Origin of the sequence: Roseomonas sp. USHLN139, assembly GCF_037145735.1 — a bacterium.
Classification (GTDB): domain Bacteria; phylum Pseudomonadota; class Alphaproteobacteria; order Acetobacterales; family Acetobacteraceae; genus Pseudoroseomonas.
On sequence record NZ_JBBCWY010000001.1, the window covers coordinates 1442188 to 1499013 of the forward strand.

Annotated in this window: 51 protein-coding genes and 3 tRNA genes (2 of these 54 cut by a window edge); 33 read left to right on the top strand and 21 right to left on the bottom strand. The window is 72.0% G+C overall.

Annotation, left to right across the window (positions count from 1 at the left end; genetic code table 11):
• The 12 genes from WFI16_RS06660 to WFI16_RS06715 all read left to right on the top strand — a co-directional run.
• Positions 1-794 carry the 3' portion of an SPOR domain-containing protein gene (locus WFI16_RS06660; protein ID WP_419896998.1) on the top strand. 22 nt of this gene lie to the left of the window's left edge, so only the last 794 of its 816 coding nucleotides appear in the window; the start codon falls outside the window, past its left edge; it ends in the stop codon at positions 792-794.
• A gap of 17 nt (positions 795-811) precedes the next feature.
• The gene (gene nagZ / locus WFI16_RS06665) at positions 812-1813 is read left to right on the top strand and encodes a beta-N-acetylhexosaminidase (RefSeq protein WP_419896999.1); all 1002 of its coding nucleotides are present in this window, start codon (positions 812-814) and stop codon (positions 1811-1813) included.
• On the top strand, positions 1810-2511 hold the full coding sequence (locus WFI16_RS06670) for a site-2 protease family protein (RefSeq protein ID WP_419897000.1): 702 nt from the start codon (positions 1810-1812) through the stop codon (positions 2509-2511). The genes nagZ and WFI16_RS06670 overlap by 4 nt, the downstream gene beginning before the upstream one ends.
• Positions 2508-3296, top strand: coding sequence for a segregation and condensation protein A (locus WFI16_RS06675; RefSeq protein WP_419897001.1), 789 nt, complete (start codon positions 2508-2510; stop codon positions 3294-3296). Before WFI16_RS06670 ends, WFI16_RS06675 begins: the two co-directional genes overlap by 4 nt.
• The gene (scpB, locus tag WFI16_RS06680) at positions 3280-3900 is read left to right on the top strand and encodes an SMC-Scp complex subunit ScpB (protein WP_419897002.1); all 621 of its coding nucleotides are present in this window, start codon (positions 3280-3282) and stop codon (positions 3898-3900) included. Before WFI16_RS06675 ends, scpB begins: the two co-directional genes overlap by 17 nt.
• Entirely contained in the window at positions 3897-4934 is a 1038-nt protein-coding gene (locus WFI16_RS06685) for an ABC transporter ATP-binding protein (protein ID WP_419897003.1), read from the top strand. Before scpB ends, WFI16_RS06685 begins: the two co-directional genes overlap by 4 nt.
• Before the next feature lie 124 nt (positions 4935-5058).
• Positions 5059-5835, top strand: coding sequence for a Sec-independent protein translocase protein TatB (gene tatB / locus WFI16_RS06690; RefSeq protein WP_419897004.1), 777 nt, complete (start codon positions 5059-5061; stop codon positions 5833-5835).
• Between the two features lie 45 nt (positions 5836-5880).
• Complete coding sequence (gene tatC, locus WFI16_RS06695) at positions 5881-6633, top strand: twin-arginine translocase subunit TatC (protein ID WP_419897158.1); 753 nt, start codon at positions 5881-5883, stop codon at positions 6631-6633.
• Positions 6634-6644: 11 nt separating this feature from the next.
• A complete protein-coding gene (gene serS / locus WFI16_RS06700; RefSeq protein ID WP_419897005.1) occupies positions 6645-7913 on the top strand; it encodes a serine--tRNA ligase in 1269 nt (422 codons plus the stop codon).
• 52 nt (positions 7914-7965) lie between these two features.
• Positions 7966-8039, top strand: a tRNA-Pro gene (locus WFI16_RS06705).
• A gap of 70 nt (positions 8040-8109) precedes the next feature.
• Entirely contained in the window at positions 8110-8433 is a 324-nt protein-coding gene (locus tag WFI16_RS06710; protein WP_419897006.1) for an NADH dehydrogenase ubiquinone Fe-S protein 4, read from the top strand.
• A 21-nt stretch (positions 8434-8454) separates the two neighbouring features.
• Positions 8455-8528: transfer RNA gene (locus WFI16_RS06715), tRNA-Arg, on the top strand.
• 142 nt (positions 8529-8670) lie between these two features.
• On the opposite strand, the gene WFI16_RS06720 is transcribed toward WFI16_RS06715, so the two are convergent.
• The 6 genes from WFI16_RS06720 to panC form a co-directional block, all read right to left on the bottom strand.
• Positions 8671-9420 (bottom strand): GDSL-type esterase/lipase family protein, encoded by a 750-nt coding sequence (locus WFI16_RS06720; RefSeq protein ID WP_419897007.1) that lies wholly within the window; start codon positions 9418-9420, stop codon positions 8671-8673.
• Positions 9417-10109: an ABC transporter permease gene (locus WFI16_RS06725; protein WP_419897008.1), complete on the bottom strand. Its 693-nt coding sequence runs from the start codon at positions 10107-10109 to the stop codon at positions 9417-9419. The genes WFI16_RS06720 and WFI16_RS06725 overlap by 4 nt, the downstream gene beginning before the upstream one ends.
• Before the next feature lie 49 nt (positions 10110-10158).
• On the bottom strand, positions 10159-12870 hold the full coding sequence (locus WFI16_RS06730; protein ID WP_419897009.1) for a tetratricopeptide repeat protein: 2712 nt from the start codon (positions 12868-12870) through the stop codon (positions 10159-10161).
• A 207-nt stretch (positions 12871-13077) separates the two neighbouring features.
• The gene (locus tag WFI16_RS06735) at positions 13078-13821 is read right to left on the bottom strand and encodes an endonuclease/exonuclease/phosphatase family protein (protein WP_419897010.1); all 744 of its coding nucleotides are present in this window, start codon (positions 13819-13821) and stop codon (positions 13078-13080) included.
• Positions 13822-13832: 11 nt separating this feature from the next.
• Positions 13833-16133: a VTT domain-containing protein gene (locus WFI16_RS06740; protein WP_419897011.1), complete on the bottom strand. Its 2301-nt coding sequence runs from the start codon at positions 16131-16133 to the stop codon at positions 13833-13835.
• Between the two features lie 72 nt (positions 16134-16205).
• Entirely contained in the window at positions 16206-17075 is an 870-nt protein-coding gene (panC, locus tag WFI16_RS06745; protein WP_419897012.1) for a pantoate--beta-alanine ligase, read from the bottom strand.
• Positions 17076-17213: 138 nt separating this feature from the next.
• Here panC and trpS point away from each other — a divergent pair, with 138 nt between their 5' ends.
• Positions 17214-18215, top strand: a complete 1002-nt coding sequence (gene trpS, locus WFI16_RS06750; protein ID WP_419897013.1) for a tryptophan--tRNA ligase — start codon at positions 17214-17216, stop codon at positions 18213-18215.
• A 175-nt stretch (positions 18216-18390) separates the two neighbouring features.
• On the top strand, positions 18391-20166 hold the full coding sequence (locus WFI16_RS06755; RefSeq protein ID WP_419897014.1) for a putative bifunctional diguanylate cyclase/phosphodiesterase: 1776 nt from the start codon (positions 18391-18393) through the stop codon (positions 20164-20166).
• A 2-nt stretch (positions 20167-20168) separates the two neighbouring features.
• Here WFI16_RS06755 and ispD read toward each other — a convergent pair whose 3' ends face one another.
• The gene (gene ispD / locus WFI16_RS06760) at positions 20169-21320 is read right to left on the bottom strand and encodes a 2-C-methyl-D-erythritol 4-phosphate cytidylyltransferase (RefSeq protein ID WP_419897015.1); all 1152 of its coding nucleotides are present in this window, start codon (positions 21318-21320) and stop codon (positions 20169-20171) included.
• A 135-nt stretch (positions 21321-21455) separates the two neighbouring features.
• Between ispD and dusB the strand changes: the two genes are divergently transcribed.
• From dusB to WFI16_RS06810, 10 genes are all read left to right on the top strand, one after another.
• On the top strand, positions 21456-22556 hold the full coding sequence (gene dusB / locus WFI16_RS06765) for a tRNA dihydrouridine synthase DusB (protein ID WP_419897016.1): 1101 nt from the start codon (positions 21456-21458) through the stop codon (positions 22554-22556).
• Entirely contained in the window at positions 22553-23701 is a 1149-nt protein-coding gene (locus WFI16_RS06770; protein WP_419897017.1) for a two-component system sensor histidine kinase NtrB, read from the top strand. Before dusB ends, WFI16_RS06770 begins: the two co-directional genes overlap by 4 nt.
• The gene (gene ntrC / locus WFI16_RS06775; protein WP_419897018.1) at positions 23698-25137 is read left to right on the top strand and encodes a nitrogen regulation protein NR(I); all 1440 of its coding nucleotides are present in this window, start codon (positions 23698-23700) and stop codon (positions 25135-25137) included. Before WFI16_RS06770 ends, ntrC begins: the two co-directional genes overlap by 4 nt.
• An 89-nt stretch (positions 25138-25226) precedes the next feature.
• Positions 25227-27485, top strand: coding sequence for an ATP-binding protein (locus tag WFI16_RS06780; protein ID WP_442970654.1), 2259 nt, complete (start codon positions 25227-25229; stop codon positions 27483-27485).
• Positions 27475-28875 carry a nitrogen assimilation response regulator NtrX gene (gene ntrX, locus WFI16_RS06785; RefSeq protein ID WP_419897020.1) on the top strand — a complete coding sequence of 467 codons (1401 nt, stop codon included), beginning with the start codon at positions 27475-27477 and terminating at the stop codon, positions 28873-28875. The genes WFI16_RS06780 and ntrX overlap by 11 nt, the downstream gene beginning before the upstream one ends.
• Positions 28876-29002: 127 nt before the next feature.
• Entirely contained in the window at positions 29003-29875 is an 873-nt protein-coding gene (locus WFI16_RS06790; RefSeq protein WP_419897021.1) for a D-amino-acid transaminase, read from the top strand.
• Positions 29872-30546: an HAD family hydrolase gene (locus WFI16_RS06795; RefSeq protein WP_419897022.1), complete on the top strand. Its 675-nt coding sequence runs from the start codon at positions 29872-29874 to the stop codon at positions 30544-30546. Before WFI16_RS06790 ends, WFI16_RS06795 begins: the two co-directional genes overlap by 4 nt.
• A gap of 120 nt (positions 30547-30666) precedes the next feature.
• On the top strand, positions 30667-31020 hold the full coding sequence (gene hfq / locus WFI16_RS06800; protein WP_076957949.1) for an RNA chaperone Hfq: 354 nt from the start codon (positions 30667-30669) through the stop codon (positions 31018-31020).
• Positions 31021-31045: 25 nt separating this feature from the next.
• Entirely contained in the window at positions 31046-32353 is a 1308-nt protein-coding gene (gene hflX / locus WFI16_RS06805; protein WP_419897023.1) for a GTPase HflX, read from the top strand.
• A 10-nt stretch (positions 32354-32363) separates the two neighbouring features.
• Positions 32364-33194: an inositol monophosphatase family protein gene (locus WFI16_RS06810; protein WP_419897024.1), complete on the top strand. Its 831-nt coding sequence runs from the start codon at positions 32364-32366 to the stop codon at positions 33192-33194.
• 195 nt (positions 33195-33389) lie between these two features.
• Here the strand turns inward: WFI16_RS06810 and mazG are convergent, their stop codons facing one another.
• From mazG to WFI16_RS06860, 10 genes are all read right to left on the bottom strand, one after another.
• Entirely contained in the window at positions 33390-34205 is an 816-nt protein-coding gene (gene mazG / locus WFI16_RS06815; protein WP_419897025.1) for a nucleoside triphosphate pyrophosphohydrolase, read from the bottom strand.
• 64 nt (positions 34206-34269) lie between these two features.
• Entirely contained in the window at positions 34270-35067 is a 798-nt protein-coding gene (locus WFI16_RS06820; protein WP_419897159.1) for an MBL fold metallo-hydrolase, read from the bottom strand.
• Between the two features lie 10 nt (positions 35068-35077).
• Entirely contained in the window at positions 35078-35851 is a 774-nt protein-coding gene (locus WFI16_RS06825; protein WP_419897026.1) for a TatD family hydrolase, read from the bottom strand.
• Positions 35851-37389: a methionine--tRNA ligase gene (metG, locus tag WFI16_RS06830; protein WP_419897027.1), complete on the bottom strand. Its 1539-nt coding sequence runs from the start codon at positions 37387-37389 to the stop codon at positions 35851-35853. Before metG ends, WFI16_RS06825 begins: the two co-directional genes overlap by 1 nt.
• A gap of 11 nt (positions 37390-37400) precedes the next feature.
• Positions 37401-38405 carry a DNA polymerase III subunit delta' gene (locus WFI16_RS06835; protein ID WP_419897028.1) on the bottom strand — a complete coding sequence of 335 codons (1005 nt, stop codon included), beginning with the start codon at positions 38403-38405 and terminating at the stop codon, positions 37401-37403.
• Positions 38402-39055, bottom strand: coding sequence for a dTMP kinase (gene tmk, locus WFI16_RS06840; RefSeq protein WP_419897029.1), 654 nt, complete (start codon positions 39053-39055; stop codon positions 38402-38404). The genes WFI16_RS06835 and tmk overlap by 4 nt, the downstream gene beginning before the upstream one ends.
• Position 39056: 1 nt before the next feature.
• Positions 39057-40262, bottom strand: coding sequence for a D-alanyl-D-alanine carboxypeptidase family protein (locus WFI16_RS06845; protein WP_419897030.1), 1206 nt, complete (start codon positions 40260-40262; stop codon positions 39057-39059).
• Positions 40263-40287: 25 nt separating this feature from the next.
• Positions 40288-41193: a septal ring lytic transglycosylase RlpA family protein gene (locus tag WFI16_RS06850; protein WP_419897031.1), complete on the bottom strand. Its 906-nt coding sequence runs from the start codon at positions 41191-41193 to the stop codon at positions 40288-40290.
• A 3-nt stretch (positions 41194-41196) separates the two neighbouring features.
• Positions 41197-42189 (bottom strand): lytic murein transglycosylase, encoded by a 993-nt coding sequence (locus tag WFI16_RS06855; protein WP_419897032.1) that lies wholly within the window; start codon positions 42187-42189, stop codon positions 41197-41199.
• 67 nt (positions 42190-42256) lie between these two features.
• A complete protein-coding gene (locus WFI16_RS06860; RefSeq protein ID WP_419897033.1) occupies positions 42257-43339 on the bottom strand; it encodes a lipid A deacylase LpxR family protein in 1083 nt (360 codons plus the stop codon).
• A gap of 242 nt (positions 43340-43581) precedes the next feature.
• Here WFI16_RS06860 and WFI16_RS06865 point away from each other — a divergent pair, with 242 nt between their 5' ends.
• The gene (locus tag WFI16_RS06865; protein WP_419897034.1) at positions 43582-43941 is read left to right on the top strand and encodes a hypothetical protein; all 360 of its coding nucleotides are present in this window, start codon (positions 43582-43584) and stop codon (positions 43939-43941) included.
• 139 nt (positions 43942-44080) lie between these two features.
• Positions 44081-44170, top strand: a tRNA-Ser gene (locus WFI16_RS06870).
• A gap of 554 nt (positions 44171-44724) precedes the next feature.
• On the opposite strand, the gene WFI16_RS06875 is transcribed toward WFI16_RS06870, so the two are convergent.
• A complete protein-coding gene (locus WFI16_RS06875) occupies positions 44725-45699 on the bottom strand; it encodes an SDR family NAD(P)-dependent oxidoreductase (protein ID WP_419897035.1) in 975 nt (324 codons plus the stop codon).
• A gap of 94 nt (positions 45700-45793) precedes the next feature.
• On the opposite strand from WFI16_RS06875, the gene WFI16_RS06880 reads away from it, so the two are divergent.
• From WFI16_RS06880 to WFI16_RS06905, 6 genes are all read left to right on the top strand, one after another.
• Positions 45794-46687 (top strand): LysR family transcriptional regulator, encoded by an 894-nt coding sequence (locus tag WFI16_RS06880; protein ID WP_419897036.1) that lies wholly within the window; start codon positions 45794-45796, stop codon positions 46685-46687.
• An 878-nt stretch (positions 46688-47565) separates the two neighbouring features.
• Positions 47566-48957, top strand: a complete 1392-nt coding sequence (locus WFI16_RS06885; protein ID WP_419897037.1) for a HAMP domain-containing sensor histidine kinase — start codon at positions 47566-47568, stop codon at positions 48955-48957.
• Positions 48954-50270 (top strand): sigma-54-dependent transcriptional regulator, encoded by a 1317-nt coding sequence (locus WFI16_RS06890; protein ID WP_419897038.1) that lies wholly within the window; start codon positions 48954-48956, stop codon positions 50268-50270. Before WFI16_RS06885 ends, WFI16_RS06890 begins: the two co-directional genes overlap by 4 nt.
• A 20-nt stretch (positions 50271-50290) precedes the next feature.
• Complete coding sequence (locus tag WFI16_RS06895) at positions 50291-50740, top strand: tripartite tricarboxylate transporter TctB family protein (RefSeq protein WP_419897039.1); 450 nt, start codon at positions 50291-50293, stop codon at positions 50738-50740.
• Entirely contained in the window at positions 50740-52257 is a 1518-nt protein-coding gene (locus WFI16_RS06900; RefSeq protein ID WP_419897040.1) for a tripartite tricarboxylate transporter permease, read from the top strand. Before WFI16_RS06895 ends, WFI16_RS06900 begins: the two co-directional genes overlap by 1 nt.
• A 10-nt stretch (positions 52258-52267) precedes the next feature.
• Positions 52268-52867 carry a DedA family protein gene (locus tag WFI16_RS06905; protein ID WP_419897041.1) on the top strand — a complete coding sequence of 200 codons (600 nt, stop codon included), beginning with the start codon at positions 52268-52270 and terminating at the stop codon, positions 52865-52867.
• 61 nt (positions 52868-52928) lie between these two features.
• Here WFI16_RS06905 and WFI16_RS06910 read toward each other — a convergent pair whose 3' ends face one another.
• The 3 genes from WFI16_RS06910 to WFI16_RS06920 form a co-directional block, all read right to left on the bottom strand.
• On the bottom strand, positions 52929-53951 hold the full coding sequence (locus tag WFI16_RS06910) for a tripartite tricarboxylate transporter substrate binding protein (RefSeq protein ID WP_419897042.1): 1023 nt from the start codon (positions 53949-53951) through the stop codon (positions 52929-52931).
• Between the two features lie 214 nt (positions 53952-54165).
• Positions 54166-55536: an ATP-binding protein gene (locus WFI16_RS06915; protein WP_419897043.1), complete on the bottom strand. Its 1371-nt coding sequence runs from the start codon at positions 55534-55536 to the stop codon at positions 54166-54168.
• A complete protein-coding gene (locus WFI16_RS06920) occupies positions 55533-56204 on the bottom strand; it encodes a response regulator transcription factor (RefSeq protein ID WP_419897044.1) in 672 nt (223 codons plus the stop codon). Before WFI16_RS06920 ends, WFI16_RS06915 begins: the two co-directional genes overlap by 4 nt.
• A gap of 273 nt (positions 56205-56477) precedes the next feature.
• Between WFI16_RS06920 and WFI16_RS06925 the strand changes: the two genes are divergently transcribed.
• A protein-coding gene (locus WFI16_RS06925) for a DcaP family trimeric outer membrane transporter (RefSeq protein WP_419897045.1) crosses the window boundary here: on the top strand, positions 56478-56826 show its start. Its footprint extends 1112 nt past the window's final position; only the first 349 of its 1461 coding nucleotides appear in the window; the start codon lies at positions 56478-56480; its stop codon lies off the right edge, out of view.

The following is a 56826-nucleotide window of genomic DNA, read 5'->3' on the forward strand; positions in this document are numbered from 1 at the left end:
CCTATCGTATCCGGGAAGCCGCCGCCGAGGACAGCGGCGCCGGCCGCCGCATGGCGATCATCGCCGGCGGCCTGGCAGGGGTGCTGGCGGTCGGCGGCATCGTCGGCTGGGCGGTCAGCAAGCTGGGCAATACCACCATCCCGGTGATCGAGGCCGATGCGCGCCCGATGAAGATCCGTCCCGACGACCGCGGCGGGCTGCGCGTCGCCAACCAGGACGAGATCATCTTCGAGCGGCGCACCGCCGGCAGCGGCTTCGAGCCGACCGGCCGGCTGGCGCCGGCCGCGGAGACGCCGAACCTCGACGCGCTGCGGGCGGCCACCGCGCCGCCGCCGACGCCTGTTGCGCCGGCGCCCGTCCCGCAGGCCGCTGCGCCGCAGGCGGCGACGCCCGCGCATCAGGCCGCCGCGGAGCCGGCACGCCCGCAGGCCCCGCCGCCGCCGGCGCCCCAGCTCAACGCCCAGGCCCCCGCGGCGCCGCCGGCCCCGGCCGCCCGCGTCGCGCCCCCCGCGGCCCCGGCCGCGCCGGCCCCGGTGCCGACGCGCACCGGCTCGGTCACCGTGCAGCTCGGCGCGCTGGATTCGGAAGCCGGCGCCCGCGCCGAATGGGAGCGCCTGTCGAAGCGCCTGCCGGAGCTGATCGGCGGCCGCAGCCCGCAGATCACCCGCTTCGAGCGCGAGGGGAAGCCGACCATGTGGCGGCTGCGCCTCGGCGGCTTCGAGCATGATGCCGCCAGCGCCTTCTGCGAGACGGTGAAGAGCCGCGGCGGCGCCTGCGCCGTGCTCGGCGGCTGAGCCTGCCGGCCCGCATCATGGTCCCGCCGCGCGCCGCCATCATCGGCCTCTCCGGCCCTGTCCTGCTGCCGGAGGAGGCGGCGCTGCTGCGCGCGGCGCGCCCCCTCGGCGTCATCCTCTTCGCCCGCAACGTGCGCGACCCGGCGCAGCTCTCGGCCCTCACCACCGCCATCCGCGAGGCGCTCGGCGAGGCCGCCCCGGTGCTGGTCGACCAGGAGGGCGGGCGCGTCGCCCGGCTGCGGCCGCCGCATTTTGCGGCCTTCCCGGCGCCCGGCCGCTTCGAGGGCCTGCCCGACGCGGCGGCGCGCGCCAATGCCACCCTGCTCGGCCTGGAATGCCGGGCGGTGGGGCTCGACGTGGTCTGCGGCCCGGTGCTCGACCTGCGGCTGCCCGGCCGGCACAGCGTGGTGGGCGACCGCGGCTTCGCTGGCGACCCGGAGGAGGTGATCCGCCTCGGCGCCGCCTGGATCGAGGGGCTGCAGCAGGCCGGCGCGATCCCGGTGATCAAGCACATGCCCGGCCATGGCCGCGCCATGGTCGACAGCCATCTGGAGATGCCGCGCGTCGAGGTCTCGCGCGCCGAGCTGGCGGCCGATCTGGCGCCGTTCCGCGCCCTGGCCGGCCGCGGCGCCTGGGGCATGACCGCGCATATCCGCTTCGACGCCTTCGACGCGGAGCGCCCGGCGACCCTGTCGCCCATCGTCATCCGTGAGGTGATCCGCGGCGAGATCGGCTTCGACGGGCTGCTGCTCTCCGACGACCTGGCGATGAAGGCGCTGCACGGCACGCCGGCCTCGCTGACGGCGGCGGTGCTGGCGGCCGGCTGCGACGTCGCGCTGAACTGCACCGGCGTGCTGGCGGACAGCCAGGCGGCGCTGGCCGACTGCCCACCGCTCAGCGAGCGCGCCCTGCAGCGGCTGGCCGACTCGCAGGCGGCGACCGCGGCGCGCTGGCTGCCGGCGCCGGACCGCACCGCCCTGGCGGCGGCGCGCGACGCGGTGCTGAAGGACGTCGCGTGATCGACTGGCTGCCGGAGCTGCTCGTCGCCATCCTGGCGACGGTGCTGGCCATCACCCTGCATGAGGCGGCGCATGGCTACGCCGCGCTGGCGCTCGGCGACGACACCGCGCAGCGCCTCGGACGGCTCAGCCTCAACCCGATCCGCCATGTCGACAAGGTCGGCACGCTGATCCTGCCCGGCCTGCTGCTGGCGGTGCAGCTGCTGACCATCGGCCGGGTGGAGGCGATGTTCGGCTGGGCCAAGCCGGTGCCGGTGGATGTCCGCCGCCTGCGCAACCCGCGCTACGGCATGGTGCTGGTGGCCGCGGCCGGGCCGGCGATGAACGTCTTCCTGGCCTGGTGCGCCGCCATGCTGGCGCATCCGCTGCAGGAACTCTCCGGCGTGCTGCCGCCGACAGCGATGGATCTTGGCGTCCGCTTCATCCTGCTCTCCATCATGGCCAACCTGCTGCTCGGCCTGTTCAACCTGCTGCCGATCCCGCCGCTGGATGGCGGGCGCATCCTGGTCGGGCTGCTGCCCTGGCGCGCCGCCATGGCGCTGGCCCGGCTGGAGCGCGCCGGCTTGGTGATCGTCATGCTGGCGATCTTCGTGCTGCCGCGGATCTCGCCCAGCCTCGACATCATGGGCGGGCTGATCAGCCTGGTCACCGGCCCGGGCTTCCGCACCATCCTGTGGCTGGCCGGGCACGGGACATGACGGCTAGCGCCGATCCGGATCGGCTGCATGTCCGGCTCGAGGTCTATGAAGGTCCGCTGGACCTGCTGCTCGAGCTGGCGCGCGCGCAGAAGGTCGATATCGCCCGCATCTCCATCCTGGCATTGGTTGACCAGTACCTGGCGGTGATCGAGGGCGCGCAGCGCGTCCGCCTGGAGCTCGCCGCCGACTGGCTGGTGATGGCCGCCTGGCTGGCCTGGCTGAAATCCCGCCTGCTGCTGCCGGAGGACCCGCAGGAGGAGGAGGATGCCGAGGCGCTGGCCGGCCAGCTGGCCGAGCGCCTGGCCGAGCTCGAGCGCATGCGCGCCGCGGCGCGGTGGCTCGGCACCCTGCCGCAGCTGGGGCAGGAGGTGCTGCAGCGCGGCGATCCCGAAAGCCTGGTGCGGCAGGAGCAGGGCGGGCTGAGCGCCGACCTGCCGGCGCTGCTGCGCGCCTATGTCGAGGCGCTGCGCCGCTCGAATGCACGCCGCCCCTACCGGCCGAAGCCCAGGCGGCTGTGGACCGTGCAGGAGGCGCTCGACCGCCTGGGCCGGCTGGTCGGCCACCTGCCCGAATGGGGCGAGCTGCAGCGCTTCCTGCCCGAGACGCTGCTCGACCCGGTGGAACGCCGCGCCGCCCTGGCCGCCACGCTGATCGCCGGCTTGGAGATGGCGCGCGGCGGCGGTATCGAATTGCGCCAGGAGGCCGCCTTCGGCCCCATCCTGCTGCGCCGCCGCCCCGGCGAGGCGGCCGAGGAGACCGAGATCCCGCATGACGCTGCCGCCTGACCCGCAGCCCCCGACCGCCCCGGACCCGGAGGCGCCGCGCGACCCCGCCGGCATCGCCCCGCTCGAGCACGCGCTGCGCCTGGCGGAGGCGCTGGTCTTCGCCGCCGACCGCCCGGTCGCGCCCGAGCGGCTGCAGGCCGTGCTGCCCGCGGGACTGCGCGCGGAGGCGGTGCTGACCCTGCTGGCCGCCCGCTATGCCGGGCGCGGCGTCGAGCTGACCGAGGTTGCCGGCGGCTATGCCTTCCGCACCGCGGCCGACCTGGCCCCTCTCCTGACCAAGGTGGTCGAGACGCCGCGCCGCCTGCCGCGCGTGGCGATGGAGGCGCTGGCCATCATTGCCTACCACCAGCCGGTCACCCGGCCGGAGATCGAGGAGATCCGCGGCACCAGCCTGTCGCAGGCGACGCTGGAGCTGCTGCTGGAACAGGCGCTGATCGCCCCGCGCGGCCGCAAGGAGGTGCCGGGCCGCCCGACCCTCTGGGCCACCACGCCGCGCTTCCTGGAGCAGTTCGGCCTGCGCGGGCTCACCGACCTGCCGCGCCGCGAGGAGCTGCTGGCCGGGGAGGCGGGCCCGACCCTGTCCGGGACGGGCACGGCGGCATGACGCTGCGGCTGGAGGGGATCCGCCACGCCTATGGCGCCCGCGCCGTGCTGCAGGGCATCGACCTGGCCGTGGCCCCGGGCGAGATCCTCTGCCTGCTGGGCCCGTCCGGGGACGGCAAGACCACCCTGCTGCGGCTGGTCGCCGGGCTGGAGGCGGTGCAGGCCGGGCGCATCGCGATCGGCGGGCGCATCGTCGCCGAGCCCGGGCGCGAGCTGCCGCCGGAGGACCGCCGGGTCGGCTTCGTCTTCCAGGACTACGCGCTCTTCCCGCATCTGAGCGTGGCGCAGAATGTCGGCTTCGGGCTGGGCCGCCTGCCGCGGGCCGAGCGCGCCGCGGCGGTCGAGGCGGCGCTGGCGCGGCTCGGCATGGCGGGCTTCGCCGGCGCCTATCCGCACATGCTCTCGGGCGGGCAGCAGCAGCGCGTGGCGCTGGCCCGCGCCCTGGCCCCGCGCCCGGCCGTGCTGCTGCTGGACGAAGCCTTCGCCAGCCTCGATGCCCGGCTGCGCGAGCAGGTGCGCGACGACACGCTGCGCCTACTGCAGGATGCCGGCATCGCCACGCTGATCGTCACCCATGATGCCGAGGAGGCCATGCTGATGGCCGACCGCATCGCCCTGATGCGCGGCGGCCGGGTGGAACAGCTGGCGCCGCCGGAAGATCTCTATCTGAAGCCGCGCTCGCGCTTCGCCGCCCGCTTTCTCGGCCCGGTGAACAGCCTGCCGGTGACGCTGCAGGGCGGCATGGCGCATGGCGCGCTGGGCAGCCTGCCGGCCGGCCTGCCGGATGGCGAGGGCGAGATGCTGCTGCGTCCCGAGGGGCTGGTGGTGCTGCCGGCGGGCGAGGGGGTGGCGGCCACGGTGGAGGCCTGCCGGATGCTCGGCGCGCACCGGCTGGCCTCGCTGCGCCTGCCCGGCACGGCGGCGCCACTGCAGGCCCGGCTGCCGCCCGGCCAGAAGCTGGCGCCCGGCACCCGCGTCGGCCTGGCGCTGGACCCGGAACGTGCCTTCGTGTTTGCCGCGGACATGCCTAGATAGGGAACAGGAGAGGGCGCGGCCCGCCCCGGCAGGGGGCGGGCCGGTTTCGGCGGCGGGCCACGTTGGCGCTGCCGCCGGTTCCTGCTAACGGAAGCGGCCCCCACGCGGGGGAGATGGGAAGCACATGTTCGATTTGGCCTGGTCCGAAATTGCCCTGATCGCCGTGGTCGCCGTCGTCGTGATCGGGCCCAAGGATCTGCCGGACGCGGTCCGCCAGGTGGCCAAGGGCGTACAGAAGCTGCGGCGCATGGCCTCCGAGTTCCAGAGCCAGGCCGATGAGCTGGTCCGCGAGGCCAAGCTCGAGGATGTCCGCGACCAGATCCGCGAGATCCGCAATTTCGACGTCAAGGGCACCATCGAGCGCCATCTCGACGAGGATGGCGGCATCCGCAAGACCTTCAGCGAGGATCCGCTGCGCGACGCCTGGAAGCCCGGCCCGGACGGCGTCGCCGCGCCGCCGCCGGCCGCCGCCTACAGCAGCGAGGCGCTGCCCCCGGCCCCCGCCGCCCCGGCGTTGCCGGCGGCCGAGGCGCCCGCCTGGGTGCCGCCCGCGGTCGCCGCCGAGATCCGCCCGCCGAGTCCGCCATCCCCGCCGCCCGCAGCGGAACCGGTGGCTGCCGCGGAGGCGCCCGCGATGATCCCGCCCGGCATGACCGGGACGGCCGCCGCCACGCCGGACCCCGCGCCGGCGGCGTCCGCTGGGGCATCCCCGGCGACGACCTCCCCGGCGACCATGTCCCCCGCGGCGCCAGCCCCGGCCGTGCCCCCGGTGGACGAGCCGGTCCTGGCGACCGCTGCGACGGCCCCGGAGACGGACCCCGCGACGAAGAACGGCTCTGCCGCGCCGGCCCCCGCCGCCGGCGACAAGCCGGCCACCCCGCCCGCAACCCATACAGTCTGAGCAGCGCACGTGGCCGACCAGGAAGACATCATCGACGACAAGCCGATGCCGCTGATCGAGCATCTGCTGGAGCTGCGCACCCGCCTGTTGTGGTCGCTCGGCGCATTCCTTATCGCTTTTGGCCTCTGCTACTACTTCTCCGGGCAGATCTACGGCTTCCTCGCCCGGCCGCTGGCCGACATCCTGCACCAGCAGGGCGGCGGCGAGCGGCGGATGATCTTCACCGCGCTCTACGAGGCCTTCTTCACCTACCTGAAGGTCGCGCTGTTCGGCGCCGTCTTCCTGAGCTTCCCGATGTGGGCGACGCAGCTCTGGCTGTTCATCGCGCCGGGCCTCTACCGCTCCGAGAAGCGCGCGATCATGCCCTTCCTGGTCGCCTCGCCGGTGCTCTTCGTGCTCGGCGCGGCGCTGGCCTACTACTTCATCTTCCCGCTGGCCTGGAAGTTCTTCATCTCCTTCGAGACGCCGCCGGGCGGCGGCAGCCTGCCGGTGCAGCTCGAGGCCAAGGTCAGCGAATACCTGTCGCTGGTCATGCACATGATCCTGGCCTTCGGCGTCGCCTTCCAGCTGCCGGTCGCGCTGACGCTGATGGCCAAGGTCGGCATCGTCACCCAGGCCGGGCTGAAGAAGGGGCGCCGCTACGCCGTCGTCGGCATGTTCGTGGTCGCCGCCGTCATCACGCCGCCCGACATCATCAGCCAGATCGGCCTCGCCGTGCCGCTGATCCTTCTCTACGAGATCTCCGTCCTGGCCGCCGGCTGGGTGGCGCCGAAGCGCGACGACGAAGACAAGAGCTGAGTTGAACGACCATGCATGACATCCGCATCGTCCGCGCCGATCCGGCGGGCTTCGACGCGGCGCTGGCCCGCCGCGGCCTGGCGCCGGTCGCCGACAGCCTGCTCGCCCAGGACAGCGCCCGCCGCACCGCCCAGACGGCGGCGCAGGAGCTGCAGGCCCGGCGCAACCAGCTCTCGAAGGAGATCGGCCAGGCCAAGCGCGCCGGCACCGACAGCACGGCCCTGGAGGCCGAGGCGGTGGCCGCCCGCGGCCGCATGGAGGCGCTGGACGCCGAGGCCAAGGCGGCCGAGGAGGCCCAGAACAAGGTCCTGGAGGCGCTGCCCAACCTGCTGGACGCCGGCGTCCCCGAGGGCCGCGACGAGAGCGACAATGTCGTGCTGCACCAGCACGGCGCTCCCGCCAATTTCGCCTTCACGCCGAAGCAGCATTTCGAGCTGGGCGAGGCGCTCGGGCTGATGGATTTCGAGGCCGCCGCCAGGCTTTCAGGAGCCCGGTTCACCGTGCTGCGGGGCGCGTTGGCTCGTCTTGAACGCGCCCTCGGGCAGTGGATGATCTCCCTCCATGCCGACGAGCATGGCTACGTCGAGGCCTCAGTGCCGCTGCTGGTCAACGACGCCACCATGTACGGCACCGGCCAGCTGCCCAAGTTCGAGGAGGACCTGTTCCGCACCACGGATGGCCGCTGGCTGATCCCGACCGCGGAAGTGCCGCTGACCAACCTGGCCGCCGGCGAGATCCTGGCCGAGAGCGTCCTGCCGCTGCGCTTCACCGCGCTGTCGCACTGCTTCCGCTCGGAGGCCGGCAGCGCCGGGCGCGACACCCGCGGCATGCTGCGCCAGCACCAGTTCGCCAAGGTGGAGATGGTCGCCATCACCCGCCCCGAGGAGTCCGAGGCCGAGCACGAGCGGATGACCGCCTGCGCCGAGCGGGTGCTGACCGAGCTCGGCCTGACCTGGCGCCGGGTGCTGCTCTGCGCCGGCGACACCGGCTTCTCCGCCGCCCGCACCTATGACCTGGAGGTCTGGCTGCCCGGCCAGCAGGCCTGGCGCGAGATTTCCTCCTGCTCCAACTGCCGCGACTTCCAGGCGCGCCGCATGGGCGCCCGCTACCGCCCGGCGGAAGGCAAGGGCACCGCCTTCCTGCACACGCTGAACGGCTCGGGCGTCGCCGTCGGCCGCGCCCTGATCGCCGTGCTGGAAACCCACCAGCAGGAGGATGGCAGCATCGCGGTGCCGCCGGTGCTGGCACCCTGGATGGGCGGCCTGACGCGGATCGGCTAAATGCCCGAAGGCGCTTGCCGAAGCGCCCCGCTGGCCATAGTTTGCCCGGCATCGGGGCGTGGCGCAGCCTGGTAGCGCATCTGCTTTGGGAGCAGAGGGCCGGAGGTTCGAATCCTCTCGCCCCGATACCACGATCCCCCGGCGGTTTCCGCCAAGACCCCTGGCGGTTGCCGCCAAGACCAAGGCAGCGAGAAGCATGAGCCGCGACGTCGCCATCGCCCGTATCTTCAGCCAGCCGCGCTCGGCCATGCAGTCGGGCAGGGCCAGGACCGGCGGCTGGATGCTGACCTATGCCCCGGCCGAGCAGCGCCGCCAGGACCCGCTGACCGGCTGGACCGGCTCGGGCGACACCCGCGCCCAGCTCCGCCTCAGCTTCTCCTCGCGCGAGGCGGCCGAGGCCTATGCCCGCGCCAATGGCCTGGCCTTCGAGGTCGAGCCGGAGAAGCCCGGCCCGGCCCTGAAGCCGAAATCCTATGCGGAGAATTTCCGCTACGGCCGCGCCGAGAACTGGACCCACTGAGGGTCCGTCCCGGCGCCTGCGGCACCCTTAGCTCAACTGGATAGAGCAACCGGCTTCTACCCGGTTGGTTGGGGGTTCAAGTCCCTCAGGGTGCGTCTTTCTGCCGGGCTGCCGCGTCCCCCGGGGGATGGCGGGTGAAACGGCCCGGACCCGCGCGACCTTCGATGGGGTCGCCGCAGACGAAGAACGGCCCCGGATCAGCGGGGCCGTTGTCGTTTCCGGCCGGGGCCAGGGCGGCTAGGGCGCCAGCAGTTGCCGGATCTGCGGCTCGATGCCGGCGGACAGCATCGCATAGCCCACCATGGTCAGGTGCAGGCTGTCGAAGGCGATATCCTTGCTCAGCCGGCCACGGCCATCCACCAGCGAGCTGCCGACATCGCTGTACAGCACCGTGCTGCCATCGGCGCAGCGGCTGATCAGCGTATTCACCTGCTCGATGGTCCGCCGCATCGGCTCGGCCGCGGTATCGCCCCGGGGCAGCAGGCCGATGAGCAGGAACCTGGTGCGCGGCGACTTCGCCCGGATCGTCCTGAGGACCTCGGCAATGCCGAGCGCGATATCCTCCGGACGGCCCTGCGCCGAGACATTGTTGGTGCCCAGCAGCACCACCGCGACCTTCGGCCGCAGCGAGGCCGGCCAGTGGCCCTGGTTCAGGCGCCACAGCGCACCCTGGGTGAAGTCGCCCATGACGCCGAGATTGGCCGGGGCCCGATGGCCGTAGAACTGCTGGAAGATGGAGGGGAACCAGCCCTGCACCAGGGAATCGCCGATGAAGACCATCTCGACGCGGGAGAGATCGGCGCCGGCGAGCTGCCGGTCGAGCTCCTGCACCCGCGCGCGCCAATGCGGCTCGGCCAGGTATTCCTGGCCGGCCTCGCGCGGCGGCGGGTTGCGGCCGGGAAGGCCCGGGCAGATCGCCTGGGCGAAGGCCAGGGCAGGGGAGAGGGTAGCGGCCAGGGCGAGCGCGGCGAGCGCCAGGCGCCTCACCGGGCGGCGATCCGGTCGCGCACCAGGAAGCTGACCGGCGTGCCCTGCGGCGCCATCAGCCAGACGCTGTATTGCTGGCCCGCCTCGAGCCGGCCGAGATCCAGCAGCGGCGCCCGCTGCCCGCCGCAGTAGGCGATGACCTTCGCCGCCGCCGGGTTCAGGTTGCGCGCCACGCCGGTCTCCGGCGCCACCTTGGAGAAGATCGCCTGGCTGCCCGGATCGATCGCCAGCCCGCCCTCGGCGCAGCCGGTGATCGCCGGATAGAAGCCCAGCCGTGCGCGGGTCTGGTTGAACTCGACCTTGTCGGTGATCACCACCGCGCCCAGCCGGTCGCCGTCGCGCCGCAGCAGCACCGTGTTGTAGCCGCCGCTGGGGATCTGCACGGTGACCTCGGTGGTCAGGGTGCCGTCGCTGATCACCAGCTTCACCGGGCGCTTGGCCACGTCCTCGGCCACCATATAGGCGGTGACGCGCTCGGCGGCGCCATCGGGCACGGCGATCTGGTTGTCGTAATCGGGCTTCACCGTCACCCGGCCGGGCAGGGTATTGGCGAAGCGGACGAAGGCGAAGCCTTCCGGCAGGCGCTGCTCGTAGAGCATCGGCTGGGCGGCGGCGGGCCGCGCGCCCGCCAGGCCTGTGCTCAGAACAGCGGCCATGCAGAGGCCCAGCCAGGCAGAAGAAACACGCATCAGACCAGCCTGTCCTCGGGGAAAAGAGCCATGGGAAGGCATCGCGCGCTCAGCGCGCGATGCTCGACTGTTGCAGCTGGCCGATGCGCAGCCGCTGCGCGACGGTCAGCGCGCGCTGGGCGCGGCGCGTGTCGCTCTGCGCGCGGGCCGAGCGGGCCTCCATCATGTAGAGCTGCACATTGCTCGGCGCCTGCCGCTGGCCGAAGCTGATCAGCTCGTCGGCACGCTGCCAGTCGCGCATCTGCAGCGCCGCCTCGCCAGCGGTCATGATCGCCTCCAGCCGGGTGGGCTCGCGCGCCAGCACGCTTTCGGCGATCTGCTGGCCCTCCTGGCGATAGCCGGATTGCAGCCGCAGCCGGGCCAGCGCCAGCAGCAGGCCGGCGCGGTCGGGATCGCTCTGCAGCGCCTGCAGCAGCAGGGTATTGGCCTGGGCATACTGCCCGGCCTCGCTGTACTCGTCCGCCGTGACGGCGATCAGCGAGGCACGCATGCCCATGTACTGCTCGCGCTCCCCGGCGGTCATCTGGATGTTCTCGAGGCCGGCCATCAGCGTCGCGGCATCCTCGCGCTGCCTCGCCTCCAGCAGGGCGCCGGCCAGCGCCAGCCGCGCCTCCAGGCTCAGCGTCCGGCCGGTGTTCGCCGCGGTGCGGGCGGCGGCGATCGCCTCGCGCCCCATCTTCTGCCGGCCGAAGGCGCGCACCACGGCCGCCCCCGTCTGGCCACTGGTGTCCGGCCGCGCCGCGATGGCCAGCAGCGCACGGGTCGCGGCCGGCGCGGGCAGCTGCGCCTCCCACTGCGTCACCTCGACGCGGATGGTGGCCCCCTCCAGCATCTTGCGCAGGTCGGCATTGCGCTGGCCGGCCGGGATGCGGCCGATGCGGTCGACCACGTCGCGGTCGCGCTCCTCCGACTGCGCCAGCAGCGCGGCGGCGAAGAGGGATTCGCGGTCGCCGCGCGCGGCCAGGTCGCGCTCCAGGCTGTCGGCCTCGGCGGTCTCGCCCTGCAGCCGCAGCAGCCGGATCAGGTCGTGCCTCGCCCAGGCATCCTCGGGCGCGACCTGCACCGCCTGGCGCAGCAGGGCGATGGCGCGGGCTGGGTTGCCCTCGCGCTCGGCGGCCTGGCGGAAGCCGGCGGAGCGCGCCTGGGCGAAGCCGCGCGGCGGCACGAAGCCGGTGGACTGGGCCAGCGCATCGGCCTCGGCCGAGCGGCCCTGGCGTTCCAGCGTGGTGTAGAGCCCGCCCTGGGCCTCGCGCGAAGTGGGCCGGCGGCGCAGCGCCTCGCGGAAGCCTTCCTCGGCGGCGGCCCACTGGCCGCGCTGCAGGGCGATCTGCGCCAGGATGATGGTGGCCTCGGCGCGTTCCGCTTCCGAGCCGCGCTGCAGCGAGCGCTGCGCCTGGCGCTCGGCTTCGTCATAGCGCTCGCGCTGGATCGCCTGCCGCGCCAGCATGTTGGGCGTCATGACGACGCGGCCGGTGCCACCGCCGCCGCCGCCACCGCCGGCCACGGCATCGAGGCCGAGCGCCCGGCGGAACTCGGATTCGCGGTCCGGGGCGAGGGCGACGCCGCGCGCCATCAGCGCCTTCCAGTCGGCCTCGCGCTTCTGCAGCCGGCGCAGGATCGCCATGCCCAGGATCGAATCGACATCCTCGGGGTTCTTGGCCAGCGCCGCGTTGAAGCCGGCCTCGGCCTCGGCGAAGCGCTTGGCGTTCAGCGAATCGAAGGCGCCCTGGCGGAATTCGTAGGTCGGGTCCTGCCCGAAAGTGCGCACCTCGTTGTAGCGCGCCTCGATCTCGGCATCGCCCGGATAGGCGGCGCGATAGGCCTCGATCGCCGCGGTCGCCTCGCCGCCCGGGCCGAGCCAGAGCAGCGCCTGGCGCCAGGCGGCGCGCGCCGCGGTCGCGGTCTGCGGCTGGCGCGCCAGCACCTGCAGCTCCTCGATGCCCTGGGCGCGGGTGGTCTCGCGGAAGGTCAGCACCTGGGCCAGCGCCAGCTTGATCCGGATATTGTCCGGCTGCCGGGCCAGCGCCGCCGACAGGCCGCGCCGCGCCTCGCGGAAATCATCGGCGGAGAGCCCGGCCTGGGTCTGGTAGTATTCGACGGCGAAGGCGTCCGGCACCTCGCTGCCGCCGAAGGCGGCGCGATAGGCCTGCAGCGCCTCGGCGCCGCGCCCGGCCTGGACCAGGCGGCGCGCCTCGGCGATGCCGGACTGGTCGACCCCGGTGACGCGCATGGCGTTCTGCGCGCGGGCGACATCGGGGCTGTTGGGGGCCACGGCATTCAGCCGGGCCAGATAGGCGGCGGCCTGCTCGCTATCACCGGCCGAGGCGGCGACCTGCACTGCCATGGCCAGCGCCCGGGTGTCGTTCGGCTGGATGCGCAGCAGCCGTTCCAGCGACTGCAGCGCCGCCTCCGGGCGGTTCTGCGCCTGCCAGTAGCTGGCCTGGTCGAGCAGCAGGGAGGTGGCGGTGTCGCGGCTGCCGGCCGGAGCACCGGGCGCGCCGATCACCGGCGGCGCCGGGCCGCCATCCTGGCCATAGAGCGGCGTCTGCGGCATCGGCTGGCCCGGCACCAGGGCGGTCGGCGGCGGCGAGGCCGGCGGGGCGTTGCTGGGCGGCGATCCCTGGGCGAAGGCGGGCAGGGCGACCACGCCGCTGGCCAGGGCGCTGGAGCCGAGCAGGGCCAGCAGGCGGAGCGCGCGCCATGACCGGCCGCGCCGCGCCTCGGGGCGGGGCGACGCCTTCACCAGCCGATCAACCGCCATTCCAGCCTCCAGCGAAGATCTCCCCCTGCAAGTTGGGAAGCCGTAAAACTCTGGCACAACCCGTGCCGTGCGCAAATCAATTTTGTTGTCGCCAAATCCGGCACATCACGCAATTTTTGCGACAATTCTTGTGACCTCTGCCACCGCGCTGCCGCAGGCCCGCCGGCATTCTTTGGTGCCGCAGCATTGGCCTTTGCGGACCGGCGCTCAACCCACCGCCAGCCTCACGTCGGAGGGGCGCTGGTCGGCCAGGGCCTCCTCGGCCGGCGTGGCCCGATCCCCGCCGGCCATGTGCAGCTCGGCCAGGACGGGGAGGTGATCGGAGGCTGCCGCGCCGTCGCGGTCGCGCCAGCTGCGGCCCAGCAGCCCGGCCGGGCGGCAGAAGATCTCGTCCAGCCGCAGCAGCGGGAAATGCGCCGGGAAGCTGCGATGCGCCGTGCGCGCCGGCAGCAGCGGCGACAGCGCCCGCCAGACCGGGCCGCGCCACGACCAGTCGTTGAAATCGCCCATCACCACCAGCGGGCCCTCCTGGGCGCGCACCAGGGCGGCCAGCCGGCGCGCCTGGCGCTGTCGCTCGCGCCAGCGCAGGCCGAGATGCGTCGCCATCACGCCGAGGGTGCCGGCGGGCGTCTCGATCCGCGCCAGGATGGCGCTGCGCGGCTCGCGGCGCTCGACCGACAGATCGTGGATGGCGGCGTCGCGCATCGGCCAGCGGCTGAACAGCATGTGACCATAGGCGCCTTCCTCGGCGCCCTGCATGGTTTCCGCCACCATATCATGCCCGGCGAAGACCTCCTTCAGGGCCTGGAAGGGGGTGGGGCGGTGCTTCGGGCGGCTGTCGATCTCCTGCACCGCCAGCAGGTCGGGGCGGTGCCGGCGGATCAGGGCGATGACCCGCTCGAGATCGTAGCGCCCGTCACGGCCGATGCCGCCATGGATGTTCCAGGTCATGGCCCGCAGGATCATGCGGCGCGCACCCCGGCCTCGACCTCCTGCTCCGCCTCGCGGGCGGCCTGCTCGGGGTCGCGTCCCTCGGCCTCCGCCTCGGCACGGGCCTCGGCCGTGGCGCTGCGGCGGCGGAACCATGAGACCAGGCTCTGCAGCCCCCAGGACAGCGCGCCCCAGGCCAGCAGCACGGCAACGAAGCCCAGGATGTCGCGCAGCGAGGGGTCAGTCATGATGCGCAGCAGCCGGTCGCCCAGCGCCGTCATCAGGATCAGCCCGGGCGCCAGGCCGAGCGCGGTGCCGACCATGTAGTCCAGCAGCGGGATGCGGATGGCGCCGGCCACCAGATTGACCAGGGTGAAGGGGGCGATCGGCATCAGCCGCACCATGGTCACCGCCATGATGCCGTTGCGGGCGATGCTGCGGCTGATGCGGTTGATGCGCGGGCCGAGCAGCTTGCGCAGCAGCTTCGGCCCCAGGCGGCGGCCGACCAGCCAGGTCAGGAAGGCGCTGACCAGCGCGCCGATCCCGGCATAGGCGAGGCCGGGCCAGATGCCGAAGGCCGCCGCCGTCGCCACGATCAGCACATTGACCGGGAAGGCGATCAGCCCCAGCACCATGAACAGGCCGAGCGCCAGCAGCGGCCCCCAGGCGCCATTGGCGTTCTGCATCGAGGCGCTGAAGGTCTCGGGGTTCAGGAAGGCGGAGAGCGGCGTGTAGCGCCAGATCACCGCGATCAGCAGGATCGGCGCCGCCACCAGGGTGACCCGCAGCCAGAGCGGCATGCCATGCGGGGTGCCGTCCTCGGCGGTGAAATCGGCCAGCAGCATGGTGGTGCCCAGCGCACGGGCCGGATCGGCCACCGCCTCGATCTGGGTCAGCGCCTCACCCTCGGCCAGGACCCCGTCCTCGATCGGCATCAGCCGGCGGGAGCGCCCCGCCAGCTGGTCGAGAGCGGCGAAGAGCGAGCCGCCCTGCATGGCGCGGGCCACTTCCTCCGGCGTCGCATCCAGGTGCTCGGCCAGGAAGCGGTCGCGGATGCGGGCGATGCCGGCGCGGGTCCGCTCATCCTGCGCCTCGATCGCCAGGTCGCATTCACTGTCGGTGCCCATCGAGCGGTTGCAAATATTGGCCGAGCCGATGCGCAGGCAGCGATCGTCGACGATCATCACCTTGGCATGCACCATGACATCGGCCACCGGGCCCTTCTGCGGCCCGCGCGTCGCGCCCACCTCGGGATAGACCAGGCGGACCCGGTCGGCGACCCCGGCCTCGCGCAGCAGCATCATGAAGCGGATGCGCCCGGCCAGCATGGTGCGGTGCTCGAGCCAGGTGTGGTGGGTGCGCGGTCCCAGGATCACCACCTCGAGCGCCGGACATTGCCGCAGCCGGTCCGCCAGCTGCTGCGCCAGGCCGAGATGGGTGAGGAACTGGTTCTCGATATAGAGGGCGCGTTCGGCGCCGGCGATCATCGCCTCGTAGAGCCGCTCGACCTCGCGCAGCTCCGGCAGGTGCTCGAAGCTGCCACGGGTGCGGGCGATGCCCACCGGGACATCGGTGAAGTCGGGCGCCAGGCCGCGCGGCCAGAGCGAGGCCGCATGCGGCGGCGGATCGCCGCGCGGCGGCAGGTCCTCGCAGGCGGCCTCGGCCCAGCGGTCGCGGAACAGGTCGGCCAGCGCCGCCGCGGCGGCACCGTCCACCATCATCTGCACGTCATGGAAGGGCGGATAGGTCTCGTCGCGCGGATCGGTGCGGTGCGGATTGACCGCCTTGTGCGGCGAGCTGTCCCAGCGGCGGATGGTCAGGTCCAGCCCGCCGGCGGTGGCCAGCGCGTCGTCGATCACCACCACCTTCTGGTGGTGCGAGGCGCCGAAGGCCACCTGGTCGTCCAGGCAGAGCTCGATCTGCCGCGGCGTGCCCCAGTGCAGCGACAGCGCCGGCAGCAGCTCCCGCTCCAGCGCATAGAGCACGGAATAGTCCCAGAGCAGCAGCTTGATGCGCAGCTGCGGCCGGCGCTCGACCAGCGCCGCCAGGAAAGGCCCGAGCATCGCCGGCAGCCCGTCGCGCGCCTCGCCCGAGGGGCCGACCAGCGGCGTGCGGCTGTCGATGTCCCAGCCGGCGATCAGGATCGAGCTCCTGGCCGATTTCATCGCCTCGCGCAGCGCGCCGTAATAGTTGGCCGCATCCACCAGCACGGCGGCGCGGCCGGCCGGCTCCAGGCGCCAGACGGTGTCGCCCGGCCGCAGCAGCGTGGTTGCGGGCGGGCCGGGGCGGGCGGCGGCCGGGGTGTCGAGGGCGTTGTCGGTCGGAGGGGCCATCACCCCGCTGCAACGCAGCAGGGGACGGAAGGTCACCGATCAACAGCGCGACAATTTTCCGCGCGACAAGCCTCAGCCGGGGGCAGGGGGCACCAGGACCGGGATGTTGTCCAGCAGGCGGATCTCGCCCAGGCGGGCGGCGACCAGCAGCCGGGCGGCGCCGGCGGCACCGGCCGGCCAGGGGCGCAGCGTGGCGGGCTCGACCAGAGCGAGATAGTCCGGGACGAAGCCGGCGGCCTGCAGCGCGGCCTGCCCCTCGGCCAGCGCCGGCCCGACCGGCTGGCCGGCGGCCAGCGCCGCGCCGCATCGCTGCAGCAGGCCGGGCAGGGCGGCCGCCTGGCCGCGCTCGCCCTCGGACAGCCGCCGGTTGCGCGAGGACATCGCCAAGCCATCGGCCTCGCGCACCGTCGGCAGGCCCTGGATCGTCACCGGCAGCAGCAGGTCGGCCACCATGCGGCGGACCACCTGCAGCTGCTGCCAGTCCTTCTCGCCGAACACCGCCACATCGGCCTGGGCCATCATGAACAGCTTGCAGCAGACCGTCGCCACGCCGCGGAAATGACCGGGCCGCGCCGTGCCCTCCCAGCCCTCGGCCGGGCTGCCGGGACCGGCGCCGGGGTCGATCACGCAGACATCGCCCGGCGGATACATGACGGCCGGCGTCGGCAGGAAGGCCAGGTCGCAGCCGGCGGCCTGCAGCTTGGCGAGGTCGCCGGCCTCGTCGCGCGGATAGCGGTCGAGGTCCTCGGTGGGGGCGAATTGCAGCGGGTTGACGAAGATCGAGGCGATCACGACGTCGGCCTGGCGCCGCGCCTCGGCCACCAGCGCCAGGTGGCCGTCATGCAGCGCGCCCATGGTGGGCACCAGGCCGATCCGCTGCCCCGCCGCCCGCCAGGCGCCGGTCGCCGCCCGCAGCCCCGCCAGTTCCCGCTCGATCCGCATCGCCATCCTCCCGGCTTTGTCTTGGCCGTCCCTCCTGCCGAAGCCGGGCCGGCCTGGCAAGGCTTGACGCCGCCGCCGCCGCGCGGGATCAACCGCGCGCCTGATCACCTCGGCCGCCAGGCGCGAAAGGTCCGTTCGATGCAGCGTGTGTTCTCCGGGATCCAGCCCTCCGGCATCCCCACCCTCGGCAACTACCTGGGCGCCATCCGCAACTGGGTGCCGATGATGGCCGACCACGAATGCATCTATTGCGTGGTGGACCTGCACGCCATCACCCAGCCCTTCGACCCGAAGACGCTGGCGACCCAGACGCGCGAAATGGCCGCCGCCCTGATCGCCTGCGGCGTCACGCCCGACAAGTGCACCCTCTTCGTGCAGAGCCATGTCCATGCCCATGCCCGGCTGGCCTGGATCTTCAACTGCGTGGCGCGGATCGGCTGGCTGAACCGGATGACCCAGTTCAAGGACAAGGCCGGCAAGGACCGCGAGAACGCCGGCTCCGGCCTCTATGTCTATCCGAACCTGATGGCCGCCGACATCCACGCCTACCACGCCACCCGCGTCCCCGTCGGCGAGGACCAGAAGCAGCACCTGGAGCTGGCCAACGACATCGGCGAGAAGTTCAACCACGACTATGGCGTGGACTTCTTCCCGCATATCGAGCCGCTGATCCAGGGCGTCGCCGCCCGCGTCATGTCGCTGCGCGACGGCACCAAGAAGATGTCGAAGTCGGACGCCTCCGACCAGTCGCGCATCAACCTGACCGACGATGCCGATACCGTCGCCCTGAAGATCCGCCGCGCCAAGACCGATGCCGAGCCGCTGCCCGGCGAGATGTCCGGCCTGGACGGCCGCCCGGAGGCGCGCAACCTGGTGGGCATCCTGGCCGCCATCACCGGCGTCGCGCCGGCCGAGGTGCTGCGCCAGCACGAGGGCCAGGGCTTCGGCAGCTTCAAGAACACCCTGGCCGACGCGCTGGTGGTGCATCTCTCGCCGATCCAGGCCGAGATGCAGCGCCTGCTGGCCGACCCGGCGGCAGTCGATGCGGCGCTCCGCCAGGGTGCCGACAAGGCGGCGGCCATCGCCGAGCCGATCGTGCAGAAGGCGGAAGAGTTGGTCGGCTTCCTGCCGCGCCGCTGAGAGGGCGCCGCCGCCGGGCCGCCGGGGCGGCCCCGGCCGCGCGGTTACATATAATCCGTTAATGTATTGCGTCTAAATTGAGCTGGCGGCGCCTCACCCGGGGTGGGCGCCGCCACGGTTCCGCGACGGCTAGGACAGCCCTCCTGAGCCTGTCCAGCCAGCTCGAGGACGCGTCATGTCTGCCTTCACCCCCCCTGCCGGCGAAGAGAGCCTCCGCCTCGAGGCGCTGCGCTCCCTCAACCTGCTGGAGACGCCGGCCAGCGAGAGCTACGACCGCATCACCCGCCTGGCCAGCAAGATGCTGGCCGCGCCGGTGGCCGCCGTCTCGCTGACCGACAGCCACCGGCAATGGTTCAAATCCGCCCGTGGCACGGCGGGCAACGAGATCCCGCGCCACCAGGCACCCTGCGCGGTGGTCAGCACCAGCCGCCGGATGCTGGTGGTGCCCGACCTGCAGGCGGATGACCGCTTCATCGGCAGCCCGCTGGCGCTGGCCGGGATCCGTTTCTATGCGGGCGCGCCGCTGGTCACCCGGGACGGGCATGGCATCGGCGCCATGTGCGTGCTGGACACCGCCCCGCGCGAGATCTCCCCCGAGGAGGCGCAGTCGCTGCACGACCTCGCCGCCATGGTGATGGCGCAGGTCGAGCTGGAACATGCCTTCGGCCGCATCGACCCGGTCAGCGGCCTGCCCAACCGGCTGCAGTTCCTCGACGAGTTCGCCGCCCGCCCGGCGGCGGAGGCGGGCGTCGCCCTGGTGGTCGAGCTGTCGCATTCGAGCCAGCTCGGCCAGGCCGTGGCGGCGCTCGGCCCGGGCTATGTCGAGGCGCTGGCGCGGCATGGCGCGACCGTGCTGGCCCGCGCGCTGGGCGGGCGCAACGGCCTCTACCATATCGGCGGCTGCGGCTTCCTGGCGCTGCTCGGCAGCGACCGGCCCGGCGGCTGGGAAGGCGCGGTGACAGCCCTGCAGGCCGCCTTCGAGGAGCCGCTGAATTTCGGCGACGTGCCGGTCACCGCCAGCCCGACCTTCGGCGTGGCCCCCTTCCGCGCCGGCATCGACAGCGCCGAGGATGTGCTGCGGGCCGGGGCCAGCGCGGCGGAGGAAGCGCATCGCGCCGGCCTGCCGCTCAGCCTCTACAGCGCCGACACCGATGCGCGGAACCGCCGCCATCTGCGCCTGCTCTGCGACATGCCGCCGGCGCTGCTCGCGCCGGACCAGCTCAGCCTGGTGTTCCAGCCGCGCATCGAGATCGGCACCGGCCGCTGCCGCGGCGCCGAGGCGCTGCTGCGCTGGCAGCACCCGGAGCTGCTGGCGGTCTCGCCGGGCGAGTTCATCCCGCTGGTCGAGCAGACCGCGCTGGCCCAGCCGGTCACGCAATGGGTGATCGCGCGGGCCGCGGCGCAGCTCGCCGCGCTGCGGCGCGACGGGCTGGACCTGCGGCTCTCGGTGAATGTCTCCGCGCTCAACTTGGCGGAGACCGACTTTGCCGGGCGGCTGGTGGAGACGCTGGCGGAGCAGGGGCTGGAGCCGCAGGCGCTGGAGCTGGAATTCACCGAAAGCGCGCTGATGCGCAACGGCCAGGCCGCGCTGGCGCAGCTGCGCGCCCTGCGCCAGCTCGGCATGGAGATCGCCATCGACGATTTCGGCACCGGCTACAGCACCTTCTCCTATCTGCAGACCCTGCCGGCCAATATCGTCAAGCTCGACCAGTCCTTCATCCGCGGCCTGTCGGGCAGTGCGCGCGACCGCCGGATGGTGGCCACCATGATCCAGCTGACGCATGACCTCGGCCATCGCGTGGTCGCCGAGGGGGTGGAGGACCAGGCCGCCCTGGACTTCCTGGCCGAATGCGGCTGCGAGGAGGCGCAGGGCTACCTGATCGCCCGGCCGATGCCGGAGACAGCCCTGCGCGCCTGGCTGACGGCGCGCGCCGTTCCCGCCGCCGCCTGAGCTCAGGCCGGCAGCAGCAGGGTGGCCGCCGCCTGCGCGGCGATGCCCTCGCCACGGCCGGTGAAGCCCAGCCGCTCGGTGGTGGTGGCCTTCACCGAGACCCGCGTCACCGGGATGCCCATCAGCTCCGCCAGCCGGGCGCGCATCGCCTCGGCATGCGGGCCGATCTTCGGCCGCTCGCAGATCAGCGTCACATCCGTATGGGTGATGATGCCGCCGCGCGCGGCCACCCGCCCGGCGGCGTGGCGCAGGAAGCGGGCGCTGTCGGCATCCTTCCACTCCGCCTCGCTGGGCGGGAAGTGGCGGCCGATATCGCCCTCGGCCAGGGCGCCATAGATCGCGTCGCACAGCGCGTGCAGGCCGACATCGGCGTCGGAATGCCCGTCCAGCCCCAGCGAGTGCGGGATGGTCAGGCCGCAGAGCACCAGCGGGCGGCCTTCCACCAGGCGGTGGACGTCGAAGCCGGTGCCCATGGCGGGCAGGTAGCGCGGCAGCAGGGCGGCCTCGGCGCGGGGCAGGTCTTCCGGGTAGGTCACTTTGAGATTGGTCTCCGAACCGGGCAGCAGGGCGACGGGCAGGCCGGCCGCTTCCAGCAGGGCGGCGTCGTCGGTGGCCTCTTGCCCGGCGGCGCGGTGCGCGTCCAGCAGCGGGCCGAAGCGGAAGGCCTGCGGGGTCTGCGCGCGGTAGAGGTTTTCGCGCGGGACGGTCTTCTGGATGGCGCCGTCACGGCCGAGCTTCAGCGTGTCGCTGACCGGCTGGGCCGGGATGGCGCCGGGATGGGTCTCCAGCGCGGCCAGCAGCGCCAGGATGGTGCCGCGCGGCAGGATCGGGCGGGCGCCGTCATGGACGAGCACCAGGACAGGGGGCTCGGCCAGGGCGGCCAGCGCCTCGAGGCCGGCGCGGACGCTGGCCTGGCGGGTGGCGCCGCCCTCGATGGCGGGCAGGCAGGGCAGGCCGGCCAGGATGTCCTCGACGGTGGCCGCCTCGCCGGCCGGCACCACGGGCAGCAGGAAATCCACGGCGCCGTCGGCCAGCAGCGCCTCGGCGGCATGGCGCAGCACGGGGCGGCCGAGCAGCGGCAGGTATTGCTTGGGCCGGTCGGCGCCGAAGCGCTGGCCACGGCCGGCGGCCATCAGGAGGGCGATCACGGGCATGGCGCGAGCCTATCCGCGACCGGCCGCCGGCAACAGGGGGGCAGCCGCCCCGCGCCGCGCGCGGGCCGGCCGTGCCGCAAGCCTGGGCGGTTGCGCATGGACGCGACCGGCGTCAGCGACTAGATTGCCCAAATCATGAGCACCGACCCCAGCACCCCCACGGCACTCCGCCAGGCCGCGCCGCGGCTGCGGCCGATCATGGTGGGGCCGATCCGCATCGACGCCCCGGTCATCCTGGCGCCGATGTCGGGCGTCTCCGACCTGCCCTTCCGCCGCCTCTGCCGCTCGCTGCAGGCGCCTATGGTGGTCAGCGAGATGATCGCCAGCCAGGCCATGGTGCGGGAGAACCGCCAGACCAGGAAGATGGCCGAGGTCGACGGCTTCGGCGGCCCGACCAGCGTGCAGCTGGCCGGCTGCGACCCCACAGTGATGGCTGAGGCGGCGAAGCTGGTGGTCGACCAGGGCGCCGCCATCGTCGACATCAATTTCGGCTGCCCGGTGAAGAAGGTGGCGATCGGCCAGCAGGCCGGCAGCGCGCTGATGCGCGACGAGATCGGCGCCGCCCGCATCCTGGAAGCGGTGGTCAAGGCGGTCCCGGTGCCGGTGACGCTGAAGATGCGCATGGGCTGGGACCACAGCAGCCTGAACGCGCCGCGGCTGTCGAAGATCGCCGAGGAATGCGGCATCAAGCTGATCACCGTGCATGGCCGCACCCGGCAGATGCTCTATACCGGCACCGCCGACTGGGCCTTCGTCGCCAAGGTGAAGGCGGCGATCGGCCTGCCGGTGATCGTCAACGGCGACATCCTGACGCCCGAGCACGCCGCCGAGGCGCTGCGGCAATCGGGCGCCGATGGCGTGATGATCGGCCGTGGCTGCTATGGCCGGCCCTGGCTGCTGGCCCGCACCGCCGCCTATCTCACCACCGGCGAGGAGCTGCCGGAGCCGGACCTGGCCACCCACTACAAGGTGCTGCTCGAACACTACCACTCGATGCTGGAGCATCACGGGCTGCACCCGGGCGTCCGCCTGGCCCGCAAGCACCTGGCCTGGTATTCCAAGGGCCTGCCCGGCTCGGCCGAGTTCCGCGTCGCGGTCAACCGGGCCGAGACGCCGGAGGCGGCGCTGGCCCTGCTCGCCGAATTCTACCTGCCGCTGATCGAGCAGGGGGTCGAGGCGGTGCGCGATTCCTACCGCGAGGCCGGCGAGGCCGACGGGGACCAGCTGGCGGCATGAACAATCCTGTCGCCTCGCGTCGGCCGATGCGCGGCCTGGAGGGCAGCCCGGCCCTGCCGGATGCGGTCACGCTGATGGCCGCGCTGCCGGTGCCGGTGGTGCTGCTGGATGCCGGCAACCGCTTCCGCTTCGCCAACCCGGCCGCCGAGCAGTTCTTCCAGCTCTCCTCGGCCAATCTGGCGCAGATGGGGCTGGGCGAGCTGATCCCGTCGGACAGCCGGCTCTTCGCCCTGGTCGACCAGGTGCGCACGCTGGACGCGCCGGTTTCCGACCATGACCTGACGCTCGACAGCCCGCGGCTGCACCGCACCGGCGTCACCGTGCATGGCGCGCCGTTGCCGGAACTGTCGGGCGCCGTGCTGCTGTCGCTGCAGGACGGCAGCAAGGCCCAGAAGCTGGACCGCCAGCTGAACTTCCGCGGCGCCGCCCGCGGCGCCTCGGCCATGGCGGCGATGCTGGCGCATGAGGTGAAGAACCCGCTTTCGGGCATCCGCGGCGCGGCGCAGCTGCTGGAGCAATCGGCCAGCGAGGAGGATCGGGAGCTCTGCACCCTGATCCAGGACGAGGCCGACCGCATCCGCAACCTGGTCGAGCGCTTCGAGATGTTCTCCGAGCGCCCGGTCGAGCGCGCCCCGGTCAATATCCACGAGGTGCTGGACCATGTCCGCCGCATCGCCGCGCGCGGCTTCGCCAGCCATCTGCGCATCGTCGAGGATTACGACCCCTCGCTGCCGCCGGTCTATGCCAACCGCGACCTGCTGGTGCAGATCCTGCTGAACCTGGTGAAGAACGCCGCCGAGGCGGTCGACCCCCAGGCCGGCGAGATCCATCTCTCGACCGCCTATCATCATGGGGTGCGCATCGCGGTGCCCGGCTCGCGCGAGCGGGTGCACCTGCCGCTGCAGGTCAGCGTGCGCGACAACGGCCCCGGCATCCCGGAGGAGGTCGCCTCGACCATCTGGGAACCCTTCGTCACCACCAAGCGCGGCGGCCAGGGCCTGGGCCTGGCGCTGGTGGCCAAGCTGGTCGCCGATCAGGGCTCGCTGATCGAATGCGACACCCGTCCCGGCCGGACGGTGTTCCGCCTGTCCCTGCCGATGCCGCCCGCCGACACCTCCGCCCCGCGCAAGACACGAGACGAATGACCGAGACCCGCACCATCCTCGTGGCCGATGACGATCGGGCCATCCGCACCGTGCTGTCCCAGGCGCTGGGGCGCGCCGGCTACACGGTGCGCGCCACCTCTTCCGCCGCCACGCTCTGGCGCTGGGTGGAGGAGGGCATCGGCGACCTGGTGATCACCGACGTGATCATGCCGGATGAGAACGGCCTGGACCTGGTGCCGCGCATCAAGCGGGTGCGGCCGGAGCTGCGCGTCGTCGTCATGTCGGCGCAGTCGACCTTCATGACCGCGGTGAAGGCGGCGCAGCGCGGCGCCTTCGAATACATGCCCAAGCCCTTCGACCTGAAGGAGCTGCTGGCCGTCGTCGCCCGCGCGCTGACCGCGCCGGCCGTGGCGGTCCCGCAGGAGGATGAGGGCGAGACCGAGCGCCTGCCGCTGATCGGCCGCTCGCCGGCGATGCAGGAGATCTACCGCACCGTCGCGCGGCTGACGACGACCGACCTCACCGTGATGATCACCGGCGAGAGCGGCACCGGCAAGGAGCTGGTCAGCCGCGCGCTGCATGATTACGGCCGCCGCCGCACCGGGCCGTTCGTCGCCATCAACATGGCCGCCATCCCGCGCGAGCTGATCGAGAGCGAGCTGTTCGGCCATGAGCGCGGCGCCTTCACCGGCGCGCTGTCGCGCGGCGTCGGCCGCTTCGAGCAGGCGGCCGGTGGCACGCTGTTCCTCGACGAGATCGGCGACATGCCGCCCGAGGCGCAGACCCGGCTGCTGCGCGTGCTGCAGGAGGGCGAGTTCACCACCGTCGGCGGCCGCAACCCGATCAAGGCCAATGTCCGCATCGTCGCCGCGACGCATCGCGACCTGCGCCAGGCGATCCGCCAGGGCATGTTCCGCGAGGACCTTTTCTATCGTCTGAACGTGGTGCCGATCCGGCTGCCGCCGCTGCGCGAGCGGGCCGAGGACATTCCGCTGCTGGCGCGCCACTTCCTGGATCGTGCCAAGGCCGCGGGCCTGCCAGGCAAGCAGCTCGACCAGGGCGCCGTTGACCGGCTGCGGCAGCATTCCTGGCCGGGCAATGCGCGCGAGCTGGAGAACCTGATGCGGCGGCTGGCCGCCCTCTACCCGCAGGAGGTGATCGGCGGCGACGCGGTGGCCACCGAGCTGGCCGAGGCCGAGCCGGTGGCCGAGATGGAGGCGCGCGCTTCGGAGACGCTGGAGCAGGCGGTGGAGCGCCACCTCTCCAGCTTCGTCGCCGCGCAGAAGGACGGGCTGCCGGTGCGCGACCTCTATGAGCGCGTGCTGGCCGAGGTCGAGCGGCCGCTGCTGCGGCTGGCGCTGGCCGCCACCCGCGGCAACCAGATCAAGGCCGCCGCCATGCTCGGGCTGAACCGCAACACGCTGCGCAAGAAGATCCGGGAGCTGGACCTGCCGGTGGTGCGCGGCCTGTCGTGAGTCGGGAGGCCGCCGACAGCGGCGAAGGCCGCGCCGCCGCGCGCCGCTCCCCGGGGCGGCGCCTGCTCGACCTGCTGCTGGGCCGGGCGATGACCCTGTCGCTGGCGATCGGTGCCCTGCTGCTGGGCATCGGCACCTTCACCCTGCTCTCCGGCGGCAGCCCCTTCGGCCCGACCAAGCCCGGGCAGGTGGTGGCCATGGTGCTGGTCAACGCCACCTTCCTGCTGCTGCTGCTGGTCTCGCTGACGGCGCGGCTGGTGCGCGTCTGGGCCGAGCGCCGTCGCGGCTCGGCCGGCTCCCGCCTGCATGTCCGGCTGGTCATGCTGTTCAGCGTGGTCGCCGTGGTGCCGGCGCTGCTGGTCGCCGTCTTCGCCGCCGTCTTCTTCAACCTGGGCATCCAGGCCTGGTTCAGCGACCGCGTGCGCGACACGCTGGAAGCCAGCCTGGTCGCCTCGCGCGCCTATCTGGACGAGCATCGCAACACCATCCGCGCCGATGCCCTGGCCATGGCCGCCGACCTGAACCGCGCCGGCCGGCTGCTGGACGAGAACCAGTATGCCTTCGCCCAGATCCTGGCGACGCATACCGCGCTGCGCGGCCTGACCGATTCCGTGGTCTTCGAGCCGGTGCTGAACCGCGTCGTCAGCCATGCCGGGCTGACCACCACCACGGTGCTCGACCCGCTGCCGGCCTGGGCCACCGAGCTCGCCCGCAATGGCGAGGTCGCCGTGCTGCCCGGCGAGTCGGAGGAGGGCAGGGTGCGCGCGCTGGTCGAGCTCGATATCGGCCAGGGCTTGATGCTGCTGATCGGCCGTCCGGTCGATCCCGGCGTGATTGAGCACATGCGCCGCACCGAGCTGGCCTTCCAGCAGTATGACGAGCTGGACCGCAACCGTTCCGGCCTGCAGATCACCTTCGCCATGATCTTCGCCATCGCCGCCCTGCTGGTGCTGATGGCGGCCGTGCTGATCGGCCTGGTCATCGCCAACCAGATCGCGCGGCCGCTGTCGCGGCTGATCGTCGCCGCCGAGCGGGTGCGCAGCGGCGACCTCTCGGTCCGCGTCACCGAGGGCGGGGCGGAGGACGAGGTCGGCACCCTGAGCCGCGCCTTCAACCGCATGACCAACCAGCTGGCCGCCCAGCGCAGCGAGCTGATGGAGGCCTATCGCCAGATCGACGAGCGCCGCCGCTTCACCGAGACGGTGCTGTCCGGCGTCTCCGCCGGTGTCATCGGCCTGGATGCCGCGGCGCGCATCAACCTGCCCAACCGATCGGCCAGCGAGCTGCTCGGGCTCGAGCTGGAGGCCGAGCTCGGCCGGCCGCTGGCCGAGGTGGCGCCCGAATTCGCGCCGCTGCTGGAGCAGGCGCTGGCCCAGCCGGAGCGCACCCGAACTGCCGAGATCCGCATCGGCCCGGCCAGCGAGCGGCGCAGCCTGCTGGCGCAGATCGGCGCCGAGCTGCAGCGCGGCCAGGTGGTCGGCTTCGTCATCACCTTCGACGACATCACCGAGCTGCTCTCGGCGCAGCGCAAGGCGGCCTGGGCCGATGTGGCCCGCCGCATCGCGCACGAGATCAAGAACCCGCTGACGCCGATCCAGCTCTCGGCCGAGCGGCTGAAGCGGCGCTATCTGAAGCAGATCACCAACGACCCCGAGACCTTCGTTGCGTGCACCGACACCATCGTCCGCCAGGTCGGCGATATCGGCCGCATGGTGGACGAGTTCTCGGCCTTCGCCCGCATGCCGCAGCCGGTGATCCGCCCGGAGCCGATCGACCAGGTGGCGCGCGAGGCGCTGATCCTGCAGCAGAACGCGCATCACGACATCGGCTTCGCCACCCGCATCCCCGAGGCCGCGCCGCGCATCCCCTGCGACCGCCGGCTGATCGGCCAGGCGCTGACCAATCTGCTGGCCAATGCCGCCGATGCCGTCGCCATGCGGGTCCAGGCCGAGGCGGGCGAGGGGGTCGAGCACCCTGAGCCCGGCCATATCACCCTGGCCGTCGAGGAGGCCGAGGACTGGGTCACGCTGGTGGTCGAGGACAATGGCATCGGCCTGCCGCAGGGCGAGGAGCGGGAGCGCCTCACAGAACCGTATGTGACGCACAAGCCGAAAGGGACCGGCCTTGGTCTTGCCATCGTGAAGAAGATCATGGAGGACCACGGGGGCAGGCTGTTGCTGACCGAGCGGGAAGCGGCCGATGGTCATCCGGTGCGCGGCACCCGCGCGGCCCTGGTGCTGCCACGGCGCAGCGCCGCGCCCGGCCCGAATGCGGGCGCGAGCAATTCAAGCCCCAATCCGGGGGCGGACTTGACTGGAAGAACGGAGATGCAGCGGCATGGCGCATGATATCCTGATCGTCGACGACGAACCGGACATCCGCGCGCTGATCGAGGGCATCCTCTCGGATGAAGGCTACGACACCCGCGTCGCGCAGAATTCCGACACGGCGCTGACCGCCTTCCGCGCGCGCCGGCCCAGCCTCGTCATCCTCGACATCTGGCTGCAGAATTCCCGCCTCGATGGCCTCGGCATCCTCGAGGCGATGCAGCGCGACGACGCCTCGGTCCCCGTCGTGATGATCTCCGGCCACGGCACCATCGAGACGGCGGTCCAGGCCATCCAGCAGGGCGCCTACGACTTCATCGAGAAGCCCTTCAAGTCCGACCGCCTGCTGCTGATCGCCGAGCGCGCGCTGGAGGCCGCCCGCCTCAAGCGCGAGGTCAGCGAGCTGAAGCTGCGCGCTGGCGCCGAGACGGAGCTGCTCGGCGCCTCCCCCCAGATCGCCCAGCTCCGCGGCGCCATCGAGCGGGTGGCGCCGACCGGTTCCCGCGTGCTGATCGCCGGCCCCGCCGGGGCCGGCAAGGAAGTGGCGGCGCGCATGATCCATGCGAAGTCGCGCCGCGCCGGCGAGCCCTTCGTCGCGCTGAACTGCGCCACGCTGAACCCGGCCCGCTTCGAGGAGGAGCTGTTCGGCGTCGAGGCCGGCGGCGACGCCCAGGCCGCGCCGCGCCGCGCCGGCGTGCTGGAACGCGCCCATGGCGGCACCCTGCTGCTCGACGAGGTGGCCGACATGCCGCTGGAGACCCAGGGCAAGATCGTCCGCGCGCTGCAGGAACAGGGCTTCGAGCGGGTCGGCGGCGCCACCCGCGTCAAGGTCGATGTCCGCGTCATCGCCACCACCAACCGCGACCTCGCCGCCGAGATCGCCGGCGGCCGCTTCCGCGAGGACCTTTTCTACCGCCTGGCCGTGGTGCCGCTGCGCGTCCCCGCGCTGCGCGAGCGCCGCGAGGACGTCCCCGTGCTCGCCCGCCACTTCATGGCCCGCTCGGCCGAGACCTCCGGCGTGCCGGCGCGCGAGCTGTCGGAAGACGTGCTCGCCGCCATGCAGGCCTATGACTGGCCGGGCAATGTCCGCCAGCTGCGCAACCTGGTCGACTGGCTGCTGATCATGGCGCCGGGCGGGGCAGGGGAGCCGATCCGGCCGGAGATGCTGCCGCCGGAAGTCGGCTCCGCGGCGCCGGCCGCGCTGAAGCTCGACCGGTCGAGCGAGATCATGACCCTGCCGCTGCGCGAGGCGCGTGAGCTGTTCGAGCGGCAGTATCTCGAGGCGCAGCTGCTGCGCTTCGGCGGCAATATCAGCCGCACCGCCAATTTCGTCGGCATGGAACGCTCGGCACTGCACCGCAAGCTGAAGTTCCTGGGCGTCCAGGCCGAGGACAAGGCCGCGCCGGCATAAAGAGAAGCAAGGCTGGGGGAAGGTATTCCCCCAGACCCCCATCTATTTCTGTCGATGGGGCCATTGCCGCGGCAGCGCTTCGGGGCGAACCTGCCGCCCAGTCACCACCAGCACGAGAGACCAGGGCATGTCCCGCATCGCCTATGTGAACGGCCGCTATGTCCCGCAGCGCGACGCCAGCGTGAACGTCGAAGACCGCGGCTACCAGTTCGGCGATGGCATCTACGAGGTGGTCCACCTCTACAACGGCCGCTTCATCGACGAGGACCGCCACCTCGACCGGCTCGAGCGCTCGCTGCGCGAAATCCGCCTGCCGATGCCGCTGACCCGCGCCGCCCTGTCCACCGTGCTGCAGGAAGTCGCCCGCCGCAACCGCGTCACCGAGGGCCTGCTCTACATGCAGGTGACCCGTGGCGTCGCCCGCCGCGACCATCCGTTCCCCGCCAAGCCCGTGCCGCCAGCGCTGGTCATCACCGTCAAGCGCATCCCGGCCTATCCGGCGAGCATCGAGAACTGGGGCGGCGCCGCCATCACCCTGCCCGACCAGCGCTGGGCCCGCCGCGACATCAAGAGCGTCAACCTGCTGCCCAACGTCCTGGCCCGCCAGGCCGCGCGCGAGCAGGGCGCCATCGAGGCCATCCTCTACGAGGAGGCCACCGGCACCATCACCGAGGGCGCGGCCACCAGCTTCTGGATCGTCGACGCCGCGGGCGCCATCCGCACCCGCGCCCTGTCGCACGCCATCCTGCCGGGCTGCACCCGCGGCGCGCTGATGGCCGAGCTCAAGGAAGCCGGCATCGCCTGGGACGAGCGCGACTTCACCCTCGACGACCTGAAGCAGGCGCGCGAGGCCTTCATCACCTCGGCCACTTCCTTCGTGAAGCCGATCCTGAAGATCGACGGCACCCCCGTCGGCGACGGCAGGCCCGGCCCGGTCACCCGCCAGCTCTTCGACATCTTCGCCCGCCATGTGAAGGGCCCGGCCCGGAACGCGGCGTGAGCCAGGCCCTGCTGCCCCGCCCGACCGCCCTCCTCTGGGACTGGGACAACACCCTGGTCGATGCCTGGGCCGGCGTGCAGGCGGGGATGAACGCGGCGCTGCGCGGCTTCGGCCTGCCCGAGTGGAGCCTGGAAGAAGTCCGCGCCCGCGCCCGCCTGTCGCTGAAGGACGCCTTCCCGGCGATCTTCGGCGCGGAGTGGGAGCGCGCCCGCACCCTGTTCTATGCCGAGGTCCGCGCCCGCCATCTCGAGGTGCTGAAGCTGATGCCCGGCACGATGGAAGCGCTGGACGCCGCGCGCGCCTGGCCGCTGGCGGTCGTCTCCAACAAGCAGGGCGGCATCCTGCGGGCGGAGGCCGCGCATCTCGGCTGGAGCGGGCGTTTCGGCGCGCTGGTCGGGGCAGGGGATGCGACCGCCGACAAGCCGGCCGCCGATCCGGTGCTGCTGGCGCTGCAGAAGCTCGGCATCGCCCCGGGGCCCGGGGTCTGGTTCGTCGGCGACACCGGGGTCGACATGCAGGCCGCCCGCGCCGCCGGCTGCAGCGCAGTGCTTCTCGGCGATGCAGCGCATGACGGGGGCGCGGCATCCCTGGCGCCGGATGCGGCATTTGCAGACGGCCATGCGCTGGCAGCCTGCCTGGACGGCCTTGCCAAGACCCCCCCGCCTGCGTGATCTTGCGGGCGAACCGGCGGGCAGCCCCGCACGCCGGGGCGAAGCCCTGCCCGCTGCCCGGATCACGGTCCGTGCGGCATCAGAATGCTGGCTCGCCAAGAAAAAGAAGGACCGAGCCTGATGGCCGCCGAGAAGTCCCAGAACGTGCAGGACGTGTTCCTGAACCACGTTCGCAAAAGCAAAACTCCTGTGACCATCTTTCTGGTCAATGGTGTCAAGCTGCAGGGTATCATTACCTGGTTTGACAACTTCTCCGTCCTGCTTCGCCGGGACGGCCACACCCAGCTGGTCTACAAGCACGCCATCAGCACCGTCATGCCGGGCGCGCCGATCATGCTGTTCGATGCCGCCGCCGCCGGCGCCGGTGCCGCCCCCGCCCAAGGCGCTGCCCAGGGCACCGGCACGGTGCAGGTGACCCGTGAAGGCACCATGACACTGCAACGCGAGGTCAATCCTGTCGGCTCCTCCGACTGACAATGGCGCCGCCGGCGGCAAGCCCATGCTTGCCGCCGTGCTGCTGCCGCATGAACGCCCCCAGCGCCCTGCCGGCGCCGAGGGGGTCCTGGTCTTCCCCGAATCCCGCGCCGCCAACCGGGCGGCCGAGGCGCGTCTGGCCGAGGCCGTCGGGCTCACCGCCTCGATCGGCCTGACCATCGTCCACAGCGCCGTCTTCCCGCTGCGCGCCCGGCGCCCCAGCACGCTGCTGGGCGAAGGCCAGGTCGAGGCCGCGCATCAGGCGATCGAGGAGCACCAGGTCGGCGTCGTCGTCGTCGACGCGGCGCTCACGCCGGTCCAGCAGCGCAACCTGGAACGCGCCTGGGGCTGCAAGGTCATCGACCGCACCGGCCTGATCCTGGAGATCTTCGGCGAGCGCGCCCGCACCAAGGAAGGCGCGCTGCAGGTCGAGCTGGCGCATCTGGAATACCAGCGCACCCGCCTCGTCCGGTCCTGGACCCATCTTGAGCGCCAGCGCGGTGGCTTCGGCTTCCTCGGCGGCCCCGGTGAATCGCAGATCGAGATCGACCGCCGCCTGATCGGCGAGCGCATCGTCAAGCTGAAGCGCGAGCTGGAGCAGGTGCGCCGCACCCGTGGCCTGCACCGCGCCGCCCGCACCCGCGTGCCATTCCCGGTGGTGGCGCTGGTCGGCTACACCAATGCCGGCAAGTCGACGCTGTTCAATGCGCTGACCGGCGCTGGCGTCTATGCGCAGGACCAGCTTTTCGCAACGCTCGACCCGACCATGCGGGCGATCAAGCTGCCGAGCGGCCGCACGGTGATCCTGTCCGACACGGTGGGCTTCATCAGCGACCTGCCGACCCAGCTGATCGAGGCCTTCCGCGCCACGCTGGAAGAGGTCGCCGCCGCCGACATCATCCTGCATGTCCGCGACGTCGCCCATCCCGACACTACCAGCCAGCGCAACGACGTCATCGAGGTGCTGAGCGAAATGGCCGAGGGCCCCGACCCGGCGCTGGACGAGAACTGGCCCTCCCGCACCATCGAGGTGCTGAACAAGGCCGACCTGCTGGGCGGCGTCTCCGGCGTTCCCGGCGGTGACCATGCTGGCTCGGTGGCCGTCTCGGCGCTGACGGGCGAGGGGCTGGACCCGCTGCGCGCCGCGCTCGATGCCCGGCTGGCCGCCGGCATGGAGACGGCCGAGTACCGCCTGCCGCCCAGTGACGGCGCGCGCATCGCCTGGCTCTACCAGCATGGCGAGGTGCTGACCCGCGAGGATGGCGAGGAGACGATCCACCTGACGGTGCGCCTGTCGCCTGCCGACCGCGCCCGCTTCGAGCAACCTGGCTGATCGGATCCCGATGCGCTTCACCACGACCGAGGCGAGCGCGCTCGCCGAGACCCTCCGCGACGCCGCGCGGAGCGAAATCCTGCCGCGCTTCCGCCGCCTGACCCCCGGTGCCATCCGCGCCAAGTCCGGCCCGCTGGACCTGGTGACCGACGCCGACGAGGCCGCCGAGCGCCAGATCACCGCCGCCCTGCAGGCCCGCTACCCGGGCTGCCTGGTGGTCGGCGAGGAGGCCACGGCCGCCGACCCGTCGCTGCTGGGCAAGCTGGCCTCGGCGGACCTCGCCTTCGTCGTCGACCCGGTCGACGGCACCGCCAACTTCGCCGCCGGCGTGCCGCTGTTCGGCTGCATGGCCGCGGCGGTGGTGAAGGGCGAGGTGGTAGCCGCCTGGATCCACGACCCGATGGGCGACGACACCGCCATCGCGCTGCGCGGCGAAGGTGCCTGGATCGAGGCCCCCGACGGCCACCGCCACGACCTGAAGGTCGCGGCCCCGGCGCCGCTGAACAAGATGATCGGCGCCGTCTCCTGGACCTGGATGACCGAGCCGGTCCGCAGCCAGATCGCCGCCCGCCTGCCGCGCCTGGCCGGCGGCGTGCAGTTCCGCTGCGCCGCGCATGAATACCGCCTGATCGCCTCCGGCGGCGCGCATCTGGTGGTCTACAACCGCCTGATGCCCTGGGACCACCTGCCGGGCTGGCTGCTCCATCGCGAGGCCGGCGGCTACAGCGCCCGCTTCGACGGCAGCGAATACCGGCCCGAGCATACCGGCGGCGGGCTGATCGCGGCGCCGGATAAGGCATCCTGGGTGGAGATCAGGGAAGCGTTGCTGGAAGGGCTTTGAAGAAAAGACACGGGTAGGCCAGGGGAATGAATTCCCCTGGACCCCTTCTTATTTTTGTCTGATTGCCATGTCCACGTGACGCAGTCCGTGAAACAGCCCGACCACAGCACGACCTTTAATCAAGCGCCATAGAATAGAAAGAAGATGGTCGCAAACCTGTAGGTTTGGGTAGAGGAATTCATTTCCCCAACCTTCTTATTTATTCTTTTCCTCTTTCTTTACTTCCTGCCACGCATCTTCCATCCGCTGCAGCCCTGCATCGGCCAATGATAAGCCCGAGGACGCCAAGCGGCTCTCGACCGCCGTGAAGCGCCGCTCGAACTTGGCATTGGCGCCGCGCAGGCAGTCTTCCGGGTCCAGGTCCAGCTTGCGCGCCAGATTGGCCAGCACGAAGAGCATGTCGCCCAGCTCATCGGCCATGCGGGCGCGGTCGGCGGCGGGCAGCTCGGCCTTCAGCTCGGCCACTTCCTCGTCCAGCTTGTCCAGCACCGAGGCGGCGTCGGGCCAGTCGAAGCCGACGCGGGCGGCACGGCGGGTCAGCTTCTGGGCGCGGGTGAGGGCGGGCAGGGCGGTCGGAATGCCGGCCAGGGCGCCGGTCTCGGCACGGGCCTGGCGCTCGGCCTGCTTCTGCTTCTCCCAGGCGTCGTTCTGGGCGGCAACGTCGCGGGCGGCCGCATCGCCGAAGACATGCGGATGCCGGCGGATCATCTTGTCGGCGATACCGCGGGCGACCTGGGCGAAGCCGAAGGCGCCATCCTCGCTGGCCATCTGGGCGTGGTAGACCACCTGGAACAGCAGGTCGCCGAGCTCGTCCTGCAGCGCCGGCATGTCCTGGCGGGTGATGGCGTCGGCGACCTCGTAGGCTTCCTCGATGGTATAGGGCGCGATGGTCGCGAAGCTCTGCTCGCGGTCCCAGGGGCAGCCATCGGGCGCGCGCAGGCGGGCCATGATCTCCAGCAGCCGGGCGAGCTCGGCCTCGGGGGAAATCGGGGGCTGGGGGGTGTCGGCCATGGGGCAATCCTAGCGGCGATCCGGACGCTTCCCAGGGGTGCGTCCAAAAGACGTATAAGGAAGATTATGTAAAAGAAGCGATGTCCAGGACGAGGCCGTCATGCGCCGCCTCGATGCCTCGCGGCAGGTTCGCCTGCAGCCAGGCCCAGTCCAGATCATGGCCCATATGGGTCAGCACGGTCCGGCGCGGCTTCAGCCGCTCGACCCATTGCAGCACCAGGTCGAGATTGGCGTGGACCGAATGCGGCTTGCGCTGAAAGCAGCCGACGATCCAGGTGTCGAGCCCTTCGAGCTGCGCCAGGCTTTCCTCGGGCATGACGACCACGTCGGTCGAGTAAGCAAAGTGGCCAATGCGCAGGCCCAGCGTGTCCATGACCTTGTGGTCCTGGCGGAACAGCTGCACCGGGAAGCCGGCGATCTCCAGCCTCTCCCCCGGGCTGACGGGCTGCGGCGTCAGCGCCGGGCGATAGAAGACCGGCGGCGTCGGCGGCCGGAAGATATAGTCGAAGCGCGCCTTGAGCTCGGCCAGCGTGGTGTCCGTGGCATAGACCGGGATGGCCTCGCCGATGGCGCGGTTCAGCGGGCGGAACTCGTCGAGGCCCATGATGTGGTCGGCATGGCCATGGGTGACCAGCAGCGCATCGACCCGGGCGATGTGGTTGTCCAGCAGCTGGCGGCGCAGGTCGGGACCGGCATCGACCAGCAGCCGGCGGCCATCCCCGGCCTCGATCAGGATCGAGGAGCGCAGCCGGGCGTTGCGCGGCTCCGCCGGGTCGCAGGCGCCCCAGTCGCCGCCGGCATCGGCCCCGCCCAGCTGCGGCACACCGGCAGAGCCGCCGCAGCCGAGGATGGTAACTTTCAAATTCAAGGCCTTAAGAAGACTTCTTGAACAGCCGGAAGAAGTTCTCCGTGGTGATGTCGGCCATGGCCTCGGCCGTCACGCCATGGACTTCTGCCAGCACCCGCGCCGTGTGCGGGACATAGGAAGGTTCGTTGCGCTTGCCGCGATAAGGCGCTGGCGCCAGGTAGGGCGAGTCCGTCTCCACCAGCAGCCGGTCCCGTGGCATGTCGCGGGCGATGTCGCGGATCTCCTGCGACTTCGGGAAGGTCAGGATGCCGGAGAAGGACAGGTAGCCGCCCATCTTTACTGCATCTTCAGCGAGTTGCCGGCCGGAGCTGAAGCAGTGCAGCAGGAAGGGGAAAGGACCCCCCTGCTCCGCCTCATCCTTCAGGATACCGGCGATATCGGCATCGGCATCGCGAGCATGCACCACCAGCGGCAGGCCGGTCTCGCGCGCCGCGCGGATGTGGCGGCGGAAGCCTTCCTGCTGCACCTCGCGCGGGGCCTTGTCGTAGAAATAGTCCAGCCCGCTTTCGCCGATGCCGATGATGCGCGGATGGTCGGCGGCGGCGACGATGGCCGAAACCTCCGGCACCGCTTCCTCGCCGGCATTCTGCGGGTGCACGCCGACCGTGCCCCAGACCTCGGGGAAGCGCTCGGCGATGGCCTTCACCGCCTCGGCCTGGGCCATGCGGACGCCGATGGTGACCATGCGGCCGACCCCGGCCTCGGCGGCGCGCGCCAGGATCTGGCCGATCTCCTCATCCGAGAAGTAGTCGAGATGGCAGTGGCTATCGACCAGCATCAGGCGGGCTCGTCCACGATCTTCTGGAACAGCGGGCTGGGCGGCGGCAGCGCGGTGCCATCCGGCAGCAGCGTCGCCAGCGCCGGGACGGTGCGGGCATCCTCCGGCACCGCCAGCTGGTCCAGCATGCGGCCCATGGTCTCGGGCATGAAGGGCAGCAGGACGGTGGCCAAGCCGCGCAGCGCGGTGTGCAGGTGGCGCAGCACGGTCGCCATCCGCTCCAGGTCGGTCTTCTTCAGCGACCAGGGCTTCTGGGCGTCAATCCAGCTGTTGCCGAGACGGGTGACCACCCAGACGCGCTCCAGCGCCTCGTGGAAGGCCTGGCGGTCCAGCGCCTCGCCGACCTGGGCCGGCAGCGCGGCCACGGCGTCGAGCAGCTCGGCATCCGAGGCGTCCGGCTTGACCACGCCGGGCAGCCTGCCCTCGCAGTTCTTCTGGATCAGCGACAGGCTGCGCTGCGCCAGATTGCCTAGGTCATTGGCCAGCTCGCTGTTCAGCCGGCCCATCAGCGCGCGGCGGCTGAAATCGCCGTCATTGCCGAAGGGCACCTCGCGCAGCAGGAAGAAGCGCACCGGGTCCAGGCCGAACTCGTCGATCAGCGCCAGCGGGTCGATGACATTGCCCAGCGACTTGGAGATCTTCTGGCCTTCATTGGTCCACCAGCCATGCGCGAAGACGCGGGCCGGCGTCGGCAGGCCGGCGGCCATCAGGAAGGCCGGCCAGTAGATGGCGTGGAACCGCAGGATATCCTTGCCGACGAAATGCACATCGGCCGGCCAGAACGACCAGTTTGCTGCAGATTCATCGGGATAGCCGAGCGCCGTGATGTAGTTCGTCAGCGCATCCAGCCAGACATACATCACATGCGCTTCGTCGCCCGGCACCTTCACACCCCACTTGAAGGAGGTGCGCGAGATCGACAGGTCGGTCAGCCCGCTTTTCACGAAGCTGATCACCTCGTTGCGGCGGGTCGCCGGGGCGATGAAGTCGGGGTTGGCGTCGTAGAAGGCCAGCAGGCGCTCGGCCCAGTTGGACAGGCGGAAGAAGTAGGAGGGCTCCCTCACCCACTCCACCGGCGCGCCGGTCGGCGCGAATTTCTGGCCGTTCTTCTCGGTGATCTCGTCGGGGCCGTAGAAGGCCTCGTCGCGCACCGCGTACCAGCCCTCGTAATGGCCAAGATAGATCTCGCCACGCTCTTCCAGCCGCTTCCACAGCGCGGCGCAGGCCAGCTTGTGGCGCTCTTCCGTCGTGCGGATGAAGGCGTCGTTGGAGAAGTTCATGCGCGCCGCGAGGTCGCGGAAAGCCTGGCTGACCGTGTCGGTGAAGTCCTGGGGGGCCATGCCGCGGGTCTCGGCCGCCTTCTCGACCTTCTGGCCGTGCTCGTCGGTGCCGGTCAGGAAGAAGACCTGCAGCCCCTCCATCCGCTTCCACCGCGCCAGCACATCGGCCGCCAGCGAGGTATAGGCGTGGCCGATATGCGGCTTGTCGTTCACGTAGTAGATGGGCGTCGTCAGGTAGAAGCGCCGCTCGGTCGTCATGGTCCAGGTCCTCAGCGCGAGGCCAGCTGCGAGAGACCGCTCAGCACCGCCTGCTTGCGGTCGAGATTCAACAATTCGGTCTCATCGGCCAGGCGGCCCAGGGTGTCCCACAGTGCCGCCCAGTCGGCAAGCGGGCGGGCGCGGATGAAGTCGGGCGCCGGCCCGCCGCGCCCGGCGCTGCGGATGGCATCCCCCAGAGCGCCGCGCAGCAGCTCCATGAAGGTGACGAAGGCGCTGCCGTCGCGCTTGGCCGCCAGCGCATCGGCGAGCTCGTGCAGCCCGCGCGGATCGGGGCGCGGCAGGGTGGCGAGAAACCGCTCGACCCGCTGCTGCAGGGCGACGCCATCGCCCTCGGCGAGCTGCAGGGCGCGGCCCGGGGCGCCGCCGGCGATGCGGGCCAGCAGGGCGCGGCTCTCCTCCGGCAGCTCGGGCAGCCATTCGGCCAGCAGGCGCTGCATCAGCGGCTCGGCCAAGGGAAACAGGTCGATGCGGCGGCAGCGGCTGCGGATGGTGGGCAGCAGCCGGTCCGGCGCCGCCGTGGTCAGCAGCAGCAGGGCGCGGGCCGGCGGCTCCTCCAGCGTCTTCAGCAGGGCGTTCTGCGCCTCAGGGTTCATCGCCTCGACCTGCTCGACGACGATGATGCGCCAGCCGCCCTCGGCCGCGGTCAGGCCGAGGAAGCGCGGCACCTGCCGCACCTCGTCGACCCGGATCATCAGCTTGACGCCCTTCTCCCCGGCATTCGGCGCGATCGAGCGGAGGTCGGCGTGCCCCCCAGCAGCGATGCGGCGGAAGACGGGGTCGGTCGGCGGGACATAGAGAGGCGAATCACCCGCCGGTCGGTCGGCCAGCAGCCAACGGGCGAAGCGATAGGCCAGCGTCGCCTTGCCCACCCCGCGCGGACCCGCCAGCAGCCAGGCATGGTGCAGCCGCCCGGCGCTGGCGGCCTCGGCCAGGCTGGCGGCGGCATGGTCATGGCCGAACAGCGCCGGATTGGCGCGCGGTTCCGGGGGCATCATGCGTCGATCGCCTGGGGCATGTCCGGCAGCCGGGCGAGCAGCGCGGCGACGGCGGCCTCGGCCAGCGGCGCTGGCGGCTGCCGGGCGTCGAGCAGGGCACAGCGCGCCGGATCGGCCTCGGCGATGCCGCGGAAAGCGGCGTGGACGCGGGCATGGAAGGCAGCGCCCAGCCGCTCGAAGCGGTCGGGCGCGCCGCGCTGCAGGGCGCGCGCCATGCCCTGCTCGGGCGGCAGGTCCAGCACCAGGGTCGCATCCGGGCGAAATTCTCCGAGCGCGACACCAATCAGCCCTTGAAAAACACTCTCCGGCAGGCCGTGGCCGTGGCACTGATAGGCCAGGGTAGAGTCGGAAAAACGGTCGCAGATCACCCAGATGCCGGCGTCCAGCGCCGGCAGGATGGTCCTGGCCAGGTGCTCGCGGCGGGCGGCGAACATCAGCAGCGCCTCGGCCACCGGGTCCCAGGCGACCGGGCCCTGCAGCATCAGCCCGCGCAGGATCTCGGCGCCGGGGGCACCGCCCGGCTCGCGGGTGCGCAGCACCGGCAGGCCGAGGCCCGCCAGCCGCGCCGCCAGCGTCCGGGCCAGGGTGGTCTTGCCGGCCCCTTCCCCGCCCTCCAGCGTGATGAAGCGCCCTTTGCTTTGGCCCGCCACCTCAGCCCGAGACCATGCGGGCGATCACCGCCGGGATGCGCGGGATCAGCCCGAGCTTCGGCACATCGGCCCCGGCATAGAGCGGCAGCACCATCGGCGGCACGCCCTGGCCGGAGACGTCGAGCTGGCCGACCTCCTGCCCCTTGGCGATCGGCGCCGGCAGCGGGCCGTTGTAGCGCAGCTTGACCGTCAGGTTGCGGCGCCACTGCCTGGGCAGGGTCAGCACCAGGTCGCGGCCGCCGACCAGCGGCACGGTGGCCTGCTCGCCCAGATAGACCGGCGCCGCCTCCACCGTGTCGGCGGCGCGGAACAGCACGACGTTTTCGAACTCGCGGAAGCCCCATTCCAGCAGGCGCTCCGCCTCCTCGCCGCGCTGGCGCATCGAGTTCAGCCCATTCACCACCAGGATCAGCCGGCGGTCGCCGCGCTTGACCGTGCCGATCAGCCCGTAGCCGGCCTCCTCGGTATGGCCGGTCTTCAGCCCGTCGGCGCCGGGGACGCGGCCCAGCAGCGGGTTGCGGTTCTCCTGGCTGATGCCGTTCCACTGGAACGAACGCTCGCTGTAGATCGGGAAGTACTGCGGGAAGTCGTTGATCAGATGCGCCGCCAGGATGCCCAGGTCGCGCGCCGTCATGCGGTGCTCGGGGTCGGGCCAGCCGCTGGAATTGCGGAAGCTGCTGTCCTTCAGGCCGAGCCGCTTGCCGTATTCGTTCATCAGCTCGGCGAATTGCTGCTCGCTGCCACTGATCGCCTCGGCCAGCACGATGCAGGCGTCGTTGCCGGAATGGATGATGACGCCGCGGGTCAGGTTCTCGACCGAGACGGTGCTGTTCAGCTCGACGAACATCTTCGAGCCGCCCATGCGCCAGGCCCGCTCGCTGACCGGCAGCTGCTGGTCCATGCGCAGCCGGCCCTGCTTCAGCATGTCGAAGACGATGTACATCGTCATGATCTTGGTCATCGACGAGGGCGTCATCCGCTCGTCGGCGTTCTTCTCCAGCAGCACGGCATTGGTGTCGGCATCGATCAGCACCGCCTGACGCGCGGCGGTGTCGAGCGGGCCGAGCGGCGTGCTGGCCGGGCTGGTCGGGATGGCAGGGGTGGCGGCACGGGCCGGGCGGCGCTGCTGCGCCACGGCGGGGGCGGCCAGGGCGCCGGCGGCCAGCACCGCGGCGGCACCGCCCAGCAGGGTACGGCGAAGCGGCATCGCGGAAATCTCCTAAAGACTGAAGCTAATAATCGACCAGCAGACGGGCCTCGGATACGCCGGAGCGGCGGGCGAGCTCAAGCGCTCTATCCGCCTCGGCGACCGAAGCAAAGGGTCCGAGCCGCACCCGGTACTCCGGCCGGCGCGGCGGACCGAAGGGCTCGACCCGGGCGCCGCCCATGCGCGCCGCCTGGCGCTGCGCATCGGTGCGGCTGGTGAAATTGCTGCCCTGGACGAACAGACGGCCAGGGCGGGCGACGCCCTGGACCAGCTCTTCCGGCAGGCGCAGCGGCACGCTCTGCCGCGCCGCCTCGACCGGGCCTGCGGCGACCGCAGGGCCGCTGCGCGCCTGGCGCACGCGGCTGGCCGCCTGGGCGCCGGGCGGCGGCGCCAGGCTCTCGCTCTCCACCACGCCGCGCGGGGCGGTGGCCACGGCGAGGGAGACGGCCTCCGGCTGCGGCATCGCCGCGGCCAGCGCCCGCGACGCCTCGCTGTCGACGCTGAGCGAGACCTGGGCGACGCCGGCGATGCCCAGCAGCTCGGCGGCGCGGCGCGACAGCGCCAGCACCCGTCCGGGCTGCGCCGGGCCGCGGTCGTTGACGCGGATCCGCAGTTCCCGCCCGTTCTCCAGGTTGGTGACGCGCAGGATGGCGGGCAGCTGCAGGGTGCGGTGCGCCGCGGTCAGCAGCCCGGGATCATAGGTCTCGCCATTGGCGGTGACGCGGCCGCCGCGCGGATCGGCGATGACGGTGGCGAGCCCGGCCTCGGTGAGGGAGAAATCCTCGCGCGGGTAGGACCAGCTGCCACCCATCTCATAGGGCGCGCCGACGGTGTAGCGCGCGGCGGTCGGCGCCGGCGGTGCGGCCTGCCGGGTGCAGCCGACCACCGCCAGCGGCAGCAGCAGGACCGGAAGATAGCGCGAGAAGGACATGGTTCAGGCCACCCTGTCGGACAGCAGCCCGATCACCAGCGCATAGAAGTCGGAAGGGTTGTAACGGCGGATCGCGTGGAAATTGGGATAGACCGCGAAGGCCTGGCCGCCCGGCCCGCCGGGCAGCAGGATCGAGGTCTCCAGATCCTCTGGCGGCAGGGCGCTGCCATCCGCCGCCGTCACCCCGGCCTGCGCCCAGTCGCGCAGCGGCCGGCGGGTGGCGCGGCCGGCGAGGCCGGCATCGAAGCCCTCGGGCAGCAGCACCGTGCGGCCCCAGCGCGCGGCCTCCGGCCGGTCACCGGCGGTCCAGCCATTCTGCGCCATGTAGTTGGCGATCGAGCCCAGCGCATCGGCCCGGCTGTCCCAGATGTCGCGCCGGCCGTCGCCATCGGCGTCGACCGCCCAGCGCTCGAAGCTGGTCGGCATGAATTGCGGCTGGCCCATGGCGCCGGCATGGCTGCCGCGCATCCGCTCCGGCGCCACGTCGCCGGCGGCCAGGATGCGCAGCGCCGCCATCAGCTCGGCGCGGAAGAAGGCACTGCGCCGGCCGTCCCAGGCCAGCGTCGCCAGCGCCTCGATGGTGGAGAAATTGCCGGTGAAGCCGCCATAGCTGGTTTCCAGCCCCCAGATGGCGACGATGATGCGCGGCGGCACCGGGAAGCGGCCGGCCAGGCTGTCCAGCAGGGCGCGGTTGTCGGCGAAGGCCTGGCGGCCGCGGTCGATGCGCGCCTGGTTGATGCGGCCCGCGCGATACTGGTCCCAGCTCAGAGTGAACTCGGCCTGGCGGCGGTCGAGCTCCAGCACCCGCTGGTTCGGCTTCAGCCCGGCCAGCACCCGGCGCAGCAGCGCGTCGGGAATGCCGGCGGCCCGCGCTTCCGCCGCCGCCTCGGCCAGGAAGGCCTCGAAGTCCTGGGTGGCGGCGCGGGCCGGCGCGCCGGCCAGGCCCAGCAGCGCGGCGGGCGCGAGTCGGCTCAGCAGAGGGCGGCGCGGCAGCATCGGCGCAGAGGTGCCACGAGCGGCACCTCGGCTGCAACCTTGGCAGTCGTGCTGCCGGCCCGGTTCCTTAGAAACGAAAAGAAACGCTGAGCGAGCCGAAGCTCTGCACGCCGCGCTGGCCGTAGAACTCCTCCGAGCGCCAAATCTGCGTATAGGCGAAGCGCATGCCCTGCCAGAGCACCGCGACACCGGCCTGCAGGTCGCCGACCAGCACGCGCTTGTCGACGCTGCGGCTGTCGCGCCAGGTGTTGCCGTCCAGCGTGATGTCGCGGGCGACGCCACGGCCGTCGAGGCCGGCGAAGACATACCAGCCGAAATCCTGCCGCGGCTGGATCCAGGAGGAGCCGGCCAGCGCCGGGCGGATGCGCGGCGGGCCGAAATCGGCGTCCAGCCCCTGGCCGAAGCGCAGCAGCCCGCCGATGCCGGCATAGGTCTGCACATTGCCCAGGCTGAGCGTCGCCGAGGGGATGGCCTCGAAGCCGATGGCACCGATCTCGGCCAGCGGCAGCCGCCACTTGCGCTCGATGATGGCGGTCAGCGCCGGCTCGTCCTTCAGCTGGGTCTTCCAGCCATTGACCTGATCGACGCCGATCAGCTCGTGGTAGTTGTTCTGGATGAACTCGCCGAGCGCCGAGGGGCCGACCACGCCCGCCTGCAGCTCGAACTGCGTCGAGGTGAATTCCGAGGTCCGGCTGAGCGACAGCGCGCCATAGAGATAGGCGGCATAGGGCCGGTCGTTCAGCCGCGGGTTGGTGGTGAAGGTGTCCTCGGCGGTGTACATGCTCTGGCCCAGCGCCGCGCCCCAGCGCAGCGTGCCCGGCCCCATCACCCAGTCCAGCCGGTCGTTCAGCCAGGAGAGCGGCCCGGGCAGGTCCGCCGAGGGCGAGCGCCAGGCGAACTGGAAGCCGTTGGTGTAGTAGCGGTCGCTGCCGCCGAACATGTCGTTCTCGATCGAGAAGGTGAAGGTGCCATAGGGATCGGCCGGCGGCGCCTGGTCCCCCGGCACCGGGCTGGTCAGCGGCGCGATCACATCGGGGCTGGCGCCCAGCGGCAGGCCGCTCGGCGAGGTGGTCTGGGCCGCGGCCGCACCGGGCAGCGCGACGCTGGCGGCCAGCAGCAACGACGGCAGAAAGGCGGTGGATCGACGCATGACTCGGACCTTCAAGGGGCGGCGCAAGCGCTAACGCCACCATATTCATCGCGGTTTCACGCAGGAATGCGGCGACCCGATGGGCGCCTCTCTAGCCGTTCGGGGGCGCCGGAGCCAGCATCTTGGGGCCGCCGGCCATGCGCCGCGCGCCCTGCCCGCCTGCTGCGGCCCGGCAGCGCCTTGTTCATTTTATGTTCTGGAGCTAGCCTCGCGCGACCGATTGCCCGTTGAGAGGTTTGCCCATGGCCGCCCGCCGAAGCACCGCTGCCCCTTCCGCGCCTGACGGCCTGGCCGCCGGCGTGCCGGCGCTGCGCCGGCTGGCCGAACTGGCGCACAAGCCGGTGCCGCCGGACCGCATCCGCCGCGAGGTCGAGGGCATGGTCCGGCAATGGCTGGACGGCGCCGGCGAGGGCGAGCGCATCGCGCTGCGCGAGCGGATCTCCGACATGCATGCCGAACTGGCCGCCGGGGTCGAGGCGGCGCAGGAGCAGGTGGACGATCTGGAGCGGGACGATCTGGCGGGCCGCCGCCATGCCACCAGCGCCATGCTGGCGCTGCAGGCGGCGCGCGACGCCCTGGCCGCCGCGCAGAACGGGCTCTGACGCGCGGCGCCGCGGCCGCCCTGCGCCCGCCCGCCTGAAAGCGGCGGCGGGTGTCTCGACGGAACCCGATCGGCGGGCTATCGAACACCGGGCGCAAATCCGCGGCCGGCCGCGAGGCCGAGGCAGGATGCTGCCCGCGGGACAGGTGGCCGAGTGGTTTAAGGCAGCGGTCTTGAAAACCGCCGTAGGGGTGACTCTACCGTGGGTTCGAATCCCACCCTGTCCGCCAGATCCCCCGACGCGACGCTACGGTTCGATCTTCCAGCCGATGGCGACTTGTCCGCGGCTGATTGCCGCACAGGTGGCCGACCGCATTTCGAATGACATACGTGTCGGCCCGGACGCAGACATCGCGTCCCCCTTGTCCTTCCGCCGCATTGCCGGATGTCCTGGTCCTCCCTGTGCGTCAGCCATTTCTGAGAAAGGGCAACCGGGAAGAGATTGCGGGAATGCGGGTCCGTGACGATGCAACGGCCAGTCTTCCTCGGACGCGCCTGAAAGAAGCTCCTCTCCGGTACTGACAGGCAGCACTTTGCCTGCGACCACAGCGCGTTCCCGATCAACCATCCTTTCTGGAAAGTCGGAAGGCGCGGAAGAATGCCCGCTATTGTCGCCGGCTGCCCAACGAACCGCCTGTCCATTGTCCATCAGAGCGGCCATTCGGAAAATGGTCAAAACTCTTGATGAACGGCCCTCGCTGGCACTGGAAGCCATGCCTCGGCATCAGAGTGCTCCAGCGTAGACGCAGTATTCATCACTGTCGGACGCGGCCCGCCATCCTCGTTACATCGCCGCCTTCGTCAGGCAGTCCATGCCAGCCAAGGTTTCGCGAACGGCGATCTTGAGCGGCGTGCGGGGCTCGGCGCCAAGAACCGCCACAAGACGCGCATTACCCATGTGGGTCGGTGTCATCCACAGATAGCGCATTTCCGCCAATTCACGGAACAAGGGCACGAAAGGCGTCAGCATCCGCATCAAGAACCATGGGAACCGGCGTAGCTTGAGCTCCAAATTGCCGCTCGCCTGGCGGATGGCCGCGATCATCTGCGTGCCGTCGGCATCCCAGTGGCCTTCCATGTGGAACACCGCGAAGGTCTCCAGCGCATCCGCTCTCTCCAGAAGCTGGACCATCGTCTCGGCGACATCGGGCAGATAGGCCCATTGATGGCCGATGCCGCGCTTGCCGGGGTAGCTGATTGCCGTCACCGGCCTGCCGGGCTTTACGAGACCTTGCGAGAACCAGTTATTGGCGGCCTTCGGGCCGAAGAAATCGCCAGCGCGCACGATCAGGACAGGCGTGCCGGTTTCTGCAGCGGCGCGCAGCCGTCGCTCCATCTCCACGCGAATGCCACCCTTGAGGGTGACCGGATGCTGCGGCGAGTCCTCTTCCAGCTCGGGAAAGGCGTCCGGCCCGAAATTGTAGACCGTTCCCGGCAGGACGATGCGCGCTCCGGCCGACCGGGCGGCGGCGATCGTGTTGTCCAGCATCGGCAGCACCAGTTTGCCCCAGTTGCGATAGCCAGGGGGATTGACCGCGTGGACGATCGTGGAGACGCCCTTGGCAGCCGCTGCCACATCGGCCGCGGACATTGCGTCGCCCTGGACCCAATGGATGCCCGATTCCTTCTCCTCCGGGGAAAGCCGGTTCGGGTTGCGATTGAGCGCGCGAACCGTCCAGCCGCGCGCCAGAAGGCGGCGGGCGACCTCTCCGCCAATGCCTCCGGTGGCGCCGAGTACGAGAGCCGTATGAGGGGTCATGATCTGTCTCCGCCGTCTGGGTCTCACCCCAAGGTGGAGACTCTTCGAGTTAAACGAAATTGCAGAAATTCGTGCAGTATCTATACTGAAATAGATGAGCGCAGCCGAACCCGACTGGAATCTCTACCGCAGCTTTCTGGCCGTGCTGCGGGAGCGATCCCTCTCGGCAGCGGCCCGCGCCCTGAACCTGACGCAACCGACCCTGGCCCGTCACATCGATGCCCTGGAGGATGCCTGGGGGTTCGAACTGTTCACCCGCTCCCAACAAGGTTTGGCGCCGACCGAAGCGGCGCTCGAACTTGCACCCTATGCAGAGACTATCGAGGCCAATACCGCAGCGATGTTGCGCACCGCCTCCGGCCTCGGCGCAGTGGCCAAGGGGACGGTGCGTATCAGCGCCAGCGAGATTGTCGGGGCCGAGATATTGCCGCCCGTGCTGGCCGAGCTCCGCCAACGCTATCCCGGGTTGGAGTTCGAGCTGGTTCTCTCCAATGCCATCGACAATCTCCTGCGCCGGGACGCTGACATCGCTGTGCGCATGGTGGAGCCGACGCAGGAGGCATTGGTGGTGAGAAAACTCGGCACCGTCAGCCTCGGCCTTCATGCCCACAAGGACTATATCGTCCGGGCCGGTAAGCCGGCTTCGTTCAATGACCTGGCTCATCACAGCCTGATTGGGTTCGATCGCGAAACACCCGCGATCCGGGCCATGCGCAGCCGCGTTCCCGGCGCTGAAACCCTGCACTTCGCCTTCCGCGCCGACAGCGACATCGCACAGTGGCGCGCGGTTCAATCCGGCTTCGGCATCGGCATCTGTCAGGTTGGGTTGGCGAGGCGGGAGCTGAACCTGGTGCGGCTATTGCCGGATGTCTTCGATCTCAAGCTCGGCCTGTGGCTGGCGATGCATGAGAATCTACGAGCGACTCCACGTTGCCGCGCCGTGTTCGATGGGTTGGCTTCCGGCCTGACGAAGTATTTGAGCGTGTAACCGTCAATTATTCGTCGTCCGCAGAGGCGCCAGCATCACTCGTGCCTTGAGACCGAACATCTCGGCGTAAGAATGCGGGAAGTGCACGCCAAAGGAACTGGCAGGCACCGCCGGAATCGAGCAATCCAGCATGGCGCAGCGACTGGCCCCGGTGAGACGCGATGACATGATCCGGCGAGGGCCGGGTCCGAAGGGCGGGCGAAGCAGCCTCATCTCCCTGACGGCGAGTGCGTTGGATTGGTTGGGGCCAGGGCGCACCACTCTGCGTCAAAGCAACGCAGAGGCGCTCAGGGGAGTCAGCTTCGCCGAAGGCCGGGCGCTGGTGGGAAATGCTTCACCATGTCCATGCCAGGCAACGTAAGCCTGGCAGGAGAAGCACCGGCTGCCCACCTAGCATTGCCATCGAAGCGGCGCCGGCCGGTTGCTGTCCGACAGAGCGGACACGCGCCGGAAGGTTACGCCGTGGGCGAGACAGGGCTTAGCCGCGCCCTGATGCTGTTCGCGGCGGCAACGCGCCCTGGTGGTCCCGCCTGTCGACCAACGGGCGACCGCCGCGGCGACTGACCGGCGCGTGGACCATCCCCAGCGGGAATGTTCGGAAATCCGGACACGGCGCCCGGGTGACGTCCACCGGTCCGAACATTCTTTGCCGACAATCAGAATGATTAGTAAATAAAACAATAACTTAATCCGCAGCAGGCAAGTGGCAAGCCGCTTGCTGAAGCTGCCGCATGACCGGCCCTGCCGCCCTGCCCTGCCCGCCGCCTCTGCGCCCCCGTCCTGCGACGGCTGGACGCGCCGGGGTGTCGCGCGCCATCTGCGGCCCGCCGCGCGCGCATCGGGCCGCGCGCCGAGCCAGGGAGCGCACGCGCCGACGCATGAGGCCGATCATCAGGAAATCCACCACCCTCGCCGTCCGCCTGCCCCTGCTGGTCGGGCTCGCGGTCTTCTTGTCGGCCGTCGGCACCACGCATCTGGCGCTGAGCCTCACCGAGCGCGAGCGCGACCAGGAGGCGGAGCGCCTGGCCGGCGTCTATGTCGACAGCCTGGCGGGGCTGACCCTGCCGCTGATCCGCAGCGGCGACCTGGCCGGGCTGGAGGCGACGCTGGAACGCGGCATGGGCTTCCAGCGCGGCGTCAGCGACCTGGCCATCGTCGTCGCCGATCCGGAGGGACGCCCCCTCGCCCGCATCGGCCAGCCGACCGAGGAGCCGCCGATGGCCTTCGGCCTGACCCGCGCCCACTGGTCGCCCAATCCGGCGGCCGACACCGCCTGGCTGCAGCTCGAGCTTGGCGAAGGCGGCAAGGTCGAGGCGCTGATCGCGGCGCAGCTGGCCTTCCCCGAGCAGGCGGCGCGGCACCGCCGGCTGATCTGGCGGCTGACCCTGCTGGACGCGGCGCTGGCGGCGGCCGCGGCGGGGCTGTCGATGCTCTTCGCACGGCGGATGATGCGGCCGATCCTGGCGGTGACCGAGGCGCTGCGGCACGCCGGCCAGGGCGGCTTCTCCCCGCTGCCCGCCGACTGGCGCGATGCCGAGGCGGCGGGCCTCGCCGAGAGCTACAACACCATGGTCGGCCGGCTGCAGGAGCGCGAGGTTCTGGCGGCCAGCCTGGCCGAGCGCGAGCGCGCTGCGGTGCTCGGCCGGCTGGCCGCCAGCCTGGCGCACGAGGTGCGCAACCCGCTGGCGGGCATGCTGACGGCGCTCGACACCATCCGCCGCTTCGGCGATGCGCCGGAGCCGCGCGGCCGCGCGCTCGACCTGGTGGAGCGCGGGCTGCAGCAGATCGAGGCGGTGGTGCGCGCGACCCTGGCCAGCCACCGCCAGGATGACGAGCGCCGGCCGCTGCTGGCCGAGGATCTCGAGGATCTGCGCCTGCTGGTCTGGCCGGGGGCGCAGCGCGGCAACGTGCGGCTCGGCTGGCGCATCGACCTGCCGCTGCCCTTTGCCACCGACGCGCTGCGGCTGCGCCAGCTGCTGCTCAACCTCCTGCTCAACGCCGTGGCCGCGACGCCCTCGGGGAAAGCCGTGTCGCTCACCGTCAGGATGCAGGACGGATCGCTCGAGGCCCGCGTCGAGGACGAGGCGGGCGGCCTTCCCGCCAATGCCGATCGCCGCCTCTCCGGCGAGTCCGATGCCGAAGGCGGGCTCGGCCTCGAGATCGCCGGCAAGCTGGCCGCGGCGCTCGGCGCGCGGATCGAGACGGCGCCGCGCCCGGGCGGCAGCTGCATCACCGTCACCGTCCCGCCCCGCGCGGAGGCCTCGGCATGAGCGCCGCCACGCCGCGTTCGGTCGTCCTGATCGAGGATGACGAGGTGCTGGGCGAATCCCTGGTGCAGCGGCTGACGCTGGAGGGCGTCGCCACGCAATGGGCGCGCAGCCTGCGCGAGGGCGAGGCACTGCTGCGCCGGCACCGGCCCAACCTGATCGTCAGCGACATCCGCCTGCCCGATGGCAGCGGCGAGGCGCTGCTGCTGCGGCTGATGCCGGAGCTCGGCGGCACGCCGATCATCGTCATCACCGCGCATGGCGACGTGGCGCAGGCCGTGCGCCTGCTGCGCGCCGGCGCCGATGACTACGTGGAGAAGCCCTTCCCGGCGCAGCTGCTGCTCGACAAGCTTTCTTCCCTGTCCGACTGGTCGCCGCCGGCGCCGCCGCCGACCGGCGAAGCGGGATGGCGGTCGCCGGCGATGCAGCGGCTGCGGCGGCACCTGCTGAAGCTCGGCCAGGTCGACAGCACCCTGCTGCTGGGCGGCGAGAGCGGCGCCGGCAAGGAGGTCGCCGCCCGCCACCTGCACGAGGTCAGCCGCCGCGCGGAGCAGCCCTTCGTCGCGGTGAACTGCGCGGCCATCCCGGAGGACCTGCTGGAGAGCCAGGTCTTCGGCCATGAGCGCGGCGCCTTCACCGGCGCGATGACGCGCCAGGTCGGGCTGGCCGAGCAGGCCGGCCAGGGCACGCTCTTCCTCGACGAGGTGGCCGAGCTCGGCCCGGCCTCCCAGGCCAAGCTGCTGCGGCTGCTGCAGGAGCGCAGCTTCACCCGGCTGGGCGGGCGGGAGACGCTGCCGCTCGGCGCGCGGCTGGTCGCCGCCAGCAACGCCGATCTCCGCGCCCGCGTCGAGCAGGGGCGCTTCCGCGAGGACCTTTTCTTCCGCCTCGCCGTGGTGGAGCTCACCGTGCCGCCGCTGCGCGAAAGGCCGGAAGACCTCGGCGAGCTGGCCTCGCATTTCCTGGCGCATTTCGCCCGCAGCTTCGACCGCGCCGAGCCGCAGCTGAACGCGGAAAGCTTCGACGCGCTGCTGGCGCATCCCTGGCCGGGCAATGTGCGCGAGCTGCGCAACCGCATCGAGCGCGCCATGGTGCTGGCCGAGGGGCCGCGGCTGGAACCGGCCGACCTGTTCCCCGAGCGCCGTGCCGAGGACAGCGCGCCGCTGTCCCTCGCCGCCGCCCGCGACGCGGCGGAGCGCGCGCATATCCGCCGGGCACTGGCCCGCAGCGGCAATCGCCTGGGCGACGCGGCGCAGCTGCTCGCCATCTCGCGCACCACCCTGTGGGAGCGGATGAAGCGGCTCGGGCTCAAGAGCTAATACCCCTGGAGGACGTCCTGTTGAAAGCGACGAGAGATTGGGCCGACATCATCGGCGGCCTGCTGCTGCTGCTGGCCGGCGCCTGGTTCATGAGCATGGCCGCCGATCATTCGATGGGCAGCCTGCGCCGCATGGGGCCGGGCTTCATGCCGATGGGCATCGGCGTGCTGGTGATGGTCTTCGGCCTGCTGGTCGGGCTGCCGGCCCTGTTCCGCGCCGGCGCCATGCCGCTGCCCGAATGGCGGCCCTTTGCCACGATCTGCCTCGCGGTGCTGGGCTTCGCGCTGGTCGTCGAGAAATTCGGCCTGGTCCCGGCGACGGTCGTGCTGACCGTGATCGCCGCGCTGGCGGAGCCGCAGATCCGCCCACTGCGGCTCGCCCTGCTCTGCGCCGCGCTCTCGGCGCTCGGCGTCGGCGTCTTCGTCATTGGCCTCGGCATCCCGCTGGCCGCTTTCCGGTGGCCCGTCTGATGGAAATGCTCGGCAACCTGGCGCTCGGCTTCAACGAAGCCTTCGCGCTGCAGAACCTGCTCTACTGCTTCTTCGGCGTCTTCCTTGGCACCTTCATCGGCGTGCTGCCCGGCATCGGGCCGCTGGCCACCATCTCCATGCTGCTGCCGCTGACCTTCCACGTGCCGCCGACGGCGGCGCTGGTGATGCTGGCCGGCATCTATTACGGCGCGCAATATGGCGGCTCCACCGCCTCGATCCTGATGAACCTGCCGGGTACGCCGGGCGCCGCCGTGGTCTGCCTCGACGGCTATCCGATGTCGAAGCAGGGCCGCGCCGGCGTCGCGCTGTTCATGACGACGGTCGCCTCCTTCGTCGGCAGCTCGATCGGCATTATCATCCTGACCGCCTTCTCGCCGACGCTCGCCGATGTCGCCCTGGCCTTCGGCCCGGCCGACTACTTCTCGATGATGCTGCTCGGCCTGATCGCCGCGGCGGCCCTCGCCCAGGGCTCGCCGGCCAAGGGCATCGCCATGGTGCTGCTCGGCCTGGCGCTCGGCATGGTCGGTACCGACGTGCAGACCGGCGTGCAGCGCTTCACCTTCGGCATCCCGCAGCTGTCCGACGGCATCAACCTGGTGGCGCTGGCCATGGGCCTGTTCGGCGTGGCCGAGGTGATCAGCAGCATCAACCGCATGCGCGCCGTGTCGAAGCAGAAGAGCCAGGACATCACCCTGCGCTCGATGATCCCGACCCGCAGCGACGTGAAGCAGTCCTGGCGCCCGATGCTGCGCGGCAGCGGCGTCGGCTCCTTCTTCGGCACGCTGCCGGGGGCCGGCAGCACGATCGCCGCCTTCGTCTCCTACGCCGTCGAGAAGCGCGTGTCCCGCACGCCCGAACGCTTCGGCAAGGGCGCCATCGAGGGCATCAGCGCGCCCGAGGCGGCCAACAACGCCGCCGCCCAGACCGCCTTCATCCCGACGCTGACGCTGGGCATCCCGGGCGATGCGGTGATGGCGCTGATGCTGGGCGCCATGATCATCCAGGGCATCCAGCCAGGCCCGCGCCTGGTCGCCGAGCATCCCGAGCTGTTCTGGGGCCTGGTCGCCAGCTTCTGGATCGGCAATGTCCTGCTGGTCATCCTGAACATCCCGATGATCGGGCTCTGGGTGCGGATGCTGCGTATCCCTTACGGCATCCTCTATCCGTCGATCCTGCTGTTCATCTGCATCGGCGTCTTCAGCGTCAACAACAGCGCCTTCGACGTGCTGGTCGTCATGCTCTTCGGCGTGGTCGGCTATGCCATGATGCTGCTGCGCTTCGAGCCGGCGCCGCTGGTCCTCGGCTTCATCCTGGGGCCGCTGATGGAGGAGCATCTGCGCCGCGCCATGCTGCTCTCCCGCGGCGATGCCATGGTCTTCCTGCAGCGGCCGATCAGCGCCAGCTTCCTGGCGGTGACCTTCGCGCTGCTGGCCTGGTCGCTCTATGCGGCGGTCAGGGCGCAGCGGAAGGCGCAGCCGGCCATGGCCAGCGGCTGATGCCGGCCCGATGACCCTGCCGGGGGCCTCGACCCTGCTCGCCTGGGTCGAGGCGCATGCCGCCTGGGCCCCGGCGGCGGTCTTCGCCCTGGCCTTCGCCGAATCCCTGCCGCTGCTGGGCCTGTTCGTGCCCGGCTCGGCGATCCTGCTGGGCATCGGCGTGCTGATCGCGCTCGAGGCCCTGCCGGCGGCGCCGGTCATGCTGGCCGCCATGGCCGGCGCGGCGCTCGGCGACAGCAGCGGTTTTCTGCTGGTCCGCTGGCTGGGCCGTGGCGCCGCGCGGCGCTGGACTCCGGCACGCGCGCGCCGGCTGCAGGCGCGCGCGGTGCTGGTCTTCCGGCGCTGGGGCTGGTGGGCGGTCTTCCTCAGCCGCTTCTTCGCGCCGCTGCGGGCCTTCGTCCCCGTCATCGCCGCGCTCTCGGGCATGTCCATGGCGCGGTTCCAGAGCGCCAATATCCCGTCGGCCATCCTCTGGGCGCCGGTGGTGCTGCTGCCGGGGCAGCTCGCCGCCTGGGCCGCCCGCCTGCTCGACGGGCCGGCCGCCCTGGCCGGGGCGCTGCTGCTGGCGGCGGGCGGCCTGCTGCTGCTGCGCCGGCGCCGCGCCGGCTAGAGGGGGGCGGCCTGAGGCGGCATCACCGGGAAGCCCGCATCACGCGCCCCCGGACTCTGTCCTAGGCGCGCGGCGCCAGCCCGGCCTCCCGCACCAGCCCGCGCAGGGCTGCCTCGGCCTCCGCCAGCCGCCGGGAGAAGCCGCCGGCATCCGGCTGCAGCGGTCGCGCGCCGAAGCCGCGCAGGATGCGGCCCAGCTCGGGATCGGCGGTCGCCGCGCCGAGCGCCGCGGTCAGCGTCAGCCGCAGGTCGCGTGGCGCCGCGGCGGCGGTGAAGATGCCGTGCCAGCCCAGCGCCTCGATGCCCTGCAGCCCGATCCCGGCGAAGCCCGGCAGCGCGCCCAGCCAGCCCGGGCCGCCGGGATGGCTGCTGGCGACGGCGCGTATCCGTCCGGCCGCCACCATCGGCCCCAGGCTGGCGCTGCCGAGGAAGCCGGCCGCCAGCCGGCCGGTCGCCAGGTCGCGCTGGATGCCGCCGCCGCCGCGATAGGGGACATGCTCCAGCGCCAGCCCCTGCCGTGCGGCCAGCAGCGCCCCGGCCACATGGCCCAGGCTGCCAAGGCCGGCGGAGCCATAGGGCAGCGGCGCCTGCGCCATCCGCGCCATCCCGAGCAGGCCGGCCACGTCGGTGATGCCAGAGGCGGCCGGCACCGCCAGCAGCATCGGCGTCTCGGCCACCGCGCCCAGGCCCGTCAGCTGCACCGGCGCCGGTTCTCCGCCCCTCTGCAGCAGGGCCGGGACCAGCAGGGATGAATCCTCGAGCAGCAGGGTCGCACCATCGGGCGGCGCGGCGGCCAGGGCCTGCAGCGCCAGCAGACCGCCGCCGCCGGCGCGATTCTCCACCAGCACCGGCTGGCCCAGGAAGCCGGCGAGCCGCGGCTGCAGCAGCCGGGCGATGCGGTCCGCCGCGCCTCCCGGGGCGGCCGCCACCAGCAGCCGCAGCGGCACGCCCGGCCAGGCCGGCCGCGACCGCAGCGCCGGCGCCGCCAGGCCGAGCGCCAGGCCGAGCGCCGGTCCCGCCACCACCAGCGGCAGCAGCCATCGCCGCAGCGGCGGGCGCGCGACCTGATGGGCCAGGCGCAGCATTGCCGGCCGGGAGAATCCGCCCCGCCGCCCCGTCCGGCGGGGTGGCGCAGGCAGGCGATGGTCTGGCGGCATGGCGGCATTCCTCTCGCGACGGATGCCGGCCGGGACCCAAGTTCCGTGCCAGGGGTGCTGCCCCTTGCCGGCCGCGCCCCGACCGGCCCGGGCGTCCGGAACGCCGAACGCGGGGCGGCGGCGGCGTCCGGCCTTCCGGACGTCAGCCGGGCGGCGCCGGGCGCAGCGCCAGGGTGAAGCAGGCGCCGCCGCCGGGGGCGCCCCCCACCGCCACGCTGCCGCCATGGATCTCGGCCGCGCGCTGGACGATGGCCAGGCCCAGCCCGGCGCCGCCACGCCCTGCCTGCTGGCGGCGACGGGAGCGCCAGAAGCGGCGGAACACCAGCTTGCGCTCGAATTCCGGGATGCCGGGGCCGCTGTCGGCCACCTCGACCTGCGCCGCGGCGGTGACCGTCAGCCGCACCGTGCCGCCTTCCGGCGAATGACCGATGGCATTCTCCAGCAGGTTGACCAGGGCCTGGGACAGCGCCTCCTCCTCGGCCAGGACCATCACCGGCAAGGCCGGCGTCGCGCAGTCCAGGGCGATGCCGCGCGCCTCGGCCAGCGGCGTCAGGTAGTCTGCCAGATCCGCCGCCAGCAGCCGCAGGTCGAGGCGGCGGTCGGGGCGCAGCGCGCGGTCGTCGAGCGCGGCAATCGCCAGCAGCTGGCCGACCATGCGCTCCAGCACGCCCAGGTCGCGCGCCAGCGGCGCCGCCGCGGCGCGGTCCGGCACCAGGTCGAGCTGCGCCTGCAGCACCGCTAGCGGCGTGCGCAGCTCATGCGCCGCATCGGCGATGAAGCCACGCTGCTCGGCCTGGGCGGCCTCCAGCCGGGCCAGCGCCTCGTTGAAGGTGCGCAGCATCGGCAGCAGCTCGCGCGGCACCCCATCCTCGCGCAGCCGCCCGCCCGCGCCGCCGGCGGCGATGCCCTCGGCCTGCGCGGCCAGGTCGCGCAGCGGCCGCTTCAGCCGCTGCAGCAGCCAGAGCATGGCCAGGCAGAGCACCAGGAAGACCGGCAGCACCAGCCAGACCACGTCGCGGACGAATTCCGAGGCCGCATCGTCCAGCAGCACGTCCGGATGCTGCAGGTCCTCGGCCACCTGGATCGACAGCGCCTGGCCGTCGATCACCGCGGGGATGGCCAGGCCGCGCCAGTCGCGCTCGGCCCGGTCCAGGGTGAAGGGGCGCGGCGCCGGGCCGGGATCCGGGATGGTCAGCGGCGCCGCGGCATTGGCGCCGACCAGGAAGCGGCCCTCGGCATCGACCACGGCGAAGGCGGCCCGGCCATAGGCCGGCGAGAAGGCGGCGGCGACATCCTCCGGCAGCGCCAGCCGCCAGCCCTCGGGCCGGTGCTCGAGATGGCGGATGATCACCGCGGCGCGGCCGGTCAGCGCGCGTTCCTCGAGCTGGCGCAGCGCCTCGGCATTGCGGCCGGCCAGCAGCAGGATCAGCATCGCCGCCGCGGTGGCGAGGCTCGCCAGCAGCGCGATGGCGGCGCCGGTGGTCAGCGAGGCAGGCGCGCCGCGCCGGCTCATGCCAGCGCCAGCCGGTAGCCGGCGCCGCGCTCGGTGTGGATCGCCAGGCCGCATTCCAGCGCCGCCAGCCGGCGCCGCAGCCGCGAGACATAGACCTCCACCGCATTCGGCCCGACGGCGCGGTCGAAATTGCTCAGCGCCGTCTCCAGCCGCGGCTTGGCGACGAAGTTCTGCGGCGCGCGCAGCAGCAGCTCCAGCACCATCATCTCGCGCCGCGGCAGCGGCTGGATGACGCCGTCGACGGTCAGCCGGCGGGTGGCCGGCTCCAGCGCGAGGCGCCCGAGCGTCAGCAGCGTCGCGGCCGGCACCGCCGCGCGGCGGCAGGCCGCGGCAATGCGCGCCACCACCTCCTCCAGCGCGACCGGCTTGATCAGGTAGTCGTCGGCGCCGGCATTCAGCCCGGCCACGCGCTCGGTCAGCCGGGCCCGCGCGGTCAGCAGCAGCACCGGCAGCCGCGCGTCGCGCCGGCGCAGCGCGCGCAGCAGGTCGATGCCGTCGCCATCCGGCAGGCCGAGATCGAGCAGCAGCGCCTGGTAGCCGATGCTGGCCAGCGCCGCCTCGGCCTCGGCGGCGCTGGCGACATGGTCGACCGCCCATCCGGCGCGCTCCAGCCCGGTAGCCAGCAGCCCGGCCAGGCGGGGATCATCCTCGGTCAGCAGAATCCTCATGGCGCCCCGTGCCTAGCCCAGGCCGGCGGGCAGGGAAACCCGGCCGGGAATCTGACAACCCTGTCAGCAGAATGACAGGTCGGGCCGCGAGACAGGTCGCGCCGCCACGGTGGCCGGCTCGGGCGAGCCGGGCAGGACCGGCGGGGGCCGGCCAGGTTGCGCATCCGCTGACCGGCCCCCGCCACGGCGCTCCGCCCCCCGGAGCTCCCTCCTGCCCGGCCGCCCGGCCAGCCCCTGCGCGGCGCCTCGTTCCTGTCCGGAGACTTCGCCCCAGTGTCCAACCCCATTCCCTCGCGCCGCCCGGCGTCGCGCTCCTTCTGGCTCGGCAGCGCGGCGCTGCTCGGCAGCCTGGCGGTCGCCGCCCCCGCCGCGGCGCAGAGCGCGGCCAGCCTGCGCGGCGAGCTCAATGCGCTGCAGAACCGGCTGCAGGCGCTCGAAGCCGCGCAGCAGCGCAGCGCCGCCGAGGCCGCCCGCGCCGAGGCCGAGCAGGCGCAGATCCGCTCCCGCCTGGCGGCGCAGCCCAGCCTCGCGGGCAGCTTCCCGCGCTCGGTGAAGATCCCGGGCACCGAGACCTCGGTGCGGCTCTACGGCTTCGCCCGGCTGACCGGCTCCTATGACTTCG

Coding starts and splice junctions, on each gene's coding strand:
- nagZ (WP_419896999.1), top strand. CDS start 812: ATGGTCCCGCCGCGCGCCGCCATCATCGGCCTCTCCGGCCCTGTCCTG.
- WFI16_RS06675 (WP_419897001.1), top strand. CDS start 2,508: ATGACGGCTAGCGCCGATCCGGATCGGCTGCATGTCCGGCTCGAGGTC.
- scpB (WP_419897002.1), top strand. CDS start 3,280: ATGACGCTGCCGCCTGACCCGCAGCCCCCGACCGCCCCGGACCCGGAG.
- WFI16_RS06685 (WP_419897003.1), top strand. CDS start 3,897: ATGACGCTGCGGCTGGAGGGGATCCGCCACGCCTATGGCGCCCGCGCC.
- tatB (WP_419897004.1), top strand. CDS start 5,059: ATGTTCGATTTGGCCTGGTCCGAAATTGCCCTGATCGCCGTGGTCGCC.
- tatC (WP_419897158.1), top strand. CDS start 5,881: ATGCCGCTGATCGAGCATCTGCTGGAGCTGCGCACCCGCCTGTTGTGG.
- serS (WP_419897005.1), top strand. CDS start 6,645: ATGCATGACATCCGCATCGTCCGCGCCGATCCGGCGGGCTTCGACGCG.
- WFI16_RS06710 (WP_419897006.1), top strand. CDS start 8,110: ATGAGCCGCGACGTCGCCATCGCCCGTATCTTCAGCCAGCCGCGCTCG.
- WFI16_RS06725 (WP_419897008.1), bottom strand. CDS start 10,109: ATGCGTGTTTCTTCTGCCTGGCTGGGCCTCTGCATGGCCGCTGTTCTG.
- WFI16_RS06730 (WP_419897009.1), bottom strand. CDS start 12,870: ATGGCGGTTGATCGGCTGGTGAAGGCGTCGCCCCGCCCCGAGGCGCGG.
- WFI16_RS06735 (WP_419897010.1), bottom strand. CDS start 13,821: ATGACCTGGAACATCCATGGCGGCATCGGCCGTGACGGGCGCTACGAT.
- WFI16_RS06740 (WP_419897011.1), bottom strand. CDS start 16,133: ATGGCCCCTCCGACCGACAACGCCCTCGACACCCCGGCCGCCGCCCGC.
- panC (WP_419897012.1), bottom strand. CDS start 17,075: ATGCGGATCGAGCGGGAACTGGCGGGGCTGCGGGCGGCGACCGGCGCC.
- trpS (WP_419897013.1), top strand. CDS start 17,214: ATGCAGCGTGTGTTCTCCGGGATCCAGCCCTCCGGCATCCCCACCCTC.
- WFI16_RS06755 (WP_419897014.1), top strand. CDS start 18,391: ATGTCTGCCTTCACCCCCCCTGCCGGCGAAGAGAGCCTCCGCCTCGAG.
- ispD (WP_419897015.1), bottom strand. CDS start 21,320: ATGCCCGTGATCGCCCTCCTGATGGCCGCCGGCCGTGGCCAGCGCTTC.
- dusB (WP_419897016.1), top strand. CDS start 21,456: ATGAGCACCGACCCCAGCACCCCCACGGCACTCCGCCAGGCCGCGCCG.
- WFI16_RS06770 (WP_419897017.1), top strand. CDS start 22,553: ATGAACAATCCTGTCGCCTCGCGTCGGCCGATGCGCGGCCTGGAGGGC.
- ntrC (WP_419897018.1), top strand. CDS start 23,698: ATGACCGAGACCCGCACCATCCTCGTGGCCGATGACGATCGGGCCATC.
- WFI16_RS06780 (WP_442970654.1), top strand. CDS start 25,227: ATGACCCTGTCGCTGGCGATCGGTGCCCTGCTGCTGGGCATCGGCACC.
- ntrX (WP_419897020.1), top strand. CDS start 27,475: ATGGCGCATGATATCCTGATCGTCGACGACGAACCGGACATCCGCGCG.
- WFI16_RS06790 (WP_419897021.1), top strand. CDS start 29,003: ATGTCCCGCATCGCCTATGTGAACGGCCGCTATGTCCCGCAGCGCGAC.
- hfq (WP_076957949.1), top strand. CDS start 30,667: ATGGCCGCCGAGAAGTCCCAGAACGTGCAGGACGTGTTCCTGAACCAC.
- hflX (WP_419897023.1), top strand. CDS start 31,046: ATGCTTGCCGCCGTGCTGCTGCCGCATGAACGCCCCCAGCGCCCTGCC.
- WFI16_RS06810 (WP_419897024.1), top strand. CDS start 32,364: ATGCGCTTCACCACGACCGAGGCGAGCGCGCTCGCCGAGACCCTCCGC.
- mazG (WP_419897025.1), bottom strand. CDS start 34,205: ATGGCCGACACCCCCCAGCCCCCGATTTCCCCCGAGGCCGAGCTCGCC.
- WFI16_RS06825 (WP_419897026.1), bottom strand. CDS start 35,851: ATGCTGGTCGATAGCCACTGCCATCTCGACTACTTCTCGGATGAGGAG.
- metG (WP_419897027.1), bottom strand. CDS start 37,389: ATGACGACCGAGCGGCGCTTCTACCTGACGACGCCCATCTACTACGTG.
- WFI16_RS06835 (WP_419897028.1), bottom strand. CDS start 38,405: ATGATGCCCCCGGAACCGCGCGCCAATCCGGCGCTGTTCGGCCATGAC.
- WFI16_RS06845 (WP_419897030.1), bottom strand. CDS start 40,262: ATGCCGCTTCGCCGTACCCTGCTGGGCGGTGCCGCCGCGGTGCTGGCC.
- WFI16_RS06850 (WP_419897031.1), bottom strand. CDS start 41,193: ATGTCCTTCTCGCGCTATCTTCCGGTCCTGCTGCTGCCGCTGGCGGTG.
- WFI16_RS06855 (WP_419897032.1), bottom strand. CDS start 42,189: ATGCTGCCGCGCCGCCCTCTGCTGAGCCGACTCGCGCCCGCCGCGCTG.
- WFI16_RS06860 (WP_419897033.1), bottom strand. CDS start 43,339: ATGCGTCGATCCACCGCCTTTCTGCCGTCGTTGCTGCTGGCCGCCAGC.
- WFI16_RS06865 (WP_419897034.1), top strand. CDS start 43,582: ATGGCCGCCCGCCGAAGCACCGCTGCCCCTTCCGCGCCTGACGGCCTG.
- WFI16_RS06875 (WP_419897035.1), bottom strand. CDS start 45,699: ATGACCCCTCATACGGCTCTCGTACTCGGCGCCACCGGAGGCATTGGC.
- WFI16_RS06880 (WP_419897036.1), top strand. CDS start 45,794: ATGAGCGCAGCCGAACCCGACTGGAATCTCTACCGCAGCTTTCTGGCC.
- WFI16_RS06885 (WP_419897037.1), top strand. CDS start 47,566: ATGAGGCCGATCATCAGGAAATCCACCACCCTCGCCGTCCGCCTGCCC.
- WFI16_RS06890 (WP_419897038.1), top strand. CDS start 48,954: ATGAGCGCCGCCACGCCGCGTTCGGTCGTCCTGATCGAGGATGACGAG.
- WFI16_RS06900 (WP_419897040.1), top strand. CDS start 50,740: ATGGAAATGCTCGGCAACCTGGCGCTCGGCTTCAACGAAGCCTTCGCG.
- WFI16_RS06905 (WP_419897041.1), top strand. CDS start 52,268: ATGACCCTGCCGGGGGCCTCGACCCTGCTCGCCTGGGTCGAGGCGCAT.
- WFI16_RS06910 (WP_419897042.1), bottom strand. CDS start 53,951: ATGCTGCGCCTGGCCCATCAGGTCGCGCGCCCGCCGCTGCGGCGATGG.
- WFI16_RS06915 (WP_419897043.1), bottom strand. CDS start 55,536: ATGAGCCGGCGCGGCGCGCCTGCCTCGCTGACCACCGGCGCCGCCATC.
- WFI16_RS06920 (WP_419897044.1), bottom strand. CDS start 56,204: ATGAGGATTCTGCTGACCGAGGATGATCCCCGCCTGGCCGGGCTGCTG.